Raw genomic sequence first — 56244 nt, forward strand, 5'->3', positions numbered from 1 at the left:
AGGACGTAGAGGAAGATCGATGCCCAGTCGTAGGCCGCCATGGCCGGCAGTCCGCGAACGCTCGCGACCGCTGTGGCGATGAGGATCGCCATCGATGTCCAACTGATGAACGAGGTGCGTGCCTGGGCCCGTCCCTGCGGTGCAGTCGCCTGACTGTCGTCCCGAGTAGCCATCTCCGAGCCTTTCGCCGATTGCTCCGGCCAACGACGCTAGTTGCGTGGCGCGGCGTCGGCATCACTCACAATGAGTGACGCCCGGGGCCTCCCGATCCGCCTTCCCCGTCGCCTGCTGACCCCGACCCGGATCGGTGCTCTACTGAGTGGGTCCCGGGGCTGCGGCGTCCCCAATCGTCCCGCCGGCGAGCGTCGTCGCACGAGGAGCAGAGATGTCATGAACTACTGGATCAGCGTCGTCTTCCGTGCCATCCCGCTGGCGATGATGGCGGTCTGCGTCGGGTTCGGCGTCTACGTGTGGAACGCCGCGGACGCGCCGGGCAACTTCGTCGCCGGGCGGGTGGTCACCTTCCTCGGGGCGATCTGCCTGTGCCTGTTCTGCACGGCCGCCACGATCATCCGGCAGCTGATCGGACGCTTCAACGCCGTCGACAAGGTGGTCTATCCCGCGCTCGGCTACCTGGCGGCGATCGGCACCTGCGGCTACGGCATCTCCGTGCTCTCGGGGGCCTCCGGGAGCGGGCAGAGCCCGGAGTACGTCGCCGGGCACGTCGTCGTCGGTCTCGGCCTGATCTGCGGCTGCGTGTCCACGGTCGCCCTGGCCTCGACCAAGTTCTCGCTCATCCCGGCCAACTCCGCCAAGCCGGAGGGTGACCGGACCCGTCCGGCAGAGGCCTTCTCCGGGCCGGCCGTCGCCGTGCTGGCGGCGCTCCCGGTCGTGCTCGCGGCGGTCGCCTGGGGCATAGGCATCGTCAACCTGCTGCTGACCACCTCACCGAGCCGCTTCACGGTGGGCCACGTCGTCAGCGGCCTCGCGATGATCTGCACCAGCCTGATCGGGCTGGTGTGGAGCATCCTGCGCCAGGTCCAGGACACCTACGGCCCGCGCGACCGCGTGGTGTGGCCCTGGCTGGTGATCGTGATGGGCAGTGCCGCGATCCTGTGGGGGATCGTGCTGCTGGTCCTCGACACCGAGCCGTACTACCGCACACCCGGGTTCGTGATGATCGGCCTGGGCCTGGTCTGCTTCAGCATCCTGAGCAAGGTCGGGCTGCTGGCCCTGGTGTGGCGTCGCACGTTCAGCCTGGCCAACAGGGTGCCCCTGATCCCGATCGTGACCGCGCTCGGCTGCCTGTTCCTGGCGGCGTTCGTCTTCCAGGCCGCGTTCACCGACACCAACGTCTTCATCGCCGCCCACGTGCTCGTGGGGCTCGGAGCGATCTGCTTCACGCTCTACTCGATCGTGTCCATCCTGGAGAGCGGCACGTCGTCGCACGGCGACTGAGCCCAGCCGAGACGCACGGCCGCGACGATGGACGAGTCGAACGCTCCCGATCGGTCGATCGGCACGATCGGGCTGACCTTCGTCGCGGTCGGCGGGGTGGTCGGGTCGGGGGTGCTGTTCGCCCCGCTGTTCGCCGCCCAGCAGGCGGGGCCCGCCGCCATAGTCGCCTGGCCGCTCGCGGGACTGATGCTGATCACGGTGGCGCTGGTCTACGCCGAGATCTCCGCGATGCTGCCCGTCGTCGGCGGCCTGGGGCTGCTGCCGACCTTCAGCCACGGGCAGGGGGTCGGCATCGCGATCGGCTGGGTGGCCTGGGTGGGCTACGTGACGGCGGCGCCGATCGAGACCCAGGCGATGCTCGAGTACGCCAGCAGCGCGCCCGGCTTCGACTGGCTGTTCGTCGCGGGTGCCTCGGCCAACGGCGAGAGTGCCCTCAGCCTGCCGGGGGTCGCGGTCGCCACCCTCGTTCTGGTCGCCTTCACCGGGCTCAACGCGTTCGGGGTGGCGCTCTTCACCCGCGTCAACAGCGCGCTGACCTGGATGAAGATCCTCATCCCGGTGGCCATCGCGGGCGCGCTGCTCACCCGGTTCTCCACTGCCCCGATCCGCGAGACGGGCTTCGCTCCCGAGGGGATGACCGGGGTGCTGAGCGCCATCACCACGGGCGGTGTCGTCTTCGCGTTCCTCGGGTTCCGGCATGCGCTGGACCTTGCCGGTGAGGCGCGGCGACCACAGGTGACCATCCCCGTGGCCCTGGTCGGCGGCATCCTCGTGTGCACCGTGCTCTTCACCCTCCTCCAGCTCGGATTCGTCGGCGCGGTCGACCCCGCCGAGCTCGACAGCGGCTGGGCCGGCCTCGACAAGGGTGGGGCCAACGGGCCGCTCGCGGCCCTGCTGTCCGGTCTGGGCATGGCGGCGCTGGCCAAGCTGGTGGTGGCGGACGCCGTGCTCGGCCCCTTCGGCGCGGGCCTGGTCTCGACCGCGTCCACTGGCCGCCTCACCGTGGCCGTCGCGCAGAACGGACTCTTCCCGCGCGCGCTGACGGCCTTCAGCCGCCACGGCGTCCCGATGCGGGCGATGGTGCTCAACCTGGTGGTGGGGCTGGTCCTGCTGCTCGCCTTCCGTGACGGGTGGTCGGAGCTCCTCTCCTTCAACTCGGGAGCCATCGTGCTCTCGATGTGCCTGGGCCCGGTGACCGTGCTGGCGCTGCGAGGCCAGGTGCCCGACCGCGTGCGTCCGTTCCGGCTCCACGCCGTGGCGTTGATGGCCCGGGTCGCCTTCGTCGTGATCAGCCTGATCATCTACTGGACCGGCTGGGAGACGATGGTCAAGCTGACCATCCCGATCGCGGTCGGCCTCGCGGTGCTGGCGGGGCGTGTCGTCCGTGATCCGCAGCTGCGCGGGTCGCTGGCGCTGGGCTCGCTGGTGTGGCTGGGCCCCTACTACGGCGGGGTGCTGCTGCTGACCTTCCTCGGCAGGTTCGGCGGCGGCCGCGACGTGCTTCCCAACGGGGTCGACATGGTGGTGGTCACCGTGTTCGCGCTGGCGCTGTTCGAGTGGGGCGTGCGCTCCGCGCTGCCCGCCGCCGACGCGGCCGCGCTGGTCGCCAGCGTCCCGGCCGTCCGGGCGACGTGAGCGGGTCACGTCGAGGGTGCGCGGTGTGGCCTACTTCACATCGCCGCCCGTTGTGTGCAGACTCTGGCGCAACCACGACGCGACGGGGATGCGATGAGCACAGGCGTGCACGGCCCGACCAGGGCGCGGATCGAGGCCGGGACGCTGCGCCGGGACCGGTGGTGGCTCTCGCCGCTGACCACGTTCGTGGTCTTCTCGGCCTTCGTCGTCTACGCGACCGTGCGCGCCTTCATGGGACGCGACTACTACGCCTCGCCCTACCTGTCGCCGTTCTACTCCCCGTGCCTGGGCGACTGCGTCGAGGGGGCCTCCGACTTCGGCCAGCCCTTCGCGGCGTGGCCGCTGTCGGCGGCGCTGATCATCCTCGTGTTCCCCCTCGGCTTCCGGATGACCTGCTACTACTACCGCAAGGCCTACTACCGGGCGTTCTGGCTGAGCCCGCCGGCGTGCGGCGTCGCCGAGCCGCACGGCTCCTACTCGGGCGAGTCGCGGTTCCCGCTGATCGTGCAGAACGTGCACCGCTGGTTCTGGTACGCCGCGGTGCTGGTCGGCCTGGTGCTCACCTTCGACACGGTCCTGGGCTTCCGGCCGATGCCGGCGGAGTACGCCCTCGGGGACGGTGAGACCAGCGGGGTCCACATGGGACTGGGCACCCTGCTGATGATCGCCAACATCGTCTTCATCTGGCTCTACACGCTCTCGTGCCACTCGTGCCGCCACATCGTCGGCGGCCGCCTGCGCCACTTCTCCAAGCACCCCGTCCGCTACCGGCTCTGGACCTGGGTGTCGCGGCTCAACGAGAGCCACGGCAGGTGGGCCTGGTACTCCCTGTTCTCCGTCGCGATCGTCGACCTCTACGTCTTCCTCCTCGCCACCGGCACGATCCAGGACGTGAGGTTCTTCTGATGAGCGAGCGGCATCCGATGACGGGCAACGAGATGTCGCCCGAGGCCCGGGCGGGCATGGAGCGCCACACCTACGACGTCGTGGTGATCGGCGCCGGCGGCGCGGGGCTGAGGGCCGCGATCGCCGCCCACGAGGCGGGCGCGCGCACGGCCGTGGTGTGCAAGTCGCTGCTCGGCAAGGCGCACACCGTGATGGCCGAGGGTGGGGCCGCGGCCGCGCTGGGCAACCGGTGGCCGGAGGACAGCTGGAAGGTGCACTTTCGCGACACGATGCGCGGCGGCAAGATGCTCAACAACTGGCGCATGGCGCAGCTGCACGCTCAGGAGGCGCCCGAGCGGGTGCTCGAGCTCGAGGACTGGGGTGCGCTGTTCGACCGCACCGAGGACGGGCTGATCTCCCAGCGCGACTTCGGCGGGCACCGCTACGCCCGGCTCGCCCACGTCGGTGACCGCACCGGGCTCGAGCTGATCCGCACGCTGCAGCAGCGCACGGTGCAGCTCGGGATCGACGTCTACATGGAGTGCACGGTCACCGAGGTGCTCAAGGAGGGCGGGCGGGTGGCCGGGGCGTTCGGCTACTGGCGCGAGACCGGTCGCTTCATCACGTTCGAGGCGCCGAGCGTGGTGCTCGCGACCGGCGGCATCGGCAAGTCCTACAAGGTCACCTCCAACTCCTGGGAGTACACCGGTGACGGGCACGCGCTGGCACTGCGCGCGGGGGCCAGCCTGATCAACATGGAGTTCGTGCAGTTCCACCCCACCGGCATGGTGTGGCCGCCGTCGGTCAAGGGCCTGCTGGTCACCGAGTCGGTGCGCGGCGACGGCGGCATCCTGCGAAACTCCGAGGGCAAGCGCTTCATGTTCGACTACATCCCCGACTTCTTCCGGTCCGAGACGGCCGACACCGAGGAGGAGGCGGACCGGTGGTACGACGACAAGGCCAACAACCGGCGCCCACCCGAGCTGCTGCCACGCGACGAGGTCGCCCGCGCCATCAACTCCGAGATCAAGGCCGGACGCGGGTCACCGCACGGCGGGATCTTCCTCGACATCGCCAGCCGCCGCGACGCCGACTACATCCGCAAGCGGCTGCCGTCGATGTACCACCAGTTCAAGGAGCTCGCCGACGTCGACATCACCGCCGAGCCGATGGAGATCGGGCCGACGTGCCACTACGTGATGGGCGGTGTCGAGGTCGACTCCGACACCCAGCGCTCGGGCGTCGAGGGGCTCTACGCCGCGGGTGAGGTGAGCGGCGGCATGCACGGCTCCAACCGGCTGGGCGGCAACTCGCTGTCCGACCTGCTCGTGTTCGGCAAGCGCGCCGGCGAGGCCGCGGCGGCGCACGCCGTCTCGGGCCCGCGGCCGGCGGTCGACGAGGTGGACGTCAAGGCGGCCCAGGCCGACGCGCTGGCGCCGTTCGAGGTCTCTGCCGGTCCGGGGGGAGGGGGGGAGAACCCCTACACGATCCAGCACGACCTGCAGGACACGATGAACGACCTGGTCGGCATCATCCGCACCGCCGCGGAGCTCGAGGAGTCCCTCGGTCACCTCGACCGCCTCAAGGAGCGGGCGGCCGCGATGGTCGTCGAGGGTCACCGCCAGTACAACCCGGGCTGGCACCTCGCGCTCGACCTGCGCAACATGCTGCTGGTCAGCGAGTGCATCGCCACGGCCGCGCTGGCGCGCCAGGAGTCGCGGGGCGGGCACACCCGGGACGACTTCCCGGGGCCCGACCCCGAGTGGGGCGCGAAGAACCTGGTGCTCACCCTCGACGCGACCGGGTCGGGCGTCGACATCGCCGAGAAGGCGCTGCCGGTGATGCCCGAGGACCTCGAGCAGCTCTTCCAGGACACGTGAGGACGGCCATGGCCTACGACCTGAGGATGCGCGTGTGGCGGGGCGACGCCGACGGGGGTGCCCTCACCGACTACACCGTCGAGGTCTCCGAGGGCGAGGTGGTGCTCGACGCGCTGCACCGGCTGCAGGCGACGCAGACGGGCGACCTGGCGATCCGCTGGAACTGCAAGGCTGGCAAGTGCGGCTCGTGCAGCGCCGAGATCAACGGTCGGCCCCGCCTGCTGTGCATGACCCGGCTCTCCGACTTCGACCCGGGCGAGACGGTCACCGTCACCCCCATGCGCACGTTCCCGGTGATCCGCGACCTGGTCACCGACGTGTCGTTCAACTACGAGAAGGCCAAGGAGCTGCCCTACGCCGAGCTCGGGCCCCGCGACGCGGACGGCAGGCGGCGGATGATGCAGGTCGACGTGGAGCGCGGCCAGGAGTTCCGCAAGTGCATCGAGTGCTACCTGTGCCAGGACGTGTGCCACGTGGTCCGCGACCACGAGGACAACAAGCAGCACTTCGCCGGCCCCCGCTTCTTCATCCGCTATGCCGAGCTCGACATGCACCCCCTCGACACCCACGACCGCCGCCGGCTCGCGCAGGACGCGGCCGGCCTCGGGATGTGCAACATCACCAAGTGCTGCACCGAGGTCTGCCCGGAGGGCATCCACATCACCGACAACGCGATCATCCCGATGAAGGAGCGCGTGGTGGACCGCAAGTACGACCCGCTGGTGTGGCTCGGCAACAAGATCGGCCTCCGGAGCAAGGACGACGAGGGCCGCACGGAGGTCTGAGGCGAGCCCGGTCGTGGGCAGCGACGGTGACCTTTCCCATAGCCCGCGGCCGTGACCCTCCCCACGGGGCGGGCCTATCCTGCGCAGCATGACCGACCTTCCTGGCGACCGCCCAGGTGATCTCGCAGGTGATCTCGCAGGTGGCCTCGACGAGCCCGAGGAGCTGCAGCCCGCAGAGGGCTCGCTCCGCCTGGTGGGCGACGACGACCGCTACGACGCCGCGGCATGGGAGGCGGCGAGTGCCGCCGTCCTGCGCAGGGCGCGCCGGCTCGGCGAGGACGCGCCCGACTCCGACATCTGGACGGCCCTCACCCGCACCACGCTCGACGGCATCGCGGTCCCACCGATCGGGCAGCCGGCCGACCTCGACGCCCTGACCACCTCGGGCCGCCCGACCCGCGCCGGTGCGTGGGACGTGCGTACGCAGGTGGAGGTGGTCGACGACAAGGCCGCCAACGAGGCGGTGCTGCAGGACCTGGAGAACGGCGGCACGTCGCTGCTGCTGCACCTCGACACCGAGCGCGACCACGACTGGGCCACCGTGCTGGAGGGCGTGCTGCTCGACCTGGCGCCGGTCGTGCTCGACCGCCCGACGACCGAGCAGGTCGAGGCCTTCGCCGACTTCCTCGAGGGGGTGGAGCGCGCGCTGCACCCGGCCACCAACCTCTCCTTCGACCTGCAGACCCTCGAGATGCTCCACCACCGCGTCCGCGACGACCGCGTCGAGGCCCGGGACCTGTTCGCCCCGCTGGCGCGCCGGGCCATCCAGCTGGGCGTGCGCGGCCTCGTCATCGACGGCACCGCGCTGCACGACCAGGGCGCGAGCGACGCCCAGGAGCTGGGCTGGATGGTCGCGACCGGCGTGGCCTACCTCCGGTTGCTCGCCGACGAGGGCCTCTCCGTCGAGCACGCGGCGCGGCTCATCGAGTTCCGGCTGGCCGCCACCGACGAGCAGTTCCCCACGATCGCCAAGATGCGCGCCGCGCGCCGGCTGTGGGCCCGGGTGCTCGAGGCCTCCGGTGGCGCCGGCGAGATGGCGCTGCACGCGGTCACCAGCCGCCCCATGACCAGCGGGCGCGACCCGTGGGTCAACATGCTGCGCGGCACCGTCGCGGCCTTCGCGGCGGGCGTCGGCGGCGCCGACGCCCTCACCGTCGTGCCGTTCGACGAGCCGCTCGGCGCGCCCGACGCGTTCGGTCGCCGCATCGCCCGCAACACCTCCTCGCTCCTGATCGAGGAGTCCCACGTCGCCGCGGTCACCGACCCGGCCGGCGGGTCCTACGCCGTCGAGCGGCTCACCGACGACCTCGCGGCCGCCGGGTGGGCCGAGCTCGGCCGGATCGAGTCTGCCGGCGGGGCGCTCGCCGACGAGGCCCGCGCCGGCGTCAAGGAGCGGGTGCGGGCCGTGCGCGCCGAGCGCGACGCCCAGGTCGCCGACCGGTCGCGCCCCCTGACCGGCGTCTCGGAGTTCCCCCACCTCGACGAGGTGCTGCCCCAGCGTGAGCACCTGCCCCACCGCTACGTGCACCACTACGGCTGGGCCTTCGAGGACATGAGGGCCGAGCCCGCCGCGACCCCCGTCTTCCTCGCCACGATGGGCCCGGTCGCGGCACACACCGCCCGGGCGACCTTCGCCACCAACCTCCTCGCCGCCGGTGGCGTCGCCGTCGAGGCGCCCGGCCCGACCGACGGCGTCGACGCGGTCACCGCGGCCTACTCCGGCCAGCGCGTGGTCTGCCTTGCCGGCACCGACCCCGCCTACGCCGAGTGGGGCGCCGACCTGGTGGCCGCGCTGCGGGCGGCAGGGGCGTCGTACGTCGTGCTCGCCGGCACGCCGGGGGAGCGGACCGTGACCGACGTCGACGACTCGTGCGCCATGGGGGTCGATGCGCTCGGCTTCCTGGCCCGCATCCGAGAGGAGCTCGCCCGATGAGCATTCCGAAGAACTTCGCCGACGTGTCGCTGGCGGGTGCCGCCGCGACCGGAGGGCAGCCGCCCGGGGGCGAGCCGTGGGCGAGCCCCGAGGGCATCGACGTCCTCCCGGTCTACGGTCCCGAGCACCTCGAGGGCCTCGACGGCCTCGACACCTGGCCCGGCCTGGCGCCGTTCCTGCGCGGGCCCTACCCGACGATGTACACGACCCAGCCGTGGACGATCCGGCAGTACGCCGGCTTCAGCACCGCCGAGGAGTCCAACGCCTTCTACCGGCGCAACCTCGCGGCCGGGCAGAAGGGCCTGAGCGTCGCCTTCGACCTCGCCACCCACCGCGGCTACGACTCCGACCACCCGCGGGTGCGCGGCGACGTCGGCATGGCGGGCGTGGCGATCGACTCGATCTACGACACCCGCACCCTCTTCGACGGCATCCCGCTCGACGAGATGTCGGTGTCGATGACGATGAACGGCGCCGTGCTGCCGGTGCTGGCGCTCTACATCGCCGCCGCGGAGGAGCAGGGGGTGAAGCCGGAGCAGCTCGCGGGGACCATCCAGAACGACATCCTCAAGGAGTTCATGGTCCGCAACACCTACATCTACCCGCCGTCGCCGAGCATGCGGATCATCAGCGACATCTTCGCCTTCACCTCGCAGAGGATGCCGCGCTTCAACTCGATCTCCATCTCCGGCTACCACATCCAGGAGGCCGGCGCGACCGCCGACCTGGAGCTGGCCTACACGCTGGCCGACGGCGTGGAGTACATCCGCGCCGGTCTCGGCACAGGAATGGGCATAGACGACTTCGCCCCGCGGCTGTCGTTCTTCTGGGCGATCGGGATGAACTTCTTCATGGAGGTCGCCAAGCTGCGCGCGGCCCGCGCGCTGTGGGCGCGGCTGGTCGACGACTTCAACCCGCAGAACCCCAAGTCGCGCTCGCTGCGCACCCACAGCCAGACCTCCGGCTGGTCGCTCACCGCCCAGGACGTCTTCAACAACGTCGGGCGCACGTGCATCGAGGCGATGGCGGCGACGCAGGGCCACACCCAGTCACTGCACACCAACGCCCTCGACGAGGCGATCGCGCTGCCGACCGACTTCTCCGCGCGCATCGCCCGCAACACCCAGCTGCTGCTGCAGCAGGAGAGCGGCACCACCCAGGTCATCGACCCGTGGGCCGGCTCCTACTACGTCGAGAAGCTCACCCACGACCTCGCCGAGCGCGCCTGGGCCCACATCCAGGAGGCCGAGCGCGCCGGCGGCATGGCGGCCGCGATCGAGCAGGGCATCCCCAAGATGCGCATCGAGGAGGCGGCCGCGCGCACCCAGGCGCGCATCGACTCGGGCGCGCAGAAGGTGATCGGCGTCAACACCTACCGGCTCGCCGCCGAGGACAAGCTCGACGTGCTGCGGGTGGACAACGACGACGTCTACCGCCAGCAGGTCGCCAAGCTCGAGCGGCTGCGTGCCGAGCGCGACGACGACGCCGTGCGCCGCGCCCTGGAGGCGCTGACCAGCAGCGCGGAGCGCGGGCCGGTGGGCGGCGGCTCCCTCGAGGGCAACCTGCTCGCGCTGGCCGTCGACGCGGCCCGCGCCAAGGCGACGGTGGGGGAGATCTCCGACGCGCTGGAGAAGGTCTACGGCCGCCACCAGGCGGTGATCCGTACGATCAGCGGCGTGTACCGCGACGAGGCAGGCGCCGCCGAGGGCTCGGCCGTGGCAGAGGTCCTGCAGGCCACCGAGGAGTTCGAGGCCGAGGAGGGCCGCCGGCCCCGCATCCTCGTCGCCAAGATGGGCCAGGACGGCCACGACCGCGGCCAGAAGGTCGTGGTCACCGCCTTCGCCGACCTCGGCTTCGACGTCGACGTCGGGCCGCTGTTCTCCACGCCCGAGGAGGTCGCCCAGCAGGCCGTGGACGCCGACGTGCACATCGTCGGGGTCTCGTCGCTGGCTGCCGGCCACCTCACGCTGCTGCCCGCGCTGAAGCAGGCGCTGGCCGACCAGGGCCGCCCCGACATCATGATCGTCATCGGCGGCGTCATCCCGCCCGACGACGTGGCGACGCTGCGGGAGATGGGCGCCGCGGCGGTCTTCCTGCCGGGCACCGTGATCGCGGAGTCGGCCCTCGACCTGATCGCGCGCCTGCGGGAACAGCACGCCGGCTGATGCCCCGCCCGATCGACGTCGACGGCCTCGTCGCGGACGTACGGGCCGGCCGGAGGGCCGCCGTCGCCCGCGCGATCACGCTGGTGGAGTCGTCCCGGGTCGACCACCGCGCGGCGGCACGGGAGCTGCTCACCGCGCTCGCCGCGACCGACCGGCCGGCGGCGACGCGGGTGGGCATCTCCGGCGTCCCGGGCGTCGGCAAGTCCACCTTCATCGAGGCGCTGGGCACCCGCCTGACCGCGGCCGGGCACCGCGTCGGGGTGCTGGCCGTCGACCCGTCGTCGGTGCGCACGGGCGGCTCGGTGCTCGGCGACAAGACGCGGATGTCGACGCTCGCGGTCGACCCCATGGCGTTCATCCGGCCCTCCCCGTCCGCCGGCACCCTGGGCGGGGTCGCCCGGGCCACCACGCAGGCGATGCTCGTGCTCGAGGCCGCGGCGTACGACGTCGTGCTCGTCGAGACGGTCGGCGTGGGGCAGTCGGAGGTGACGGTGGCCGGGATGGTCGACACCTTCCTGTTCCTGACCCTCGCGCGCACCGGTGACCAGCTGCAGGGCATCAAGAAGGGCATCCTCGAGATCGCCGACGTCGTCGCGGTCAACAAGGCCGACGGCGACCACGAGGCCGACTCGCGGGTCGCGGCGCGCGAGCTCTCCGGAGCCCTCCGGCTGGTGCGCGGGCATGCCGAGTGGGCGCCGCCCGTCGTCACCTGCTCGGCGCTGACCGGGGCCGGGGTCGACGACGTCTGGCAGCGCGTCGGGGCCCACCGCGAGCACCTCGGCGCCGACGGACTGGCCCACAAGCGCGCCGGGCAGCAGCTCGAGTTCACCTGGGCGCTGGTGCGCGACGAGCTCGACCACCGGCTGCGGTCCTCACCGGGGGTCGCGGCCGTGCGCGACGACGTACGACGCGCCGTGATGACGGGTGAGCTGCCCGCGCCGCTCGCCGCCGATCGGATCATCGCGGCCTACGACGCCGACGCGACCTAGACTGGGCAGGTCATGCCTCCTGCACTCGCTGCCACCCCCGTCATCGCCGAGGTCGTCGACAAGCACGCCGACGACCTCGTCGCCCTCCGTCGCGACCTCCACGCCCACCCCGAGCTGAGCTGGGTGGAGGAGCGCACCTCCGAGGCGGTCGTCACCGTCCTCGAGGGTGCGGGCTGGACGGTGACCCGGCCCGAGGGCGGGGGCGTGCTCGCCGACATCGGCCACGGCGGCAGGCTCGTCGCGCTGCGCGCCGACCTCGACGCGCTGCCGGTCGACGACCTCATCTCCGACCCGTGGAAGAGCACCAACCCGGGGGTCGCGCACGCCTGCGGGCACGACGTCCACACCGCGGGCCTCGTGGGCGCCGGCCTCGCGCTGGCCGAGGTCGCGGCCCGCGGGCTGCTGCCGGGCCGCGTGCGGCTGCTGTTCCAGCCCGCCGAGGAGGTCATGCCCGGTGGTGCGCTCCACCTCATCTCGGCGGGGGCGCTCGAGGGCGTCTCCCACGTGTTCGGCCTGCACTGCGACCCGAGCCTCGACGTGGGCCAGGTCGGCCTGCGCGAGGGCCCGCTCACCGGTGCCGCCGACGCACTCACCGTCCGGCTCATCGGCAAGGGCGGCCACACCTCGCGGCCGCACCTGACCGAGGACCTCACCTTCGCGCTCGGCAAGGTCATCACCGAGCTGCCGGCGATCCTGAGCCGCCGACTCGACCCCCGGGCCGGCGTGAGCGTGGTCTGGGGCATGGTGCGCGCGGGGTCGGCCCACAACGTGATCCCGCACGGCGGTGTCGTGGCAGGCACCGTGCGGATGCTCGACGCGGTCGCCTGGGCCGACGCCGAGCACCTCATCCGCCAGCTCATCGGCGCGATCGTGGCGCCCTACAGCGTCACCGCCGAGGTCACCTACCAGCGCGGGGTCCCGCCGGTCGTCAACCACGAGGCGTCGACCCGGCTGCTCGGCGCCGCCGTGGAGAGCGTGCTCGGCGCACCGGGCCGCGTCTCGACCGCCCAGAGCCTCGGGGGCGAGGACTTCGGTTGGTACCTCGACTCCGTCCCGGGCGCGATGGCGCGGCTCGGCACGCGCACGCCCGGCGGGCCGACCTACGACCTGCACCAGGGCAACCTGCGCATCGACGAGCGGGCCACCACGATCGCGGCCCGCGTGCTCGCCGAGACGGCGGTCACGGCCCTGGCCTCCTGACCCCCGCAGTGCACGAAGGGCCCGGCGCGGTGCGCCGGGCCCTTCGTGGTGCATGCGTCCCTACTGCTGCCGGTAGGGCTCCCCGTCGGCCGCGGGCGCGCGGGAGCGTCCGACGAGGCCCGCCACCGCGAAGATGGTGACGAGGTAGGGGAGCATCAGCATGAACTGGCTGGGCACGGGCGAGCCGATGGCCGAGAGCACGCCCTGCAGGTTGGTCGCGAAGCCGAAGAGCAGCGCGGCGAGCGTGGCCCGGATCGGGTCCCACTTGCCGAAGATCACCGCCGCGAGCGCGATGTAGCCGGCGCCGCCGGTCATCTCCCGGTTGAACCCGGCCACCGAGACGAGGCTGAAGTAGGCCCCGCCGAGACCGGCGATCGCGCCCGCGAGCAGGATCGTGCGGTAGCGGGTGCGGTTGACCTTGATGCCCACGGTGTCGGCTGCCTTGGGATGCTCGCCGACGGCGCGCACCCGCAGGCCCCAGCGGGTCCGGTAGAGCGCGAAGGCCACGATCGCCACCACGGCGTAGAGCACGTAGACGAGCGGGGTCTGGCGGAACAGGATCGGGCCGATCAGCGGGATGTCGCCGAGCAGGGGGATCGGCACGGCGCGCAGCCGGTCGGGGGAGTTGAGCGTCTCGGCATTGGGGGCGAGCACCTGGCGGAACAGGAAGTTGGTCAGGCCCACCACGAGCACGTTGAGCACCACGCCGACGATGACCTGGTCGACGAAGTAGGTGATCGCGAACAGTCCGAGGATGAGCGCCACCAGGGCGCCGGCGACCGCGGCGGCCACGAGGCCGGCCCACGGCGAGCCGGTCGTCGAGGCGGTGATCGCCGCGGCGAAGGCACCGAGCAGCAGCTGTCCCTCGATGGCGATGTTGACGACGCCCGCGCGCTCGCCCAGGACGCCGCCGAGCGCGCCGAAGACCAGGGGGATCGCGAGCGCCACCGCACCGCCGAGCAGGCTGACCACCCGGATGCGGTCGTCGGCCGCCGCCCAGCTGAGGAAGCCCACCATCCACGCGACGGCGAAGCCGATCGGGATCCAGATCTGCTGCGGCAGGTGCCCGACCATGCGCCGCACGGACTCGGCGGTGAGCGCCAGGCAGAGGACCACCATCACCCACGCGGTGGGGCCCGACGGCACCACGATGTCGGGAAGCGTGACGATGTCGCTCTCGGCGGCGAGCTGGAACGTCGTGTCGCCGGAGCGGCCCGAGCGCAGGAGGATGCCGGCGAGCAGCAGCGTCAGCACGCCGAGCACGATCGGCAGCTTGCGCGGGCCGTAGCGGCGCACGTGGACCACCGCGGGATCGGGGGCGAGACCGCCGATTTCGGGGGTCTCCGGGGTCACGGTGCTCACTTGGCCTCCTGGGCGGGGAGCCGGAAGATCGCGCGCACCAGGGGAGGCGCGGCGAGGAACAGGACGATGAGTGACTGCACCACCAGCACGAGGTCGACCGAGATGTTCTCGGAGGTCTGCATGGTGAAGCCGCCGGCCTTGAAGGCACCGAACAGCAGGCCGGCCGCCAGGATCCCCAGCGGGCGCGAGCGCCCGAGCAGGGCCACGGTGATGGCGTCGAAGCCGATGGAGGCGTCGAGGTCGAGCGAGACGCCGCTGGACACGGTGCCGAGGACCTGGTTGACGCCCGCGAGGCCGAGCAGCGAGCCGGCGATCATCATCACGACGGTGTAGGTCTTGCCGACGTTGATGCCCGCCGCGCGGGCCGCGTGGGGGTTCTCACCGACGGCGCGGATGCGGTAGCCGAGGGTGGAGCGGTTGAGCAGCCACCACACCACGCCGACCGCGACGAGGGCGAGCACGAAGCCCAGGCGCAGGTTGAACTGGTCGCCCAGCACCGTGGGCAGCGTCGCGGAGTCCTTCATGGGCGGCGACTTCGGGTTGACCGACCCGGGGGTCTTCAGCAGCCACTCCCGGGTGAGGGCGTAGAAGAGCAGGTAGTAGGCGACGTAGTTGAGCATGATCGTGACGATCACCTCGTGGGCGCCGGTGCGGGCCTTGAGCAGGCCCGCGATGCCGCCCCAGAGGGCGCCGAACGCCATGCCCACCAGGATCGCGAGCGGCAGGTGCACGATGAGCGGGAGGTCGAGCTGGAAGCCGATCCAGCCCGCGGCACCGCCGGCGATGAGCATCTGGCCGCGGCCGCCGATGTTGAACAGGGCGGCACGGAAGGCGAGCCCGACGCCGAGGCCGCCGAGGATGAGCGGTCCGGCGAACTTGAGCGTCTCGGTGAGCGGGCGCCACTGCAGCGCCGGGTCGTCGACGTTGTAGTTGAAGATCGCGCCGCGGAACATCGCGGTGTAGGCGCCGGAGATGGCCTCCCACACGGCGGTGACGAAGTCGGAGGGCCGGGCCGTGAGGTAGCCGGCGGCCTCGCGGACCGACTCGTCGGTCGCCGCGATCATCACCGACCCGACGAAGACCGCCAGGAACACGGCGAGCACGCCGGCGAGCGGGTCGCCCGAGGCGATCTCGCGCAGCACGGAGCGGGACCGCTGGCCGCGCGTGTCGTTCGACCCGGCGTCGGGAGCGTCGGCGGTGTCGGTGATCGTGCCGGTGTCCGTGCCGGCGCCCGTCTCGGGTGCGTCGGGCTTCTCGGGCTGGGGGGTGCGGGAGTCGCTCACGCCACCACGTCCTTCAGGTCCTTGGGGCGTTCGCCGGTCATCATCAGTCCGAGGGTCTCGCGGGGCGTGTCGGCCGGCACGACGCCGACGATCCGGCCGCGGTAGAGCACCATGATGCGGTCGGCGAGGGCGACCACCTCGTCCAGCTCGGTGGAGACCACCAGGACCGGGATGCCGCGGTCGCGCGTCGCGACGATCTGCTTGTGGATGAACTCGATCGAGCCGACGTCGACACCGCGGGTGGGCTGGGCCGCGACGAGCAGCCGCAGGTCGCGGGAGAGCTCGCGGGCCACGACGACCTTCTGCTGGTTGCCGCCCGAGAGGTTGGAGGCCAGCGAGTCGATGTCGCGGGCGCGGACGTCGTACTGCTGGAGCTTCTCCTCCGCGAAGGCGCGCAGGGCGCCGAGGCGCAGCGAGCCGTTCTTGACGAACGGCGACTTGAAGCTGCGGTTGAGCATGAGGTTCTCGGCGATGGTGAAGCCGGGCACCAGGCCGTCGACCTGGCGGTCCTCGGGGATGAACCCGACGCCCGCGTCGAGGATCTTGCGGGTCGACCGGCCGACGAGCTCCACGCCGTCGAGGGTGATCGAGCCGTGGACGTCGTCCTGGAGGCCGAGCAGGGCCTCGGTGAGCTCGGTCTGGCCGTTGCCCTGCACGCCGGCGACGACGAGGATCTCCCCGGCGCGGATCGTGAAGCTCAGGCCGTCGAGCTGCGTGCGCCCGGCGAGGTCGCGCACGACGAGGTCGCGCACGACGAGCGCGTCGTCACCGAGCGTGGCGGCGTCCTTCTGGACGACGAGCTCCACCGGGCGCCCGACCATCATCGAGGCGAGCTCGGCGTTGGTGGCGCTGGGCTCGGCCTCCCCGACGACCTTGCCGTGGCGGATGACGGTGATCCGGTCGGCGACCTCGCGGACCTCACGGAGCTTGTGGGTGATGAAGACGATGGCCTTGCCGGCCTCCTGGAGCTGGCGCATGATCTGCATCAGCTCGTCGGTCTCCTGGGGCGTGAGCACCGCGGTCGGCTCGTCGAAGACGAGCAGCTCGGCGTCGCGGGAGAGGGCCTTGATGATCTCGACGCGCTGCTGCACGCCGACCGGCAGGTCCTCGACGACCGCGTCGGGGTCGACGTGGAAGCCGAAGCGCTCCGAGATCTCGGTGACCCGCGCGCGGGCGGCGTCGAGGTCGAGCGTGCCGGCGAAGCCCGTGGACTCGTTGCCGAGCATCACGTTCTCGGCCACGGTGAAGACCGGGATGAGCATGAAGTGCTGGTGGACCATGCCGATGCCGGCCGCCATCGCGTCGCCGGGGCCGGTGAAGTGCTGGACCTCGCCGTCGAGCTCGATCTCGCCCTCGTCGGCCTTGTAGAGGCCGTAGAGCACGTTCATCAGCGTGGACTTGCCGGCACCGTTCTCGCCGAGGAGGCAGTGGATCTGCCCCGGCTCCACCGTCAGGGAGATCGAGTCGTTGGCCACCACGCTGCCGAAGCGTTTGGTGATGCCTCGCAGGACGAGTCTCATGGCATCGCATCCTAGGGTCGCAGAGGTCCGGGGGGCTGGACCAGGGTCTGGTACTGGGGGCCAGGGCGGGCGGGCCCGGGCAGGCGCTCTCGTACGGCAGGCGTGGAAGCGCGCGGGCAGGGTAACGGCCGGCGCTGTCGCGGCACTGCCACGAGATGTGCCAAAGGTCACGGCCGCCGTCTGGCAGGTGGCCGGCACGGCACGGGGGAGGCCGACGAACCCGTCGGCCTCCCCCGTGATGGCGCGTGGTGGAGCGTGGTGGTGCTCAGCCCAGGTAGGACTTGACCTTGATGGAGCCGTCGACGATGCCGGCCTTGACCTCGTCGAGCTCAGCGGCGAGCTCGTCGCTGACCTTGTCCTCGAAGTTGTGGAACCCGGCGATGCTGACGCCGCCGTTCTCGAGGGTGCCGATGTAGGGCTCGAAGTCGAACTCGTCCTGGCCCGCGGCCATGACGGCCTCGTAGGTCGAGACCTTCATGTCCTTGAGGATCGAGGTCATGACGTAGTCCTGGGTGTTCGGGTCGGTCTCGTAGAGGTCGGCGTCGACACCGACCATCGCGACGTCCTTGCCGGAGTCCTCGATCGCGGTGATCGCGCCCTGGTAGATCGGGCCGCCGACGGGAAGGATCACGTCGACGTCCTGGTCGAGGATCTGCTTGGCCGTGCTGGTCGCGGCCTCGTTGGCCTCGAAACCACCGGTGAAGGAGCCGTTCTTGCCGTCCCAGCCGACGACCTCGACGTCCTTGCCCTTCTCCTTGGCGTAGTACTCCGCGCCCTGCTTGAAGCCGTCCATGAAGATGGTGACGGTCGGGAAGGGCATGCCGCCGAAGGTGCCGACCTTGCCGGTCTTGGTGTAGTCGGCAGCCGCGTAGCCGGCCAGGAAGGCGGCCTCGGCGGTGTTGTAGAGCAGCGGCTTGATGTTCTTCTCGTCGGCCTTGCCGTCGAAGGTGGCACCGTCGTCGCCGCCGTCGGCGGAGTCGTCGATCAGGACGTACTCGACGTCGGGGTTGGCCGCGGCCGACTCCTTGGTCGCGGCGGCCAGGGCGAAGCCGACGGTCACGATGACGTCGCAGCCCTCGCCGATCAGGCTCTCCAGGTTGGGGCCGTAGTCGTTCTCGCTGTTGGACTCGACGTCGATGAGCTCGACACCCAGCTCGTCGGCGGCCTGCTTCGCACCCTCGTAGCCGAGCTGGTTGAACGACTTGTCGTCGAATCCGCCCGCGTCGGAGACGATGCACGGCGTGAAGTCGCTGGCCGCAGCCTCGCTGCTGCCGCTTCCGCCGCCGGTGGTCTCCTCCTCGGGCGCGTCGCCGCACGCTGCCAGGGTCGCGGCCGCCAGCAGGGCCACGAGGCCGCTCGAGACGACCTTCCTCGACTTGTTCACAGTGCCTCCAAGTTCGTGACCCCCAGGCGGGGTCGCTTTCGGGGAGCATGATGCCTGCCGCCCGGCGACAAATCACGCGGTTCGCAGCCTTCGAGACCCGTTTGAGACATAGAACTCACCACAAGACTTTCGGCGGAACCCGCCACAGGCACCACCTTCGTCCCATGCGCCATAGTTGCGGCGTGGAAGACACGCGGAGGACACGGTGCACGACGAGGCAGCCGGCGGGGCGGGCGACGTGACGCACGACGGCACGAGGGACGCCTCGGGCGACGGCCCCGTGGGGGTCGACTGGGACGAGCTCAAGGCCGCGGCCCTCGACGTGGTGAAGCGGGCCTACGCCCCCTACTCCCACTACTCGGTGGGGGCTGCCGCGCTCACCGACGACGGCCGCGTCGTCGTCGGCTGCAACGTGGAGAACGCGTCGTACGGCGTCGGGCTGTGCGCCGAGTGCGGGCTGGTCTCGCACCTGCACGCCACCGGCGGCGGACGGCTGACACACTTCGTGTGCGTCAACGGCGCCGGCGAGGTCATCATGCCGTGCGGCCGGTGCCGCCAGCTGCTGTTCGAGCACGGTGGTCGCGACCTGCTGGTCTGGACCATCTCGGGCATCAGGCCCATGTCCGAGGTGCTCCCCGACGCCTTCGGACCCGACGACCTGGCGGCCGGTGCCGCCCCGGAAGGAACCCCATGACCGCCCACGACGCCGTCGAGGTGATCCTCGCCAAGCGCGACAAGCACGAGCTCTCCGACAGCCAGATCGACTGGGTGATCGACGCCTACACCCGCGGTGACGTCGCCGACGAGCAGATGTCGGCGCTCGCCATGGCGATCCTGCTCAACGGGATGAACCGGCGGGAGATCTCGCGCTGGACGGGAGCGATGATCGCGTCGGGGGAGCGGATGGACTTCTCCACGCTGTCGCGCCCGACCGCCGACAAGCACTCGACGGGCGGCGTCGGCGACAAGATCACCCTGCCGCTCGCGCCCCTGGTCGCGGCCTGCGGCGTCGCGGTCCCGCAGCTCTCCGGTCGCGGGCTGGGTCACACCGGCGGCACGCTCGACAAGCTCGAGTCGATCCCGGGGTGGCGCGCGGCGCTGAGCAACGAGGAGATGTTCGGCATCCTCGAGGACGTCGGCGCCGTCATCTGCGCGGCCGGCGACGGCCTCGCCCCGGCCGACAAGAGGCTCTACGCCCTGCGTGACGTCACCGGCACCGTGGAGGCGATCCCGCTGATCGCCAGCTCGATCATGAGCAAGAAGATCGCCGAGGGCACCGGCGCCCTGGTGCTCGACGTGAAGGTCGGCAGCGGGGCGTTCATGAAGGACCTCGCCACCGCCCGCGAGCTCGCCGAGACGATGGTCGCGCTCGGCACCGACGCGGGCGTGCACACGGTCGCCCTGCTGACCGACATGGCGACCCCGCTGGGCCGCACCGCCGGCAACGCGGTCGAGGTGCAGGAGTCGGTCGACGTGCTGGCAGGCGGCGGGCCCGCCGACGTCGTGGAGCTCACCCTCGCCCTTGCCCGCGAGATGCTCGCCGGCGCCGGGCGCGACGACGTCGACCCGGCCGACAAGCTGGCCGACGGCTCGGCGATGGACGTGTGGAAGGCGATGATCCGCGCGCAGGGCGGCGACCCGGACGCCGAGCTGCCGCAGGCGAGGGAGTCGCACGTGGTGACCGCTCCGGCGAGCGGCACCCTCACCCGCCTCGACGCGATGGCGGTCGGCATGGCCGCCTGGCGGCTCGGGGCGGGTCGGGCCCGCAAGGAGGACCCGGTGCAGGCCGGCGCCGGCGTGGTGTGGCACGCGCGGCCGGGCGACCGGGTCACCGAGGGCGAGCCGCTCCTGACGCTGCTCACCGACGAGCCGCAGCGCTTCGATCGCGCTCTCGCCTCGCTCGAGGGGGGCTTCGACATCGGCGACGACGACGGGTCGGCCAGTCGCGAGATCGTGCTCGACCGGATCGGCTGACCGGTCCCCACAACTGACGATGACCGGTCAGTAGCGCCCGGCCGACCGGGGGCCCCGCCTACGTTTCCCCCATCCAGGGAACTTGGGGGCCCGATGCAGACGAGCCACGAGCGCGGCGGGGGCCGCGCCACGTCGCGCTCGACCGCCGTGCTGGCGGTCGTGGTGCTGGTGACCGGGCTCGCGGTCGGAGCGGGCGCGACCTGGCTGGCGCTCTCGCGCCCCGGCTCCAGCACCGACTCGACGGGGTGCGAGGGGTTCCGTGGCCTCGACCTCGCGGTGGCGCCCGAGATGTACGGCGCGGTGGTCGCGGCGCTCGCCGACGTGACCCCCGACTGCGTGCAGGTCGACCCGGCGATGCGCTCGGGCGTCGACGTGGCCCGCGGTGCCTCGATGGGGGGCGCACTGCCCGACGTCTGGATCCCGGAGGCGCACTTCCTCACCGCCACGGCCTACCTCGGCTCGGCCCGGCCGCGGCTCCTCGTGCGGAGCCTGGCGCGTACGCGCGTGGTGCTGGTGGGCGGCGCGGCGGCGCGTCGCTTCGCGTCCTGGGGCGACGCCGAGGCGTCGGGCCTCGTCACGGTGCCCGACCCCGGCTCGTCGGCGGCGGGTGCCCTCGCGGTGACGGCGCCCGAGGCCGAGGCCCGCGTGGTCGGCCGCAGTCGGGCCGACGCCCGCCGGCTGGTGGTCCCGTTCGCCCAGGCCCAGAGCGCGCGTGCCGTGCGTGGCCAGGACGAGTCCGTCGGGCCGGCCATGTTCGCGCGACGCTCGCCGCGCCTGGTGGTCAGCACCGAGCAGCAGCTGCGCACCGTGTCCGGACGTGACGACCTGCGCGACCTGACCCCGGCCGTGGGCGCGCCGGTCCTCGACTTCCCGCTCCTCGTCAGCGGCGACGCGGCCCCGGGGGCGCGGGCGCTGGCCCGCGCCCTCGCCCAGCACCTCCGGGGCGAGGCGGGACGCGCGCTGATCGCGGACGAGGGCCTCCGCGCCCCGGGGACGGGTCGAGGCGACCTGCGCCCGCCCGCGGCGCCGACGATCGCCCGCGCGGTCCAGTCGTGGAACCTGTGGAGCGTCCCCTCCGCGATGCTCGCGGTGGTGGACGCCTCGGGCTCGATGGACCTCGACACCGGGATGGGATCGCGGATGGACCTGCTCGCCGACGCCGCCCGGATCGGGCTCGGGTTCCTGCCCGACCACGCCCGGGTGGGGCTGTGGGTCTTCTCGGAGGACAAGGGCGGGCCAGGTCGCGACTGGCGCGAGCTCGAGCCCATCCGCCGCCTCGACGACCTCCGCTTCGGCCGCACCCAGCGCTACGCCCTGCGCGAGCGCGCGGCGGAGCTGCCCGGCCTCACCGACGGCGGCACCGGGCTCTACGACACCGCGCTCGCCGCCTACCGGGAGGCGCTGCGCAGCTATCGCCCGCACTACGCCAACGCCGTGGTGCTGATGACCGACGGGCGCAACGAGGACCCCGGCTCGATCACCCTGACGGCCCTGCTGCGGCGCCTGGGCGAGCTGCGCGACCCGCAGCGGCCGGTGCGGCTGGTCGGGATCGCGATCAGCGGCGACGCCGACCTCGCGGCGCTGCGCCGGATGGCGCGGGTGACCGGCGGGGAGGCCTACCTGGCAGCGCAGCCCGAGGACGTGCTGGGCGTGTTCGCCCAGGCCGTGCTGTCCCGCTGAGCGCGGAGGTCAGCCGAGGAGGAGCACGACGTGCGCGGCCACGCAGGCCGGCTTGTCGTGGCCCTCGATCTCGACCGTGTGCTCGACGACGAGCTGCCGGCCGGCGGGCAGGTCGCGCACCTCGCCGAAGCGCACGTGCGAGCGCAGCCGGCTGCCCACGGGCACCGGGGCCGGGAAGCGGACCTTCTCGAGGCCGTAGTTGAGGCGGGCGCCGGGCGTCTCGAGCCGGAAGACCTGCGAGGCGAAGTGCGGCAGGAGGCTGAGGGTGAGGAACCCGTGGGCGATGGTCGTGCCGAAGGGGCCCTGCGCCGCGGCGTCGACGTCGACGTGGATCCACTGGTGGTCGAGCGTCGCGTCGGCGAAGGCGTCGATGCGGGCCTGGTCGACGGTGAGCCACTCGCTGGTGCCGATCTCGGCGCGGGCGGCGGCCGCCACCTCGTCGAGCGTGGTGAAGGTGCGCATGCGGACGAACATAGTGGGCCCTGATTGGATGGGCCGATGAGCACCCCCACGCGCGACCAGGTCCAGGCCGCTCCCAAGGTCCTGCTGCACGACCACCTCGACGGCGGGCTGCGCCCGCAGACCATCGTCGAGCTCGCCGCGGAGGCCGGCCACGAGCTGCCGGCGTCCGACGCCGAGTCATTGGGCCGCTGGTTCACCGAGTCGGCCGACTCCGGCTCGCTCGTGCGCTACCTCGAGACCTTCGACCACACGGTCGCGGTCATGCAGAACGGCCCGGCGATCGCGCGCGTGGCCCGCGAGTGCGTCGAGGACCTCGCCGCCGACGGCGTCGTCTACGCCGAGGTGCGCTACGCCCCCGAGCAGCACGTCGGCGGCGGCATGACGCTCGACGAGGTGGTCGCCGCGGTACAGGAGGGCTTCGACGCCGGCATGGCCGCCAGCGGCGGCAGGATCGTCGTCCGCCAGCTCCTCACCGCCATGCGGCACCAGGCGCGGTCGATGGAGATCGCCGAGCTCGCGATCGACTGGCGCGACCGCGGCGTGGCCGGCTTCGACATCGCCGGGGCCGAGGCGGGCTTCCCGCCCACCCGCCACCTCGACGCCTTCGAGTACCTCCAGCGCGAGAACGCGCACTTCACCATCCACGCCGGCGAGGCGTTCGGGCTGCCCTCGATCTGGGAGGCGATCCAGTGGTGCGGTGCCGACCGCCTCGGCCACGGGGTGCGCATCATCGACGACATCACCGTCAACGAGGACGGGTCGGTCGAGCTCGGCCGGCTGGCCGCCTACGTGCGCGACAAGCGGATCCCGCTCGAGATGTGCCCCAGCTCCAACATCCAGACAGGGGCCGCGGAGTCGTTCGCCCAGCACCCGATCGGGCTGCTGACCGACCTGCGGTTCCGGGTGACGGTCAACACCGACAACCGCCTGATGAGCGGCACGTCGATGACCCGCGAGATGTTCGGGCTCGTGGAGGCGTTCGACTACACCCTGGAGGACCTGCGCTGGTTCACCATCAACGCGATGAAGTCGGCGTTCCTGCCCTTCGACGAGCGGCTCGCGCTCATCGAGGGCGTCATCAGGCCCGGCTACGCCGCGCTCATCGACGCTCGGTAGCCGCGGCGGTCAGCTCGGCGTAGGCCTGGTCGCCGGTGGCGCGGCGGCACCCCTGCCGCACCGCGTGGGCGACCACCCGTTGCTGGTCGCCCATCAGCGCCAGGCCGCGGCGCACCAGGACGAGCGGCGGCTTGCGGTGCTCGCGCAGGTCGCGGGTCAGGCGCCGCCAGAACGTGACGAGCGGGTGCTGGGTGATGCAGTAGGCCGCCGCGAGGATCCCCTCGTCGCGGCACGCCGCGACGACGTGGGGCGCGAAGATGCCCTCCGCGACGAAGAAGGGGCTGCCGGCGAGGTCGACCGTGTGGGTGCCGCAGCGGCCGCTGCGCGAGATGTCGTAGACCGGGACCTCGCTGCGCCCGGTGGCGCACAGCTCGCGCAGCGCGGCGAGCGCGTCGGCCTCGTGCCAGGAGTCGGGGTGGTCCCAGTCGACCAGGCCGGCGTTGGCGCCCGTCGTGATGCGGGGGAGCGAGGGGTCGTCGCCGTCCTTGTAGAAGTCGTCGAGGCGCAGGACGGGCAGGCCGAGACGCTCCGCGAGGCGGGACTTGCCCGCGCCGCTGGGGCCCGCCAAGATGACCACCTGGGCTGTGCTCATGTGTTGCGGACTCATTTCGTCGTTCGGCCACGCGGCGTGAGGGCAGGACATAGTGTCGCGCAGATCACTGCTCGACACCTCTGTGGGGAGGACGTCCATGAGTCATCTCGACTCGACCGCGCCCGAGGACGCCGGCACGCCCGGTGGCCCCGTCGGACGCGGCAGCAAGCGCTTCGTGCTGGTGGGACTCGCGCTGGCGCTGGTCGTCGCGACCGTCGCATTCTTCACGATGCGCGGAGCAGGGGATGAGCCGGAGGGGGCAGACTGCATCTCCGAGGTGATCACGCTCACCACTGCGCCGGTCATGGAGGACCTGGTGCACCAGGCCGTCAAGGACGTCAACGCCGACGAGCCGTGCATCGACATCCAGGTGACCGCCGGCACGGTGAAGGACGTCGTCTCCCTCCTCAGCGACCCCACCGCCGAGCTCCCCGACATCTGGATCCCCGACAGCCCGACCTGGAAGGGCCAGCTCACCAGCGCCGGCTGGGCGGGCACGCCGATCGCCGCCGTGCTGGCCCAGACGCCCGTCGGCCTCATCGGCGGGCCGGCCGCCGAGGCGCCGGCCTCCTGGGTCGCCGCGCTCGGCAGCGGCAGCCTGGCGATGGCCGACCCGAGCGCGGAGGGCGCGTCGGCGCTCGCCCTGCTGGCGCCCTACGCCGAGATGAAGCGGACCGGCGAGACCCCGGAGTCGATCGACCGGAAGACCGTCCCCGTCGCCCAGACCTACGGTGAGCGCGCCGTGGCCGGCAGCGTCAACGAGACCGACCTGTCCACGATCACCGCATCCAGCACCCAGCTGGTGCCCGCCACGGAGCACGACTACCTCGCCGCGCGCCGCAGCAACGACCAGCTCGCCCTGGTGGCCCCGAAGACCGGCGTGCCGATGCTGCAGTTCCCGCTCATCGACGTCAATCGCGGCAGCAAGGACATGCTCAGCTCCGGTGGCGACCTGTCCGCCCGCGTGGGCCGCGCCCTGGGCCGCTGGTTCGCCTCGAGCGCCGGGGTGGAGGCGATCTCGGCCGCCGAGCTGCGCGGCCCCGACGGCGCCCCGCTCCCCAACGACATCGGGCTGGGCAAGGCCAGGGTGCTGGGCAAGGTGCCCCAGCAGACCACCGACGACGTGCTGCGCGGGTGGCGCGTGCTGTCGGTGCCCTCCAGCATCCTCGCGGTGGTCGACCTGTCGGGCTCGATGAAGACCGCCATCGGCGACACCACGCGCATCCGGCTCGCCATGACCGCCTCCAAGGTCGCGCTCGACGCGTTCCCCTCGCAGGCGCGCATCGGGATCTGGGGCTTCTCGAAGAACCGTGGCAAGGGCGGCGCGTCGTGGGCCGAGTACGCCCCGCTCGAGCGCCTCGACGCGCCGGCGGACGGCGGCAGGACCCACGGCGACGTGGTCCGCGCGGAGGCCGACCTCCTGCCCAGCCGGGTGCGGGGCGGCACCGGCGTCATGGACACCACGCTCGCGGCCTACAAGCACGCCCAGGAGAAGTGGGACCCGGCGTGGTTCAACTCCGTGGTGATCATGACCGACGGCGCGCGGGACGACTCCAGCTCGCTGTCCCTCGAGTCGCTGGTCAACCAGCTCACGTCGCTGCGCGACCCGGCCAAGCCCGTCAAGGTGGTCATCATCGGCATCTCGCCGGACGCCGACACCGGCGAGCTCGAGGAGATCGCGGCGGCGACGGGCGGGCAGAACTACCTCGTCGAGGACCCCAACCAGATCCTCGGCGTGCTGGCGCAGGCCCTGCTCAACCGCTGACGACGGTGTTCTGGTCGACGAGCACCTGCCACTGCCCCCGCTCGTAGGTCCAGGTGATGATGATCGCCAGAGGGACCGCTCCGTCGCCGTCGGTGTAGACGGAGTCGAAGAGGACCAGCGCGGTGTCGCAGCCCGCGACTGCGGTGTGCCGGACCTCCAGGGTCTGTGTCCACTCGGTGCGGGCGAAGAAGCCCTCGATGAAGCCGGCGACCTCCGTCCTGCCGACCAGCGTGGCGCCGCCGGGGAGCACCGCGGTGACCTCCGGATGCAGGAGGGCGTTGAAGGTGCGCGCGTCGCGCTCGTCGGTCGCCTCGACGTAGGTCCGCACGGCGCGGTCGAACCTGCGCTCGCAGGCACGGTCGCCGCCGTGGGCACGCTCCGAGGCGGGTACGCCGCCGGCCTGACCGGCGGCCTGCCCGGCAAGTGGGACGGCGAGCGGGACGCCGAGTGGGACGGCGCCGGCGGCCGTCCCGGTCAGCACGGCGGCGCCGAGAGCGGTGGCCAGGGCCGTCGACAGCAGGGTGGTGATGGACATACGGTGCTCCTTCTCGAGGTGGTCCGGGCCTCCATCGAAGGCCCGAGCACCCGGTCGACGGGAGCGATTCGATGAGGTTCGACGAAGGTCCGCCGTGATCGTCGCGGAGCTCGACGCCGCCACTGCCTCGCGGGTCCGCCTGGCACCGTCGCCCGCGGCCGAGGCGATGGCGTGGCTGCGCCTGGCCGTCGCCGGTCGGCGCGACACCCTGGTCGGGCGGCCCCGACTCGCCGGCCCGCTGTCGCGCGACGTGGACGTGCAACTCCTCGTCGCGCTGGTGGCAGGGGGGACCAGCGGCTACCTGCCCGACTTCCTGACTCCCAAGCCCGGGACCGCGGACGCGCTCGACGCGCAGCTCGCGCAGGTCGCCGCGACGCCCGACGACGAGGCGCGGCACCAGGTGCTGACCGAGACCTTCGCGGACGGACCCGCTCCCGCGGCGGTGGTGCGAGCGGTCGAGTCGGGCACCATGGCGGTGCGGGCAGCGCGTGGCCTCGAGTCGTTGTGGCGCCACGCCGTGGGTGAGGTCTGGGGAGCCTTCGGGCACCTGGTGGAGGCCGACATCGCCCGCCTGTCGGCCGTCCAGGGCCGCTCCGGCGTGACCGCGATGCTCGAGACCCTGCACCCGCACGTCACCTACGACGGCTCGTGCCTACGGGTGTGGATGCCGCCCTGGGAGGAGGCCGGGGTGCTGCGTGGCACCGAGCTGGTGGTCTCGCCGGCGTTGCTGGACCGGCCCCACGTGTCCCCCCAGCTGTGCCGCCCGGACCAGGCCGTGCTGCGCTACCCGGTACGTACCCTGGGCGACCCGATCGCGACGGTGAGGCGTCGCGCGCTCGGCAGGCTCATGGGGGACACCCGCGTCGCCCTGCTCTACGACCTGGCCACCCCGCGGTGCACGGCGACGCTCAGCGAGCGCCACCGGTTGAGCGCGGCGACCGTCTCCTACCACCTGGGGATCCTGCACGAGTGCGGCCTGGTCACCCGCGTGCGTCACGGCAACGTCGTGGACTACCAGCGCAGCGGCCGGGCCGAGGCCCTGCTCCGCCGCCCCGAGGTCACGCTGGGTTGAGCGGCCGGAGCAGGGTTGCTGGCTGCTCAGACGCCGATCGGGTGCCAGACGGTCTTCGTCTCGAGGAACTGCGTCATCCGGTCCAGCCCGGGAGCCGCGAGCCAGTCGGTGTCGGGCGCGGGACGGCGTACGCGCTTGAGGTTGTCGGCGGCGGCGACCTCGAGCTCGGTGGCGAGGTCGGCGTCCTCGACGCCGGTGAGGTCGATGCCGTTGACGTCCATGTGCGAGGCCAGCCACGGGGCGATCTCGGCCTGCGAGCCGGTGAGCACGTTGACCACGCCGCCGGGCAGGTCGCTGGTGGCCATCACCTCGCCGAGGGTGATCGCGGTCAGCGGGTTGGTCTGGCTGGCGATCACCACGACGGTGTTGCCGGTGACGATCAGCGGCGCGACGACGCTGACCAGGCCGAGCAGGGGGCCGCGGGGCGCGACCACGGCGATGACGCCGCTGGGCTCGGGGGTCGAGAGGTTGAAGTAGGGGCCGGCGACCGGGTTGGCGTTGCCGACGACCTGGGTGATCTTGTCGGCCCAGCCGGCGTACCAGACCAGGCGGTCGATCGCGGCGTCGACGTAGGCGCGCGCCTTCGACTGCGAGATCCCCTCGGCGGCACGGAGCTCGGCCTCGAACTGCTCGCGTCGGCCCTCGAGGACCTCGGCGATGCGGTAGACGACCTGTGCCCGGTTGTAGGCCGTGCGGCCCGACCAGCCACCGAAGGCCTTGCGGGCGGCGACGACGGCGTCGCGGGCGTCCTTGCGCGAGGCCAGGGCCGCGTTGGCGAGAAGCTTGCCCTTGGCGTCGTCGACGACGAAGGTGCGACCCGACTCCGAGCGGGGGAACTGCCCGCCGATGTAGAGCTTGTAGGTCTTGCGTACGTCGATGCGGCTCACGCGTCCGCTCCCTTCAGGTAGCCCTCGAGACCGTGGCGGCCGCCCTCGCGGCCGTAGCCGGACTCCTTGTAGCCGCCGAACGGCGAGGTGGGGTCGAACTTGTTGAACGTGTTGGCCCACACGACGCCCGCCCGCAGCTGGTTGGCCATCGACAGGATCCGCGAGCCCTTGTCGGTCCACACGCCCGCCGAGAGGCCGAACGGCGTGTTGTTGGCCTTCTCGACCGCCTCGGAGGGGGTGCGGAAGGTCAGCACCGACAGCACCGGGCCGAAGATCTCCTCACGCGCGATCCGGTGCGCCTGGGTGACGCCGGTGAAGACGGTGGGGGCGTACCAGTAGCCGTTGGCGGGCAGCTCGCACGGCGCGGACCAGCGCTCGGCGCCCTCGGACTCGCCGACCTCGGACAGCTCGCGGATCTTGGCGAGCTGCTCGGCGGAGTTGATCGCGCCGACGTCGGTGTTCTTGTCGAGCGGGTCGCCCACGCGCAGCGTGGCCATCCGGCGCTTGAGCCGGTCCATCACCTCGTCGGCGACGGACTCCTGCACCAGCAGGCGCGAGCCCGCGCAGCAGACGTGGCCCTGGTTGAAGAAGATGCCGTTGACGATGCCCTCGACGGCCTGGTCGAGCGGGGCGTCGTCGAAGACGATGTTGGCGGCCTTGCCGCCGAGCTCGAGCGTCACCTTCTTGTCGGTGCCGGCGACCGCCCGGGCGATGGCCTTGCCGACCTCGGTGGATCCGGTGAAGGCGACCTTGTCGACGTCGGGGTGCGACACGATCGCGCGGCCGGTGTCGCCGGCGCCGGTGACGATGTTGACGACGCCGGGCGGCAGGTCGGCCTGCTGGCAGATCTCGGCGAAGAGCAGCGCGGTCAGGGGCGTGGTCTCGGCGGGCTTGAGCACGACCGTGTTGCCGCACGCCAGCGCCGGGGCGATCTTCCAGGCCAGCATCAGCAGCGGGAAGTTCCACGGGATGACCTGGCCGGCGACGCCGAGCGGCGTCGAGCCGTAGCCGGAGTACTCGAGCTTGTCGGCCCAGCCGGCGTAGTAGAAGAAGTGGGCGGCGACGATCGGCACGTCGACGTCGCGCGACTCCTTGATCGGCTTGCCGTTGTCGATCGACTCCAGGACGGCGAGCTCGCGGCCGCGCTCCTGGATGATCCGGGCGATCCGGTAGAGGTACTTGGCGCGCTCGGCCCCGGACATCCGCGACCAGACGCGGGTGTAGGCGCGGCGGGCGGCCTTGACGGCCTCGTCGACGTCGGCGTCGCTGGCCTCGGCGATCTCGGCGAGGACCTCCTCGGTGGCCGGGTTGACGGTCTTGAACGACGTGCCGCTGCCGTCGACGAACTCGCCGTTGACGAACAGGCCGTAGGACGGCTTGATGTCGACGATGGCGCGCGACTCGGGCGCGGGGGCGTACTCGAAAATGTTGGTCATCCCCATCAGTCCAGCGTGAAGTAGTCGGGACCGGAGTAGCGTCCGGTCGTCATCTTGGTGCGCTGCATCAGCAGGTCGTTGAGCAGCGTGGAGGCGCCGAAGCGGAACCAGTCGGGGTCGAGCCAGTCGCCGCCGCAGACCTCGTTGACCATCACGAGGTACTTGATGGCGTCCTTGGTGGTCCTGATGCCGCCGGCGGGCTTGACGCCGATCATCTGCCCGGTCTGGTCGCGGAAGTCGCGCACCGCCTCGAGCATGATCAGGGTGACCGGGAGGGTCGCGGCGGGCTGGACCTTGCCGGTGGAGGTCTTGATGAAGTGGCCACCGGCCATCATCGCCAGCCAGCTGGCGCGCCGGACGTTGTCGTAGGTCTGCAGCTCACCGGTCTCGAAGATCACCTTGAGGTGCGCGCTGGTGCCGTCGGGCCTCGCGCAGGCCTCGCGGACCAGGGCGATCTCCTCGAAGACGTCGAGGTAGCGCCCCGAGAGGAACGCCCCGCGGTCGATGACCATGTCGATCTCGTCGGCGCCGGCCTCGACCGCGTCACGGGTGTCGGCGAGCTTGATGTCCATCGCGGCGCGACCGCTGGGGAACGCGGTGGCGACCGCCGCGACGTGGACGCCGCTGTCGCCGAGCGTCTGCTTGGCGGTGGCGACCATGTCGGGGTAGACGCACACGGCGGCGGTGGCCGGGCAGGTCGGGTCGGCCGGGTCGGGACGCATCGCCTTCGAGGCGAGCGCGCGGACCTTGCCGTGCGTGTCCTGGCCCTCGAGCGTGGTCAGGTCGACCATGCGGATGGCCAGGTCGATGGCGAAGGCCTTCGACGTCGTCTTGATCGACCGGGTGGCCAGGCCCGCGGCGCGAGCCTCGCACCCGACCTGGTCGACCCCGGGGAGGCCGTGGAGGAATCGACGGAGCGAGGAGTCCGAGCGCACGATGTCGTCGAAGACGCCGCCGTGGGTCGCGGAGGTGCTCGCCGTTGGGCTGGCAGTGGGTGTCACCGGCCCAGCATAGAGTTGGGTCGAAGGCCCCCCGCAATCCGTGATGGCCGACGGTCTGCTCACATCGACGAGGACGACATGGCATCCCTGCAGGACGACCACGAGGTCGTGGTCGAGCGGTTCCAGCCATCCAGTGGCCGGTTCTCGGGCTGGGCGACGCTCGTGCTGTCCGCCCTCCTCGTGGTGGCCGGCGTGGCCTACTTCGACGACGGGTTCCCCGCCTGGGTGACCGCCGCGGGCCTGCTCGTCGGCGTGCTGGCGTGGGCGGCCAACCTGCGCCCGGCGCTGTGGGTCACCGAGGAGCACCTCGTCATGCGCAACCTCGCCGAGACCGTCCACATCCGCCTCGACGCGATCGAGGAGCTGGCCGTGCGCCAGGTCCTGGCGGTCCGCGCCGCCGACCAGCGCTTCGTCAGCACCGTGCTGGGACGCAGCTGGCGCAAGGCGATCGTCTCGCGCAGGGGCTCCACCGACGACGGTCCGCGCGAGGGCATGCCCTACGCCGACTGGGCCGAGCACCGCCTCCACGAGCTGGTCGACGCCGCCCGCGACCGCACGGGGGTGCGGCCCGGGTCGAAGGAGCAGCTGGCCCTGCCCGACGCCGTACGCCGCGAGCCGGCGGTGCTGCCCCTCGCGTTGACCGGGGCGGCCGTCGTGGCGCTGCTCGTCAGCTTCTTCCTCTGAGGTCCCTCAGGCGCGGCGAGCGGCCGCGACGGTGCCCGGCGTGGGGAACCAGCGAGCGACGACGGCCGACTGCCCGAGCGTCCACGTCGAGCTGCACACCCAGTAGACGAGCAGGGCCACCGGCACGACGCCGCCCGCCACGAGCATCCCGCCTGCCGACATCACGGGGATGATCCGCTGCGCCGCCACCATCGCCTCCGGCATCCCCTCGAGGGGGGTGTTGGGCGCGACGACGAAGCGCTGGGTGACGTAGGACAGCACCGCCGCGGTCAGGGCCAGTCCGGCGACGACGGCGAGGTGCACCCCGCCACCGCCGAGGTAGCCGCGGCCGGCCAGCGAGACGCCGACGACCGACGCCGCGCCGAAGGACGACACCAGGCCGGGGCCCATCGCGCCCACCGCCGCGCCCGAGGCGACGTCCGCCACGAGGTGGTAGAGCGCGATCCACACGGGCAGCTGGAGCAGCACCGGCAGGCAGCCCAGCCGGCTCACCCCGTGCTCGGCCGACACCGTGCGCCGCTCCCGCATCAGGGCACGCACGCTCTCGGCGTCGGTGCGTCCGCGGTAGCGCTCCGCGATGCCCTGCAGGTGTGGCCGCGCCCGGGCGGCGGCGTGCGCCTGGCGGACGCCGTGGACGACGAGCGGCAGCACCGCGAGGCGTACGAGGACGACGAGGGCGGCGATGCCGAGCACCCAGGTCGCGGCGGCATCGGGCGGGGCGCCGAGGGAGGTGAGGGCGTCGTGGGTGGCGGCGAGGACCGCGGCGAGGGCGTGCGAGATCGGGTCGAGCAAGGACATGGGTGTGCTCCTGGGACGGTGGGGACGGGTCTGGACGGGCTCGCCGGAGGCGAGGGTCAGACCAGTCCCGGCGCACGCGGTCGCACCGGGTGGTGCCCCGCGTCGGTCGTCCGCCCCGCGAGCACGAGGGGCACGTCGGCGGCACGTCGCCGCGGTCGCAGCGAGCGCAGGGTCGCGTCGGGGACGACAGCAGGGCCGCGTACGCCCATCAGGGTCGTGGCGGCGGCGAGCGCGGCGAGCACCACGAGCGCCTCGGCCGACATCGTCGAGACCGTCGGAGCGATCGTGATGGCGGCGGCGATCGACGCCAGCGCGAGCACCACGGTCCGGAGCATGTCCGCCACCCTAGCCCGCCGCTCCCCCGGCGGGACGTCATGGGAATGCCCGGTCCGAGGCGGGGATTCCCCTGACGCTGCGCGCCGGGTCGGCGGTGGGCCGGCTCAGCCGCCGAAGACGGTGCCGCGCAGGTCGGCCGTGATCGCGTCGAGCCGGCCGACCGCGGCGATCCGGGCGGCGTCGACCCCGCCCTCGCCGGGGCCGTCGCCGACGGGTACGACGACCTCGAGGTAGCACTTCACCTTGGGCTCGGTGCCGCTCGGGCGCACGATGACCCGCCCGCCCTCGGCCAGCGTGTAGCGCATCCCGTCGGTGGGGGGCAGCCGGTCGGAGCCCTCGGAGAGGTCCTCGACCCGCTCCACGGCCAGGCCGCCGAGCGAGCGGGGCGGGGTGGCCCGCAGCCGCTGCATGGTCGCGGGGATCGCGGCGAGGTCGTCGAAGCGCACGGAGAGCTGGTCGGTGGCGTGCAGGCCGTGCACGCGCGAGATGTCGTCGAGGATGTCGGTGAGCGCCCGGCCGTCGGCCTTGGCCTGCGCCGCGAGCTCGCAGACCAGCACGAGCGCCGAGACGCCGTCCTTGTCCCTGACGTGCTCGGGGTCGCAGCAGTAGCCCAGCGCCTCCTCGTAGCCGAAGGCGAGCCCCTCGACCCGGCCGATCCACTTGAAGCCGGTGAGCGTCTCCTCGTGCGGCTGGCCGGCCGCGGCCGCCATCTTGCCGAGCAGGCTCGACGACACGATGGAGTTGGCGTAGGTGCCCCGCTGTCCGCGGGCGAGCAGGTGGTGCGCGAGCAGGGCGCCCACCTCGTCGCCGCGCAGCATCCGCCACCCGTGGGCGTCGGGGACGGCGACGGCGCAGCGGTCGGCGTCGGGGTCGTTGGCGACCACCAGGTCGGCCCCGTGCTTCCTGGCGAGGTCGAGGGCGAGGTCCATCGCGCCCGGCTCCTCGGGATTGGGGAACGCCACGGTCGGGAAGTCGGGGTCGGGGTGCTCCTGCTCCTCGACGACCTGGGGCGCGTCGAATCCGGCCGTCTCCAGCACCTGCGCGACGGTCGCGCCGCCCACCCCGTGGAGCGGGGTGTAGACGATGCGCAGGTCGCGCGGACCGTCCTCGGCCAGGCCCGCGACGGTGTCGAGGTAGCGGTCGACGATCTGCTCGCCGACGAGGGTGCCGGCGTTGCCACGCGGCACGTCGGCCAGCGGGCCGACCGCGGCGATGCGGGCCGCGATCTCGCTGTCGGCGGGCGGGACGATCTGGCTGCCGTCGCCGAGGTAGACCTTGTAGCCGTTGTCCTCCGGCGGGTTGTGGCTGGCGGTGACCATCACGCCGGCCGCGCAGCCGAGCTCGCGGATCGCGAACGCGAGGAGCGGGGTGGGCAGGGGCCGCGGCATCACCAGCGCCTTGAACCCCGCGCCGGTCATCACCTCGGCGGTGTCGCGCGCGAAGACGGCGGAGTTGTGGCGGGCGTCGAAGCCGATGACGACCGATCCGCCGGCGTGGCCGGTGTCGCGGAGGTAGGCCGCCAGGCCGGCTGCCGCCCGGGTGACGACGACGCGGTTCATCCGGTTGGGGCCGGCGCCGAGCGCTCCCCGCAGGCCGGCGGTGCCGAACTCGAGAGTGCCCGCGAATCGGTCGGCCAGGTCGGTCTGCTCGCCCCGCCCGGCGTCGGCGAGGACGGCCTCGAGCTCGGCGCGGGTCTGCTCGTCGGGGTCCTCCGCGGCCCAGGCGCGGGCGCGGTCGAGCAGGTCGGGGTCGGTCTGGTGCGCGGTCATGGACGCACGCTATCCCCACCGGCTCGGCCCCGACGCTGCGGCGGTCGCCCGCTCGCGTGACGCAGGGGGCCGATGTCGGTGGGCGGTGCCACGATGCCTTCCATGATCGATCACCTGGGCATCAACTGCACCGACCTGGCGCGCGCGGCCGCGTTCTACGACCGGGTCCTGGGCGTGCTGGGGCACCGGCGCCTGATGGACGTCGGCGTCGCCATCGGCTACGGCACCGACACGCCGGACTTCTGGATCGGCACCTTCGAGGGCGTCGGCCCCAACCGGGAGGTCCACCTCGCCTTCACCGCCCCCGACGCCGCGACCGTGCGCGCCTGGCACGCCGAGGCGCTCGCCGCCGGTGCGGAGTCGCTGCACGAGCCGCGGCTGTGGCCGGAGTACCACGAGGGCTACTACGGCGCCTTCGTCCGCGACACCGAGGGCAACAACATCGAGGCCGTGTGCCACGGCGGCGACTCCTGACGGCTAGCGTGTGCGGGTGCCAGCCCGGGTCCGCTCCGTCAACGCCGGCAGCCCCGAGCCGGTCCCGGGGCTGAAGCGCCCCAGCGGCATCCACAAGCGCCCGGTCGAGGTCATCGAGGTCCGCGACCCCGGGCCCAAGCGCGGTGGCCTCGGCAGCGGGGTCGTCGGCGACGCGGTCATCAGCCGCAGGCACCACGGCGGCACCACCCAGGCCGTCTACGCCGTCGCCCGCGAGGAGCTCGACTGGTGGGGCGAGCACCTCGGCCGCGACCTGGCCGACGGCATGTTCGGCGAGAACCTCACGACGCTCGGCCTGGCGGTCGACACGGCCGAGGTGGGGGAGCGCTGGCAGGTCGGCGAGACCCTCCTGGAGGTCTGCGGCCCGCGCATCCCGTGCGCGACGTTCGCCAAGCACATGGCCGAGCGCGCGTGGGTGCGTCGCTTCGCCGAGCGCGGCCTGACGGGTGCCTATCTCGCGGTGCTCGAGCCCGGTGCGATCCGGGCGGGCGACCCGGTGGAGGTCGTGCACCGGCCGGGGCACGGGCTGACCCTGCCGATCTACTTCCGCGCGCTCATGGGCGACAGGCAGCTCGCCGCGGTCCTCCTCGAGGCCGAGGTGCTGCCGGCCGCCGAGCACGCCTGGCTGCTCGCCCGGAGGAGCTGAGGGCCCGGCGGAGCTGACCCCGGCTCAAGCGGGCTCGTCCCCGCTCAACACGTCGGATACGACGTGTCCAGCGGGGACGCGGCCCGATCAGCGGCGGTAGGTCGCCAGGTCGGCGCCCAGCTCGGTGAAGACCGCCTGGTTGAGCGCGAACGCGACGCTCACCTCGCCGACGACCGCGCGCTGCTGCTCGGCCGTGAGGTCGAGGGCGTCGAGGCGGGCGCGGTAGCGGTCCTTGTAGGGCTTGGGCTTCGCGATCGCGGGGAAGGCGTAGAACGCCGTGCCCCGACCCTCCAGCCCGAGCTCGCGGTCGAGGACGCGGCCGATGACCTGACCGCCGGAGAGGTCGCCGAGGTAGCGGGTGTAGTGGTGGGCCACGAACAGCGGCGCGCACGTACGGACCTCGTGCAGCCGGGCGACGTAGGCGTCGGTCGCGGGGCTGTGGAACTCCGCGGGCGCGGGCGCGCCGGCGGCCTGCGCCCAGAACGCGAGGTCCTCCTCGATCGCGGCGAGCCGATCGAGCGCCGGGTCGACGACCGCGGCGACGGCGGGGTCGCCGGCGAGCTCGGTGCCGAGCGCCTCCAGCGTGCGGTAGACCTCGCGGAATCGGAGCAGGTAGTCACGCACGCCCAGCGCGTTGATGCGCGCCGAGGTGAGCTCGGCCATGAACGCCGAGCCCTCCGCCTCGGTGTGGGCCTCCTGGGAGCCGTCGCGCATCGCGATGGAGAGTGCAGCGGTGGCCGGAGCCGGGTCGAGCATCGTCATGACGTCCTCACTTCACTCGGAAGGTGCGGGTCACCTTCGCCTTGCCCACGGCGTCGTTGCCAGGGACCTTTGCCACCAGGGAGTACCTCCCGGCGGGGAGCTTGGGCAGCCTCGCGCGGACCGTGCCGGCCTTGATCCGCACCTTCAGCGACGCGACCCTCTTGCCCTTCGCGGTGCGGACGAGCACCGTCGCCCTGCCGGTGGCGAGCTCGCTGACCGTCACGACGGCGGTGCCGCGCTTGCCGGCCCGGGGCCTGCTGCCCCACGTGAGCGTCGCGATGCCCTTCGCCGGCCCCCCGAGCGTGCCCGGCTGCGGCACCGGGGTGGGCGTGGGAGTCGGGACGGGCGCCGGGACGGGCGCCGGGGCCGGTGCGGTGACCGTGACCGTCGTCGTCGCGGTGCCGGCCTCGTGGTTGCGGTCGCCGGCGTAGGTCGCGGTGAGCGTGTGCGGACCGACGGCGAGCCCGCCGACGGCCAGCTCAGCCGTGCCGCCGACGATGTCGGCGGAGCCCAGGGCGGTGGCTCCCTCGGCGAGGCTCACCACACCCGTCGCGGCGGCGGGCAGCGCCACCGAGACGGACACCGGCTCGGGCGCGGTGGCACCCTGCGCCCGCACGGTCATCGCCGGGACGGCCTTGGCGACCGTCGCGGTCGTGGTGGTGGTGGCGCCGGCGGTGGCGGGGTCTCCCGAGTACGTCACCGACAGGTGCCTGGCGCCGGCCCCGGGCCTGCGCAGCCGGAGGACCGCGGCGCCGGAGTCGAGGCTGGCACGTCCCAGGACGGCCTCCCCCTCGCGGAGGGTGACCGTGCCGCTCCCCGACCCGGTCACGTCGACGGTGACGAGCTGGTCGTCGCCGAAGACGACGGCCGGCGCGTCGACCTCGACCGTGGCAGCGGAGGCGGCGAACCTGATCGGCGTGAAGGTCTCGTAGAGCGCCTGCGTCGCGCCGGAGCCCGGGTAGGTGTAGATGCCGTAGTTGCCCGAGGTCGCGGCGGCGTCCATCGCTGCCTTGTCCACGACCAGCGTCGCGGTGAAGCTGCCGTCGGGGTCGAGCACGACCGCCGACGAGGCCTGGCTGCCGAGCGCCGCGACGTCCTCGGCGCGCACGGCCCACCTGAGGCCCGCGCCACCCTGGTTCACCCGCGCCGTGGACGGTGCGCCCGCCGAGGGACGCCACACGTCGGCGTAGCGGCCGAAGGCGATGTAGGCGCCGCCGGGCTTGCCGGCGAGCGGCGGGCGGGTGCCGGTGGCGAGGGCCGGGTCGAAGCCCGTGCCCTCGACCGTCACCTCCTGCTCACCGGTCGGGAGCAGCGTCGTGCGGGTCACGGTGACCCGGGGCGCCCACGCGACGGACAGCGGGGTGGCAACCTTGCGTGCGTCGACGCTGCCGCCGCTGGAGTACCAGTACGACGCCGTCCCGACCGCTTCCTGGAAGTCGATGAACGACTGCGGGAAGGAGCCGGCCGTCGTCGGGTCGGCCGTCGACTGCGGGGTGGTGCCCGGCGCCGTGTCGACGGTGACGCCGAGGTAGTCGGGCGTGACGGTGAGCCCGCTGGTCGTGAGGTCGACGCCGGTGAGGTCGGCGAGGGTGACCTCGGTCGCGGGGAGGGCGCTCCACTGCGACTGGTCGCCCATCTGCGAGCCGTACCCGCTGAGCGTGGCGGTCAGGGTGCCGTTGCCGTCGGTGACGCTCAGCTCGGGGTCGGACACGTGGAAGAAGGACATGCCGGAGTAGTAGACGACCGTGAAGTCGCCGTCCCACGAGATGGTGCCGGTGTCCGTCGCCGGGTCGACCGTGCCGGTCCCGTTGGCGAAGGAGACCACGTTCTCCGACAGGGTGGCGCCGGCGTTGACGGTCTGGCCTGCCGCGTTGGTCCTGGTGCCTTGCCAGGTGGTGGGGGCGTAGCTGCCGTCGGCCTGCTTGTCCTCGATGGTGACGTTGCCCTCGCTGGCCGACCACCCGGCCGGCCTGCCGTTGGTCCAGGTGGCGCCCCGGTCGGAGACCGTGAGGGTCTGGGAGCCGGCGCCGGGGTCGTGCAGCCTGCCCGCGGAGAACAGGTTCCAGGTGCCCGGCGCGAAGGCGCCTCCGGTGCTCTCCTGGTTGAGGTCCCAGCGGAGCTCAGCGTGGTCGATGGTCGTGGTCGCCGCCTGCGCCGGCGCGGGGCTCGCGAGGACCGCGATCCCCCCGGCGAGGAGCGCCAGGCTTGCGATGCTGCCCACGGAGCGGCGGGTGCCGCTGTGCGCGTGCTTCATTTCTTTCCTTCCACAGGGTTGCTGACCAGGGTGGTGCTGATCAGGGTGGTCGCGAGCGCTCCGAGGAGCAGCACGCAGCCGAGCAGCCACAGGGTGTGGGTCTCGGTCTCGCCGGCCGCGGCTGCGGCCGGCATCGGGGGGTCGGAGGTGGTGGCCGGGACCTGCAGCGGCTGGACGGCCAGTGGCGTGCCGCCCACCCCCGCGGCAGCGGCGCCGGAGGCGTCCGGGTCGGCCGCGCCGGGATCGGCGCCGGCCAGCCCGTCGGGGTCCGGCGCCGTCATGTCGCCCGGGCGGGCCGTGGGCGTCGCGAGCGGGGGAGTCGTGGGGCTCGTGGTGGGGTTGGCAGTGGGCGTCTTCGTCGGTCCTTGGCCCGATCCTTGGCCCGATCCCTGGCCCGGTCCCTGGCCCGGTCCCTGCCCTGATCCCTTGGTCGGGCCCTTGGTCGGGCCCGTGGTGGGCGAGGTGTCCGAGCCCTTCGTGGGCGCGGCCGTCGGGGTGGGCGTGGGGGTCGCGACGGGCGCGCCCGCCCAGCTCACCGTGAGGGGGAGGGCCGGCTTGAAGGCGTCGGTGGCGCCACCGGTGGAGTACCAGTAGCCGGCCGTGCCCGCCCTCGCGAGGAAGTCGAGGAAGCTGCTGGGGAAGGCTCCCTTCCAGGGCCCGCCCACCTGGGTCGCCTGATCGGCGGGTGCCTGCCAGGCGACGCCGAGGTAGGCCGGCGTGCTGGCGAAGCCGTCGGAGGCGGCGAGGTCGACCTCGGCACGCGGCAGGTCCGCCAGCACGACCCGGGTGGGCGGCAGCGGGGTCCACTGCGACTGGTCGTCCATGTCGGAGGCGTGGCCGCCGAGGGTCGCCGTCAGCTGGGCCCGCTCGGGGGTCACCTCGAGGGTCGGGTCGGTGACGGTGAAGTAGCTGAGCCCGGAGTAGAAGACCACCGAGAAGGACCCCGTCCACGAGATGGTGGCGGATCCGGCGGCGGGGTCGACCGTGCCGGCGCCCGCGTCGAGCACCACCTGGTGGTTGCTGAACCGGCCGCTGGTCGGGCTGGGGATGGCCGTGCCCTGCGGGGTCGTGGTGAGCCCGGCCCACGTGGCAGCGGCGTACGAGCCGTCGGCCTGCTGCTTCTCGATCCGCACGTTGCCGTCGGCCGCCTTCCAGGCGCTCGGCGGCAGGGTCGTGCCGCCGCGGCCCGGGTCGGGCACGACGCCCGCGGACAGGAAGTTGTGGCTCTGGGGGGCGAAGGCCCGGTTGTTGGCCTCGTTGGAGAGGCCCCACCGCAGCTGCGCGCCGGTGACGGCGAACGGCTCGCCGCCCGCCGGGGCCGCTCCCCGGGCCGGCTCGACGGCCGGGGAGAAGGGGGCGACCGCGAGCAGCAGCACGGCGAGGGTCGTCAGCGCGGTGGCGGCCAGCGCGACGACCCCGGTCCGGGCGGTCGTACGACCGCGAGCGGCGGCGCTCATGCCACGGCCTCGGCCGAGACCGGGCGCCGGAGGCGGCGACGCAATCGCAGGCGCAGGACGAGCAGGACGAGGGAGCCGGTGAGAGCGAGTCCCGCGAGCGCGACGAACGCCGTCGCGGCCACGTCGCCGTCGTCGTCGGCGACCGGGGCGGCGTCGGCCGGCGACCCACCAGGGGCCGCCGCCCGCACCGGGAACCGCTCGCGCGGTCGCGCCCCGGATGCCGCGCCGACGAGCCGCAGCTCGTGGGTGCCCCCGGCGATGTCCACGGGCAGGGACATCACGCCGGCCACGTCCCCCGCCGCTCCCGCCACCAGGGGACCGAGGGCCACCACGCCGTCGTCGAGGAGGGCGAGCACCTGCTCGCCGGGCTCGAAGCCGCGCCCGGTGAAGGCGAGCGCCCGGCCGGCCTGGGCCGTCTGCCGTTCGGTGAGGACCGTCGGGCGACCGCGCCGCGCGTCGTCGCGACCGGGCGACCCGGCCCCTCCGGCCGCTCGCAGGGACGGTTCGGCCCCGGTCCCGGTCGTCCCGCCGTCGCCGGCGCTCACGGCCTCGTCGGACCGCTCCGGCGTCGGCTGCGTCTGCGTCTGGGTCGGCGCCGCGTCGTCGGCCCGGGCCGCGCCGAAGCGGATCGGGGTGAAGGTCTCGTTGCGGGCGTTCTTCAGCCCGTGCGCGCCGAAGGTGACCACGCCGCAGGTGACCGTGCGGCAGTCGACGTCGACGGGATCGCCGTCGCGGTCGACGGCTCGGAAGGTCGGTCCGGGCACGGTGAGGGACACGGTGAACCCGCCGGCCCGGGTCATCACCGCCTGCGCCTCGCCGGCGGTGGAGCTGCCGGGGAAGGAGACGAACCGGAGGTAGCCGGCGTTGTCCCCGCTCTCGGAGTCGGGGACGTAGCGGTAGTCGCGGCCGGTCACCCCGCCGCGCGAGGGCCGCCACCCTCCGCCCGCCGGGTCGCGGACCCAGCCGAACGCGACGTAGACGCCACCGAAGCCGCCGGTCACCGCTTGGAAGCCGGAGCCGCGGACCGTGAAGGTCGTCGCCCGGCCCTCGTCGGCCAGCGCCGTGCCGCGGTCGTTGCTGATGCCGACGCGGGCTTCCGCGTGTGCCGGCGTGGCGGTGACGAGCACGCCACCGAGGGCGAGGACGCCGCTCGCGAGGGCGGCGGCGTGTCGGGCGGTGCGGCGGCGGGTCAGCACGGGTCCTCCTGGGACGGCGGGTCGTCGAGGGCAGGGGCGGGCCCGCGGTCGGCGAGCACGATCGGGTCGCCGGTGCGCGGGTGGTCCACGACCTCGACCCGGTGGCGGTAGACGCGGGTCAGCAGCGTCGGGTCGAGCACCTCGCGGGGGGTGCCGGCGGCAGCGACGTGGCCGTCCTCCAGCAGCACCATCCGGTCGGCGTGGGCAGCCGCGAGAGTCAGGTCGTGGAGCACGACCAGCACGGCGGCCCCGGCGGCGGCACGCCGGCGGGCGGTGGCGAGCAGGGTCTCCTGGTGCCCGATGTCGAGCGCGGCGGTCGGCTCGTCGAGCATCAGGATCCCCGTCTGCTGCGCGAGCACGCGCGCGAAGGAGGCGCGGCCCTTCTCGCCGCCGGAGAGCGATCCGAAGGAGCGCACGGCGAGGTGCTCGACCTCGGTGGTCCGCATCGCGGCGGCGACCTCGAGGTCGTCGAGGTCCTCCTCGGGGTGGCCGCGCCACGGCGCGCGGCCCATCTCGACGACCTCGCGCACCGGGAACGGGAAGGACACGCGCTGCTCCTGCGTGAGCACGGCGCGCTCGCGGGCGAGTGCCTGGAGACGCCACTGCCGCACCGGGCGGCCGTGCACCGTGACGGTGCCGTGCTCCGGCTCGAGGTCGCCGGCGACGACCGCGAGCAGGGTGGACTTGCCGGTGCCGTTGGGCCCGACGAGGGCGAGCACCTCGCCGGCGTGGAGGTCGAGGTCGACGTCGTCGAGGACGCGGCGGGTGCCGAAGGACGTCGTCACACCTCGCACGGACGCGACGGCGGTGCCCACTTCGGCGGTGGTGTGTCGCGCGGCGGTCATGCCCACCCGCCCGACGTACGACGGGTGCGCCACAGGAGCCAGAAGAAGAACGGGCCGCCGACGAGGGAGGTGAGCATGCCGAGCGGGAGGTCGGAGTAGGCGACCAGCGTGCGCGCCGCGAGGTCGGCCACGACGAGGACCAGGCTGCCCGCGAGCACGCAGGCCGGCAGGACCAGGCGGTGGCCGGGCCCGGTCACCATCCGCACGAGGTGGGGCACGACGAGCCCGACGAACCCCACGATCCCGCAGAACGACACGGCGGCGGCGGTGAGCAGCGCGACGACGACGATCAGGCCGATGCGCAGGCCCTCCACGTGGACGCCGAGGTGGCGGGCCGGGCGTTCGCCGAGGGCCAGCAGGTCGAGGCTGCGCGCGCTGAGCAGCGCCAGGGCGATGCCGAGGACCGTGAGCGGGGCGACGACGGCGACGTAGGGCCACCGGCTGCCGTTGAGGCTGCCGAGCTGCCAGAAGACGATCTGCTCACGGGCCTGGGTGTCGCCGAGGAACATCAGCATCGCCAGCAGCGCGCCCGCCACGGCGTTGACCGCGATGCCGGTGAGAACGAGCGTCACCACCTCGGTACGACCGCCGGAGCGGGCGAGCGCGTAGACGACCAGGGTGGTGAGCAGGCCTCCGGCGAAGGCGGCGACGGCGACGGTCCAGTCGCCGGCGAAGGTGAGCCCGAAGACGATGACCGTCGCCGCGGCGACGGCGGCGCCGGACGAGACGCCCACGATGCTGGGCTCGGCGAGCGGGTTGCCGAAGACGCCCTGCATCAGGGCTCCGGCGACCGCGAGCGCGGCGCCGACCAGGGCCGCCATCGCCACCCGCGGGAAGCGCACGCTCCACAGGGTGTCGTCACCGCGGGGATGGGTGGGCAGCGGCAGCCGGTCGATGCCGAGGCGGTGCAGCAGCGACCCCGCCACCTCGTCGGCGGGGACGGCCAGCTGTCCCGATCCCGCGGAGACGACCAGGGCGGCGACGAGTGCGGCACCGAGGAGGGCGAAGAACGCCGCGAGCGCGAGCGGGCGCGCCCCGCGGACCCGCGGTCGAGGGTGCGGCTGGGGGCCTGGATGCACGGCCGGGGCGGGCCGCAGGACGGGGGCCGTCACAGGGAGTCCGGGGCGTAGAGGGCGATCGCGAGCGCGTTGAGGACGTCGGCGGTGCGCGGCCCGTAGCTGAGGACCTGGTCGTCGTCCATGGCCACGATGCGCTCGTTGTCGCCGGCCGGCGTCTGGGCGAGGGCGGGGAACCGCTCGAGCAGCCCGTCGACGCCACCGACCGAGTCGAGGCCCTTGCTCATCATGAGCACCACGTCCGGCTGGGCGGCGACGAGGCCCTCGTCGGTCAGCGGTCGCATGCCCGTCCAGCCGATCTCGGCGCTGACGTCGTAGCCCCCGACCGCCTCGACGAGCGAGTCGGCGCCCGAGTCCTGGCCGAACATGTAGTAGACGCCCGAGCTGCCGCGGACGTAGAGGAAGACGGTGCGCAGCCGGTCGGTGATCCTCGCCGGAGCGAGGCGGGCGATGGCCTCCCTGGTCGCCTCCGCCTCGGCGGTGATGCGCTCGCCGAGACGCCTGCCTTCGCGGGGCACGCCGAGCGCGTCCGCCACCTGGCTGCTCAGCGGCGCGAGGTTGTCGAGCCCGCGGTGGGAGTCGGTGACCACGACGGGGATGCCGGCGTCGCGGAGCTGGAGCACCACGTCCCAGGGGCCGAGAGAGGTGTCGGTGAGCACGACCGTGGGGTCGAGGGCGAGGATCGCCTCGGCGTTGAGCTCGTGGCCGTTGCCCGTCACCAGCGGGCGGTCGGCGATCGCGGTGAACTGCGAGGACGTGTCACGACCGACCACCCGCTCGCCCAGTCCGAGCTCGAAGACCGTCCGGGCGAGGGTGCCGTGGACGTCGAGCGCGAGGATCCGCGACACGTCGGTCACGGTGACGTCCGTGCCCTGCGCGTCGGTGACGGTGACCGGCAGGCGCGGCGTCGGGTCGTCGGCGACCGGGGCGACGTCGGCGTCGGGCAGCGCGATGTCGACCACCCCCGTCCAGGATCGCGGGTCGGCCAGCGGCTCGACGTCGGAGACCGACGGGATCGCGGTCGGGGTGGCCGGCGCCGAGGCGCTCGGCGAGGCGACGGGGGCGCAGGCGCCGAGCAGCAGCGCGGCGGCGACCGCGGTGACGGTCGCGGTGATGGTCGAGGTGACTGCGCGGCGGGCGGGCGTCGTTCCCGAGCGCCGACCACCGCCTCGGGGAACGGGGGAGTGGGACATGTCTACCTTTGGTTAGCCTTGCCTAAGTAAGCAGAGCCTAACCTAACCTTGATTCCACCGACCATCGGTCCACGGCTGCGTGTCCCGCTCCTTCCGGATGACGGCGCGACCGCGCGCGACCGCTCGCCGCACAGGTCCGACCGCTGGTCCCGGAGCGAGTGGCGCGCCCCCGCGATCGATGCGCACAGTGACGGTGGTCACACCACGGCGACCACTCACTCTCGGGAGCATCATGGACACGACACGAAGGACCCCATGCCTGCTGCGCGCGGGCGCGGTCGGCATCTCGCTGGCCGTCGCCGCCGCACTGGCAGCACCACCGGTCGGCGCGGCCGACGACGGCTCGACCCAGCCCCGCGCCGGCACCGTCACCCTCACCGAAGGCACCAACATCGCCGCGGCGATCGCCCCCGACGGCTCGGTGGTGATGGACCTGCACGGCATCCTCCACCGCGTCCCCGCGGGCGGAGGCACGACCCGGCGGCTCACGACCGTCGCCGACGAGGCGGCACGTCCCGACGTCGGCCCCGACGGCCGCATCGTCTTCCAGGCCTACCGCGACGGGGGCTACCACATCTGGACCATCCGACCCGACGGCAGCGACCTGACCCGGCTGACCAGCGGGGGCTTCGACGACCGCGAGCCCCGCTGGTCGCCCGACGGGGCGCACGTCGCCTTCTCCTCCGACCGCGGCGGCAGCTACGACATCTGGAGCCTCGAGGTGGCCACGGGCGCGCTCACGCAGTGGACCGACGCCCCGGGGCAGGAGTTCACGCCCTCCTGGTCGCCGGACGGCACCCGGGTGGTCCACGTCGCCGACAACCAGGTGGTGGCCACCGACCGCAGCGGCGCCTCGACGGTGCTGGTCGCCCGCCCGGCGCAGGGCGTCACCCTCAACGTCCCGGCGATGGCGCCGGACGGCCAGCGCGTCGCCTACGTCGAGCAGCAGGGCACGCGCGCCGACCTCATGGTCGACGGCCGACCGGTCACCCAGGGCCAGAACGTCTTCCTCTTCACCCCGGAGTGGACCGGGCCCGACGGCCTCCTCTACACCGCCGACGGCGGCATCCGCACCGTCGTCGCGTCGACCGGGGCCACCACCTCGATCCGCTTCCGCGCCGACGTCCGGCTGACCGGCCGCACCTACCCGAAGAAGCAGCACGACTTCGACTCCCGGGCGCCGCGGCGCCTCTCCGGGGTGCTCACCCCCCAGCTCTCGCCCGACGGGAAGCGGGTGCTCTTCGTCGCCCTCAACGACCTGTGGGTGATGCGGATCGGCGGCACCCCGCGGCGCCTGACGCGTGACTCCTACCAGGAGGTCAACCCGGTCTGGTCGCGCGACGGCCGCCGGATCGCCTACAGCTCCGACAAGGCCGGCACCCAGGACGTCTACGTCCGCGACCTGCGCGCGGGCACGCAGCGCCGGGTCACGGCCCTGCCCTCCGCCGAGGTCTCGGCGTCGTTCTCCCCCGACGGCAGGTCGATGGCGTTCCAGGACGAGGCGGGCGCGACGTACGTCCTCGACCTCGCGAGCGGTGACGTGCGCGAGCTGGTGACGCCGCTGTTCGGGCCCGGCCGGCCCACGTGGTCGGCCGACTCGCGGACGCTGGCGTTCGCCGCCGTCCGGCCCTACTCCCAGCGGTTCCGCGAGGGCGTGAGCCAGATCCTCGTCGTCGACGTCGCGACCGGTGCCCAGCGCTACGTCGAGCCGGGCGAGCGGCACGCGTCGCTGTCCACCCGCGGCGACGACGGGCCGGTCTGGTCGCCCGACGGCGCGCGGATCGCGTTCGTGATGGGCTCGCAGCTGCACGTGATGGCCGTCGACGCGACCGGCACCCCGACCGGGGCGCCGCGGCGGGTCAACCGCGAGGTCGCCGACGCGCCGTCGTGGAGCGGCGACTCGCGCCGGCTGCTCTACCTCTCCCAGGGCCGGCTGCGCCTCGCCGACGCCCGCACCGGCAGGGCGCGCACCGTGGAGGTGCCGCTGCGCTACCGCCCGAAGGTCTCCACCGGGCGCCAGGTCGTCCACGCGGGCCGCTTCTGGGACGGCAGGTCCCGGTCGCTGCGCCGCAACGTCGACATCACCATCGTCGACAACCGGATCCGCAGCATCACCCCGCACCGCCCGCACCGCTCGGGCCGCGTGGTCGACGCCTCCGGGCTGACCGTCATGCCGGGGCTGATGGACTCCCACGTCCACCAGGCCTACGAGTCCCGCTTCTTCGGCGACCGGCAGGGCCGGGTCAGCCTCGCGTGGGGCATCACCTCGACCCTGTCGGTGGGCGACCAGGTCTATCGCGCGATGGAGGACCGCGACTCGCTGCGCGCCGGCGCCCGGATCGGGCCGCGCTTCTACGCCACCGGCGAGCCGGTCGACGGGGCCCGGGTCTACTACAACTTCATGCGGCCCACCACGACCGACGCACAGGTGCGCCGCGAGCTGACCCGGGCGCGGCAGCTGGACTACGACTTCGTGAAGTCCTACGTCCGGCTCCAGGCGACCCGGATGGCGATGGTCGTCTCGGCCGCCCACGCGCTCGGCGTGCCGTCGTCCTCGCACTACCTCACGCCGGGCGCGATGGTCGGCCAGGACGGCACGACGCACCTCGCCGCGACCCAGCGGCTGGGCTATGCGCACACGCTCACGCCGACGGGCCACAGCTACGCCGACGTCCCGGCGCTCTACGGCCGCGGCAACCGCACGGTGACCACCACCTTGTTCACCACCGACTTCCTCACCGCCGGGGAGCTCGAGGGTGACCCCCGGCTGCGGCTGCTGCCACCGTGGAAGCGGGAGGCGCTGCTGGCGGCGACCGCCGACAACGCCGCCGAGCCGACGGACCCCGACTGCGCCTCCGCCGAGTGCATGGAGGTGCAGACCCTGCTGCGCATCCACCGCGCCGGCGGCCAGGTGCTCGTCGGCACCGACAGCCCGCTCGACAACGTCGCGATCGGGGTGCACGCCAACCTGCAGGAGATGGTCGGCTACGGGTGGACGCCGTACGCCGCGCTGCGGGCGGCGATCGTCACGCCCGCGCGCTACCTCGGGGTCAGCGACGACGTCGGCACGCTCGAGCCGGGCAAGGTGGCCGACCTGATCGCCGTGCAGGGCAACCCGCTGCGCGACGTCGAGGCCGCGTCCCGGGTGCGGATGACGATGGTGGGGGGACAGCGCCACACCCCGCGCCAGCTGCTCAAGCCGTTCCGCAGGGTGCGGGCCTCCGAGCGCGGCGACGCGCTGCCCGGGCCGCGTCCCGCCACGTCGGTGCGCAGCCGGGTGCCCGCCTCCGCGGGCAGCAGGTTCTGGTGGCACGACCCCGACGTCGTCGCCGAGCAGTACGCGCACGCCTGCGACGCCTACGAGGCGCTGGCGCACCAGGGCCGGCACGACCACTGAGGACACGAGCGGCCGCGGACCCGCCGGGGTCCGCGGCCACTCGCCGGTGGTCGGGGCGCTCAGCCCAGGGCGGCCACCGCGGCGTCGTAGTCGGGCTCGTCGCCGACCGCGTCGGTGAGCTGGGTGTGGAGCACCGTGCCGTCGGTGTCGATGACGACCACCGCGCGGGCGAAGAGCTGGTCCCAGCCGCCGCCGTCGATCGCGATGCCGTAGTCCTGGCCGAAGGAGGAGCGGAAGGCCGAGCCGACCAGGACGTCCTCGATGCCCTCGGCGCCGCAGAAGCGGGCCTGGGCGAAGGGCAGGTCGCGCGAGACGCAGACCACCGCGGTGTTGTCGAGGCCGGCCGCGAGCTCGTTGAACCGCTTCACGCTCGCCTGGCAGACGCCGGTGTCGATGCTCGGGAAGATGTTGAGCACCACCCGCTTGCCGGCCACGTCGGCGTCGGTGAGCGGCTGGAACGAGGAGTCGACCAGGTCGAAGCCGGGAGCCTTCGTCCCCACGGCGGGGAGCTCGCCGACGGTGCTGATGGTGTTGGGGCCAAGTTGTGTGGTTGCCATGACGCCAACCTACTGGCCACCAGACCTAGAGTGCCCGCATGGCCACCGCGCGCACCGCCGACCGGAGCGACACCATCATCGAGGTGCTCCGTGACGCGTTCGCCCCGCTGATGCGCGCCGACCCGAAGGCCTTCCGCGCGAAGTACCGCACGATGGCCCGCGACCCGCACGCGTTCTACCGCGGCAGCGCCTGCCTGTTCTACCGCGACGTGACGGCCGAGGAGGACGACTGGGCCGGGCACGGCGCGGATCGCATCTGGATCCACGGCGACCTCCACGTGGAGAACTTCGGCACCTACCTCGACTCCTCGGGCCGGCTGGTCTTCGACGTCAACGACTTCGACGAGGCCTACCTCGGCAGGTTCACCTGGGACCTGCAGCGCTTCGCGGCGAGCCTGGCCCTCCTCGGCTGGCAGAAGGCGCTGCCGGAGGACGCGATCCGCAAGCTGGTGTCCCGCTACGCACGCAGCTACCTCGCGCAGGTCAACCACTACGTCGCCTCCGACGACGACCACGACTTCGCCATCCGCCTCGACAACGCCGAGGGACCGGTCCTCGACGCGTTGACGCTCGCGCGGGAGGTGCGGCGCGCCGACCTCCTCGACGACCTCACGGTGGTGGAGCGCGGCACCCGTCGCTTCGTCGAGGACGCGAGCACGAGACGGCTGCCGCGCGAGGAGCGGACGAGGGTCCTGGCCGCGTTCCGCGCCTACCTCGACACGATCCCGGAGTCCAAGCGCTTCGACCGGGACCTGTTCTACGAGCTGCGTGATGTCGTCGGCAAGACCGGCTTCGGCATCGGCAGTGCCGGGCTGCCGGCGTACAACGTGCTCGTGGAGGGCTACAGCCAGGCGCTCGACAACGACGTGGTGCTGAGCATGAAGCAGGCCAACGTGCCGGCGGTGAGCCGTTTCGTCGACACCGGCGACGTCGACGCCTACTTCGAGCACGAGGGCCACCGCACCGCCGTGAGCCAGCGGGCGCTGCAGGTGCACACCGACCCGCTCCTCGGGCACACCAGCATCGACGGCGTCGGCTACGTGGTCTCGGAGGTCTCGCCCTACGAGGTCGACCTCGACTGGAGCCGGATCAACGAGCCCGCCGAGATGCGGTCGGTGGTGGACCTGCTCGGTCGGGCGAGCGCCAAGATCCACTGCGCCTCCGACGAGGACAGCGAGCAGGACCTCGTGGACTTCCAGGTCGAGACCGCGATCGCCGCCGCGCTGGAGGGTCGCCGCAACGACTTCGTGACCTGGCTGGGCGACTGGGGCATCGCCTACGCCGAGCGCGTGCGGGCCGACCACGCGCTGTTCGTCGACGCCTTCCGCGAGGGCCGGGTCGGGATCGCGTCGACGTGACCCGGGCCCGGCCGCGCGGGCGACGCGCTCAGGCGTCGACGGTGGACATGTCGCCGTAGCGGTCGCCGGTGACGGCGTCGCGCGGCACGGCCTGCTCCAGCGCGGCCAGGTCGTCGGCGGTGAGGTCGACGTCGAGGGCGCCGACGTTCTCCTCGAGGTAGCGCACCCGCTTGGTGCCGGGGATCGGCGCGACGCCGAGGCCGTCGTCGCCCTGGGCGAGCACCCAGGCGAGCGCGAGCTGTCCGGGGGTGCACCCCTTGGTGGCGGCGATCTCCCGGACCTCGTCGACGAGGGCCAGGTTGGCGTCGAGGGCGTCGCCGCTGAAGCGCGGGAAGCGGCCGGTCGCGCGGGAGTCGTCGGCCGCCAGCGACTCACGGGTCACGGCGCCGGTCAGGATGCCGCGCCCGAGGGGGGAGTAGGGGACCAGGCCGATGCCGAGCTCGCGCAGGGTCGGGATGACCTCGTCCTCGAGGTCGCGCGTGAACAGCGAGTACTCCGACTGCAGCGCGGTGATCGGGTGCGTCGCGTGGGCGCGCCGGATCGTCTCGGCGGAGGCCTCGGAGAGGCCGAGGTGGCGGACCTTCCCGGCCTCGACCAGCTCCTGCATCGCGCCGACGGTCTCCTCGATGGGCACCGACCGGTCGACCCGGTGCTGGTAGTAGAGGTCGATGTGGTCGACGCCGAGCCGCTCGAGGGAGGCGTCGCACGCGCGGCGGACGTAGTCGGGCGAGCCGTTGATGCCGACCCAGGAGCCGTCGGGGTTGCGCTCGTTGCCGAACTTGGTGGCGAGCTGCACCTCGTCGCGCCGGCCGTCGATGGCCCGGCCGACCAGCCGCTCGTTGGTGAACGGGCCGTACATGTCGGCGGTGTCGAGGAAGGTCACGCCGAGGTCGAGGGCGCGGTGGATCGTGTCGATGCCCGACTGCTCGTCGGGGGTGCCGTAGAACTCCGACATCCCCATGCAGCCCAGGCCGAGCGCCGAGACGGTGAGGGTGCCGATCTGTCGTGTCTGGATGGTCATGGCCACCACCCTTCGCCTTCGAGTGCGCTCCAGGTCAAGGGGTCGGCGCGACCTGGTGCTCGTAGAGGGCGATCTTGTGGTCGATGGCGCGGAGGTGGGAGGTCACCTCGGCGAGCTCGCGCTCGACGACGTCGCGGTGGGCGAGCAGGAGTCCGAGCCGCTCGGCCTCGGTGCCGTCGCCCGCACGCACCAGGGCGGCGTAGCGGCGCACGTCACGGATGGGCATGCCGGTGGCCCGCAGCCGGGTGACCATCTCGATCCACCGCAGGTCCTCCTCGGTGTAGCGGCGGTGACCCGACGGGGCCCGCTCGACCGCGTGCAGCAGGAGCCCGTCGCGCTCGTAGTAGCGCAGGGTGTGGGCGGTCAGCCCGCTCCGTGCGGCCGCCTCGGCGATGCTCAGGCCGGTCATCGGACCAGTGTGAGACCTGGAGCGTGCTCGAAGTCAAGCCCCGCGGGTCAGTCGCCGAGCGCGGGCCGGACCGCCTCCGCGGTGGCGTAGGGCCCGCCGACGTACTCGGCCTCCGCGTCGTCGTGCGGCCCGGGCTCGACGCGCCCGGCGTGGGCCTCGGCGTCGTCCTGCGGCTCGTAGCCCAGCCGGCGACCGGGCTCGAGGTCCCACCACGCGCGGGTGTTGGCGCTGATGCCGTAGAGCACCGCGTACCCCGGCGCGGGCGTGGTGAGCGCGGCCTCGACCATGCGCACGCAGTCGCCGTGCGAGAGCCAGGTCGACAGGCTGCGCACGCTCGTCGGCTCCTCCAGGAACGAGCCGATGCGGCACGCCACGACGTCGAGGCCGTGGCGGTCGGAGAAGAGCTGCAGCAGCGCCTCCGCCGCCACCTTCGCGACGCCGTAGTAGGTGTCGGCCCGCGGCAGGGCCTGCACGGTCAGCTCGCCGTCGGCACGCGGCGTCCGGCCCACGGCGTGGTTGGAGGAGGCGTAGACCAGGCGGGGCACGTCGTGGCCGACCATCGCGTCGAGCAGGGCCGCGGTGGTGACGACGTGGGACGTCAGCTCGTCGGGCAGCGACGCCTCCCGGGGGATGCCCGCGAGGTGCACGACCGCGTCGAGCGGCTGCGCGGCGAACGCCGCCTCGACGGCGTCCGCGTCGGCGCAGTCGGCCTCGTGCCAGGCGAACGGGGTGCCGTCGGGCGCGGGCACCAGGTCGAGGCCGACGACGTCGTGCCCGAGGTCGACGAGCCCGGCCGTGACGACCCGACCGATGCTGCCGGCCGCGCCGGTGACCAGGACGCGCACCCCGACCTCAGATCCTGGTGACGACCTGGCTGAGCAGGCCGCCCATCCGGCTGGCCGCGGACCGTCCGGCCTCGAGGACCTCCTCGTGGTTGAGCGGCTCGCCGCTCAGGCCCGCGGCGAGGTTGGTGACCAGGCTGATGCCCAGCACCTCCATGCCCGCCTCGCGGGCCGCGATCGCCTCGAGCGTGGTGCTCATGCCGACGAGGTGCCCGCCCATGATGCCGGCCATGCGCACCTCGGCGGGGGTCTCGTAGTGGGGGCCGGGGAACTGCACGTAGACGCCCTCGTCGAGCGTGGGGTCGACCTCACGGCACATCGCGCGCAGGCGGGGGCTGTAGAGGTCGGTGAGGTCGATGAAGTTGGCGCCCACGACGGGGCTGGTGCCCGTCAGGTTGATGTGGTCGGAGATCAGCACCGGCTGGCCGGGCTGCCACCCCTCCTTGAGGCCGCCGCACCCGTTGGTGAGGACGATGGCCGAGCAGCCGGCCGCGGCCGCCGTACGCACCGGGTGGACGACCGCTGCGACGCCCTTGCCCTCGTAGAAGTGGGTGCGGGAGAGGAAGACGAGCAGGTTCTTCTCGCCGCTGCGGATGGAGCGGATCTTGCCGCTGTGCCCGGCGACCGCGGCGGCGCTGAAGCCGGGCAGGTCGGTGGTGTCGATCTCGGCGGTGGCGTCGCCGAGGGCGTCGACGGCCGGGAGCCAGCCGGAGCCCAGGACCAGGGCGATGTCGTGGCGCTCGACGCCGGTCAGCTCGGCGAGCCTGGCGGCGGCCTCGGCGGCGGTCTCGTAGGGCGTGGGGGCGACGTCTGCATGGCTCACGTCGCGAACTCTAGACGGACCGGTGCCCGAGCCCGGCCCCGGCGTTCAGAGGCCGGTGGAGCGGCAGGCGCGCCGGCGCAGCGCGGCGACGTAGTCCTCGGGAGCACCCGCGGCCTCGGCCGCGTCGGCGAGGACGCCGAGGTAGGACGCCGACGGCAGGCCGCCCTCGTAGGCGTCGAGGACGTAGGCCCACACCACCAGCTCGCCGGTGAGGGTCTGCACCCGCACCTTGGTCTTGCGGTAGAGGCCGGTGTCGGCGGACTCCCAGCCGTCGAGCGCGCGCTCGTCCTCCGGCGTGACGTCGTAGACCGCCACGAACACCTGCTCGAAGGGGTCCTGCACGATCGTCGACAGGGCGCCGTCCCAGCCGTGCTCCTCGCCGCCGAACGTCAGCCGCCAGCCCGTGAGCCAGCCCGTGGAGTGCAGGATCGAGTGGGGGCAGCGCTCCCCCATGCGGGCGGGATCGAGGTTGGTCCCGTAGGCGGCGTACAGGGTCACGGGCCACACGATAACCAGCCACCACCTCGGGTGTTCCCTCTGCGCGGAGGACAACTAGGCTGGTCGGGTGACCGACACCCACTTCGACACCCTCGTCCTCGGCGCCGGCCCCGGTGGCTACGTCGCCGCGATCCGCGCAGCCCAGCTCGGCCAGAAGGTGGCCGTGGTGGAGGAGAAGTACTGGGGAGGTGTCTGCCTCAACGTCGGGTGCATCCCGTCCAAGGCCCTGCTGAAGAACGCCGAGCTGGCGCACACGCTCCAGCACGAGAAGGCCAAGTACGGCATCGAGGGCGACGCCACCATGGCGTTCGGCCCCACCCACAAGCGCAGCCGCGACGTGAGCGCCGGCATCGTCAAGGGCGTCCACTTCCTGATGAAGAAGAACAAGATCACCGAGATCGACGGCTGGGGCACCCTGACCAGCGCGACCGGCATCGACGTCAAGGACAAGGACGGCCAGACCACCGGCTACACCTTCGACAACCTGATCCTCGCCACCGGCGCCACGGTGCGCCTCGTGCCCGGCGTCGAGCTCAGCGACAACGTCGTGACCTACGAGGAGCAGATCCTCACCGACCAGCTGCCGGGCTCGATCGTCATCGGCGGCTCCGGCGCGATCGGCGTGGAGTTCGCCTACGTGATGGCCAACTTCGGTGTCGACGTGACGATCGTGGAGTTCCTCGACCGGATGGTCCCCACCGAGGACGCCGACGTGTCCAAGGAGCTGCTCAAGCACTACAAGAAGCTCGGCGTGAAGGTGCTGACCTCCACCGCGGTGAAGAAGGTCGAGGACACCGGCTCGGGCGTCAAGGTCACCATCGCGCCCGCGGCGGGCGGTGACGAGCAGGTGCTCGAGGCCGACAAGTTCCTCGCGGCCTTCGGCTTCGCCCCGCGCGTGAAGGGCTTCGGCCTCGAGAACGTCGGCGTCGCCGTCTCCGAGCGCGGGGCCATCGAGATCGACGACTACTGCCGCACCAACGTCGACAACGTCTACGCCATCGGCGACTGCACCGGCAAGCTGATGCTCGCCCACGTCGCCGAGGCGATGGGCATCGTGGCCGCCGAGACGATCAACGGCGCCGAGACGATGCCGGTCGAGTACGACTTCGTGCCCCGCGCGACCTACTGCATGCCGCAGATCGCGTCGTTCGGCTACACCGAGGCCCAGGCCACGGAGAAGGGCTACGACGTCAAGACCGCGACGTTCCCCTTCACCGCCAACGGCAAGGCGATGGGCCTCGGCGAGGCGTTCGGCTTCGTGAAGGTCGTCGCCGACGCCGAGCACAACGAGATCATCGGCACCCACATGATCGGCCCCGACGTCACCGAGCTGCTGCCCGTGATGACCCTGGCCCAGAAGTGGGACCTGACCGCCGACGAGGTGGCCCGCAACGTCTTCGCTCACCCGACTCTGGGCGAGGCCGTCAAGGAGGCCGTCCACGGCATCGCCGGTCACATGATCAACCTCTGAGGCCTGCTGCATGAGTGATCACATCGTCATCATCGGCGGCGGCCCCGGCGGCTACGAGGCCGCCCACGTCGCCGCCCAGCTCGGGGCCGAGGTCACCGTCGTCGACACCGACGGCGTCGGCGGCTCCGCGGTCCTCACCGACTGCGTGCCGAGCAAGACGCTCATCGCCACCGCCGAGCTGATGACCGACATGTCGACGGCGCAGGAGCTCGGGGTCAACTTCCACGACCTCCAGGGCGACGCGGCCACGACGATCAACGTCGACCTGGCCCGGGTCAACGCCCGCGTCAAGCAGCTCGCGGCCGACCAGTCGAGCGACATCGCGGCCCGGCTCGACCGCGACGGCGTACGCGTGCTGACCGGCCGCGGCCGCCTGGGCCCCGACCTGACGGTGGTCGCCACGACCGCCGACGGCGAGGAGACGCTGCAGGCCGACGCCGTCATCGTCGCGACGGGCGCCGCGCCGCGCACGCTGCCCAGCGCGCAGCCCGACGGCGAGCGGATCCTCACCTGGGAGCAGGTCTACGACCTCACCGAGGTGCCCGAGAAGCTCATCGTGGTCGGCTCGGGCGTCACCGGCGCGGAGTTCGCCAGCGCCTACCTCTCGCTCGGCATCGACGTGACGCTGGTCAGCAGCCGCGACCGGGTGCTGCCCGGCGAGGACGCCGACGCCTCGGCCGTGCTGGAGGACGTGCTCACCCGTCGCGGGATGAACGTGCTCGGCCGCTCGCGCATGCAGTCGGTCACCCGCGACGGCGACGAGGTCACCGTGACGCTCACCGACGGTCGCACGGTCTCCGGCAGCCACTGCATCCTCGCCCTCGGCTCGGTGCCCAACACCGCCGACCTCGGGCTCGAGGAGGCCGGAGTGGCCGTCGACGAGGGCGGCTTCATCACCGTCGACCGGGTCTCGCGCACCTCGGCGCGCGGCATCTACGCCGCGGGCGACTGCACGGGCGTGCTGATGCTCGCGTCGGTGGCGGCGATGCAGGGCCGCATCGCGATGTGGCACTTCCTCGGCGACGCCGTCGCGCCCCTCGACCTCAAGAAGGTCTCCTCCAACGTGTTCACCTCCCCGGAGATCGCCACCGTCGGCTGGTCGCAGCACGCCGTCGACGCCGGCGAGATCGCCGCCGAGGTCGTCACCCTGCCGCTGGCCGGCAACGCCCGCGCCAAGATGCAGGGTGTGCGCGACGGCTTCGTCAAGCTCTTCTGCCGGCCCGGCACCGGCATCGTCGTCGGGGGAGTCGTGGTCGGTCCCCGCGCGTCCGAGCTCATCCACCCCGTGTCGGTCGCGGTCGCGGAGTCGCTCACGGCCGACCAGCTCGCCCACGCGTTCACGGTCTACCCGTCGATGAGCG

The 56244-nt window shown here is 72.8% G+C and carries 49 protein-coding genes (2 of these 49 running past the window's edge); 22 read left to right on the plus strand and 27 right to left on the minus strand.

The window, feature by feature from the left end; all coding sequences use genetic code 11:
- Positions 1-173, minus strand: the start of a protein-coding gene (gene gadC / locus AC3X7Z_RS11000) for a glutamate/gamma-aminobutyrate antiporter GadC (protein ID WP_489975924.1). It extends 1300 nt beyond the left edge of the window; 173 of the gene's 1473 nt are visible here — the first part of the coding sequence; its start codon is at positions 171-173; its stop codon lies off the left edge, out of view.
- A 217-nt stretch (positions 174-390) separates the two neighbouring features.
- On the opposite strand from gadC, the gene AC3X7Z_RS11005 reads away from it, so the two are divergent.
- From AC3X7Z_RS11005 to AC3X7Z_RS11045, 9 genes are all read left to right on the plus strand, one after another.
- On the plus strand, positions 391-1458 hold the full coding sequence (locus tag AC3X7Z_RS11005) for a DUF2776 family protein (RefSeq protein ID WP_489975925.1): 1068 nt from the start codon (positions 391-393) through the stop codon (positions 1456-1458).
- A gap of 27 nt (positions 1459-1485) precedes the next feature.
- Positions 1486-3093 carry an APC family permease gene (locus AC3X7Z_RS11010; protein WP_489975926.1) on the plus strand — a complete coding sequence of 536 codons (1608 nt, stop codon included), beginning with the start codon at positions 1486-1488 and terminating at the stop codon, positions 3091-3093.
- 93 nt (positions 3094-3186) lie between these two features.
- The gene (locus tag AC3X7Z_RS11015; protein ID WP_489975927.1) at positions 3187-3999 is read left to right on the plus strand and encodes a hypothetical protein; all 813 of its coding nucleotides are present in this window, start codon (positions 3187-3189) and stop codon (positions 3997-3999) included.
- Positions 3999-5858, plus strand: coding sequence for a fumarate reductase/succinate dehydrogenase flavoprotein subunit (locus tag AC3X7Z_RS11020; RefSeq protein ID WP_489975928.1), 1860 nt, complete (start codon positions 3999-4001; stop codon positions 5856-5858). The genes AC3X7Z_RS11015 and AC3X7Z_RS11020 overlap by 1 nt, the downstream gene beginning before the upstream one ends.
- Before the next feature lie 8 nt (positions 5859-5866).
- Positions 5867-6643 carry a succinate dehydrogenase/fumarate reductase iron-sulfur subunit gene (locus tag AC3X7Z_RS11025; protein WP_489975929.1) on the plus strand — a complete coding sequence of 259 codons (777 nt, stop codon included), beginning with the start codon at positions 5867-5869 and terminating at the stop codon, positions 6641-6643.
- Positions 6644-6731: 88 nt separating this feature from the next.
- Positions 6732-8576 (plus strand): methylmalonyl-CoA mutase family protein, encoded by a 1845-nt coding sequence (locus tag AC3X7Z_RS11030; protein ID WP_489975930.1) that lies wholly within the window; start codon positions 6732-6734, stop codon positions 8574-8576.
- Positions 8573-10741, plus strand: coding sequence for a methylmalonyl-CoA mutase (gene scpA / locus AC3X7Z_RS11035; RefSeq protein WP_489975931.1), 2169 nt, complete (start codon positions 8573-8575; stop codon positions 10739-10741). The genes AC3X7Z_RS11030 and scpA overlap by 4 nt, the downstream gene beginning before the upstream one ends.
- Positions 10741-11730, plus strand: a complete 990-nt coding sequence (gene meaB / locus AC3X7Z_RS11040) for a methylmalonyl Co-A mutase-associated GTPase MeaB (protein WP_489975932.1) — start codon at positions 10741-10743, stop codon at positions 11728-11730. Before scpA ends, meaB begins: the two co-directional genes overlap by 1 nt.
- Positions 11731-11742: 12 nt before the next feature.
- Entirely contained in the window at positions 11743-12930 is a 1188-nt protein-coding gene (locus tag AC3X7Z_RS11045; RefSeq protein WP_186341351.1) for an amidohydrolase, read from the plus strand.
- 60 nt (positions 12931-12990) lie between these two features.
- Here the strand turns inward: AC3X7Z_RS11045 and AC3X7Z_RS11050 are convergent, their stop codons facing one another.
- From AC3X7Z_RS11050 to AC3X7Z_RS11065, 4 genes are all read right to left on the minus strand, one after another.
- Positions 12991-14292 carry an ABC transporter permease gene (locus tag AC3X7Z_RS11050; protein ID WP_241005337.1) on the minus strand — a complete coding sequence of 434 codons (1302 nt, stop codon included), beginning with the start codon at positions 14290-14292 and terminating at the stop codon, positions 12991-12993.
- Complete coding sequence (locus AC3X7Z_RS11055; protein WP_241005338.1) at positions 14289-15575, minus strand: ABC transporter permease; 1287 nt, start codon at positions 15573-15575, stop codon at positions 14289-14291. Before AC3X7Z_RS11055 ends, AC3X7Z_RS11050 begins: the two co-directional genes overlap by 4 nt.
- Positions 15572-17095: an ABC transporter ATP-binding protein gene (locus AC3X7Z_RS11060; protein WP_186341352.1), complete on the minus strand. Its 1524-nt coding sequence runs from the start codon at positions 17093-17095 to the stop codon at positions 15572-15574. Before AC3X7Z_RS11060 ends, AC3X7Z_RS11055 begins: the two co-directional genes overlap by 4 nt.
- A gap of 265 nt (positions 17096-17360) precedes the next feature.
- Entirely contained in the window at positions 17361-18479 is a 1119-nt protein-coding gene (locus AC3X7Z_RS11065; RefSeq protein ID WP_186341353.1) for a BMP family lipoprotein, read from the minus strand.
- A 280-nt stretch (positions 18480-18759) separates the two neighbouring features.
- Between AC3X7Z_RS11065 and AC3X7Z_RS11070 the strand changes: the two genes are divergently transcribed.
- The 3 genes from AC3X7Z_RS11070 (at position 18760) to AC3X7Z_RS11080 (ending at position 22133) form a co-directional block, all read left to right on the plus strand.
- Positions 18760-19173 carry a cytidine deaminase gene (locus tag AC3X7Z_RS11070; protein ID WP_186341782.1) on the plus strand — a complete coding sequence of 138 codons (414 nt, stop codon included), beginning with the start codon at positions 18760-18762 and terminating at the stop codon, positions 19171-19173.
- A complete protein-coding gene (locus AC3X7Z_RS11075) occupies positions 19170-20453 on the plus strand; it encodes a thymidine phosphorylase (protein WP_489975933.1) in 1284 nt (427 codons plus the stop codon). The genes AC3X7Z_RS11070 and AC3X7Z_RS11075 overlap by 4 nt, the downstream gene beginning before the upstream one ends.
- A 93-nt stretch (positions 20454-20546) precedes the next feature.
- Positions 20547-22133, plus strand: coding sequence for a VWA domain-containing protein (locus AC3X7Z_RS11080; RefSeq protein ID WP_489975934.1), 1587 nt, complete (start codon positions 20547-20549; stop codon positions 22131-22133).
- 9 nt (positions 22134-22142) lie between these two features.
- On the opposite strand, the gene AC3X7Z_RS11085 is transcribed toward AC3X7Z_RS11080, so the two are convergent.
- Entirely contained in the window at positions 22143-22595 is a 453-nt protein-coding gene (locus tag AC3X7Z_RS11085; RefSeq protein WP_186341356.1) for a MaoC family dehydratase, read from the minus strand.
- A 36-nt stretch (positions 22596-22631) separates the two neighbouring features.
- Here AC3X7Z_RS11085 and AC3X7Z_RS11090 point away from each other — a divergent pair, with 36 nt between their 5' ends.
- Complete coding sequence (locus tag AC3X7Z_RS11090; protein ID WP_489975935.1) at positions 22632-23711, plus strand: adenosine deaminase; 1080 nt, start codon at positions 22632-22634, stop codon at positions 23709-23711.
- Here the strand turns inward: AC3X7Z_RS11090 and AC3X7Z_RS11095 are convergent.
- Positions 23695-24303, minus strand: a complete 609-nt coding sequence (locus AC3X7Z_RS11095; protein WP_489975936.1) for an ATP-binding protein — start codon at positions 24301-24303, stop codon at positions 23695-23697. The genes AC3X7Z_RS11090 and AC3X7Z_RS11095 overlap by 17 nt on opposite strands.
- Positions 24304-24400: 97 nt before the next feature.
- Between AC3X7Z_RS11095 and AC3X7Z_RS11100 the strand changes: the two genes are divergently transcribed.
- Complete coding sequence (locus AC3X7Z_RS11100; RefSeq protein ID WP_489975937.1) at positions 24401-26068, plus strand: substrate-binding domain-containing protein; 1668 nt, start codon at positions 24401-24403, stop codon at positions 26066-26068.
- Here the strand turns inward: AC3X7Z_RS11100 and AC3X7Z_RS11105 are convergent.
- Complete coding sequence (locus AC3X7Z_RS11105; RefSeq protein WP_186341360.1) at positions 26058-26603, minus strand: YybH family protein; 546 nt, start codon at positions 26601-26603, stop codon at positions 26058-26060. The genes AC3X7Z_RS11100 and AC3X7Z_RS11105 overlap by 11 nt on opposite strands.
- 94 nt (positions 26604-26697) lie before the next feature.
- On the opposite strand from AC3X7Z_RS11105, the gene AC3X7Z_RS11110 reads away from it, so the two are divergent.
- On the plus strand, positions 26698-27675 hold the full coding sequence (locus tag AC3X7Z_RS11110) for a winged helix-turn-helix domain-containing protein (protein WP_489975938.1): 978 nt from the start codon (positions 26698-26700) through the stop codon (positions 27673-27675).
- Between the two features lie 26 nt (positions 27676-27701).
- On the opposite strand, the gene AC3X7Z_RS11115 is transcribed toward AC3X7Z_RS11110, so the two are convergent.
- From AC3X7Z_RS11115 to deoC, 3 genes are read right to left on the minus strand one after another with little or no spacing between them, the layout of a single operon-like run.
- Positions 27702-28562: an aldehyde dehydrogenase family protein gene (locus AC3X7Z_RS11115; protein WP_489975939.1), complete on the minus strand. Its 861-nt coding sequence runs from the start codon at positions 28560-28562 to the stop codon at positions 27702-27704.
- On the minus strand, positions 28559-29998 hold the full coding sequence (locus AC3X7Z_RS11120) for an aldehyde dehydrogenase family protein (RefSeq protein ID WP_206054518.1): 1440 nt from the start codon (positions 29996-29998) through the stop codon (positions 28559-28561). Before AC3X7Z_RS11120 ends, AC3X7Z_RS11115 begins: the two co-directional genes overlap by 4 nt.
- A gap of 5 nt (positions 29999-30003) precedes the next feature.
- Positions 30004-30999, minus strand: a complete 996-nt coding sequence (gene deoC / locus AC3X7Z_RS11125) for a deoxyribose-phosphate aldolase (RefSeq protein WP_489975940.1) — start codon at positions 30997-30999, stop codon at positions 30004-30006.
- A gap of 78 nt (positions 31000-31077) precedes the next feature.
- Here deoC and AC3X7Z_RS11130 point away from each other — a divergent pair, with 78 nt between their 5' ends.
- On the plus strand, positions 31078-31683 hold the full coding sequence (locus AC3X7Z_RS11130) for a hypothetical protein (RefSeq protein ID WP_489975941.1): 606 nt from the start codon (positions 31078-31080) through the stop codon (positions 31681-31683).
- A 6-nt stretch (positions 31684-31689) separates the two neighbouring features.
- Here the strand turns inward: AC3X7Z_RS11130 and yidC are convergent, their stop codons facing one another.
- The 3 genes from yidC to AC3X7Z_RS11145 all read right to left on the minus strand — a co-directional run bounded on the left by yidC (position 31690) and on the right by AC3X7Z_RS11145 (position 34586).
- Entirely contained in the window at positions 31690-32481 is a 792-nt protein-coding gene (yidC, locus tag AC3X7Z_RS11135) for a membrane protein insertase YidC (RefSeq protein ID WP_186341365.1), read from the minus strand.
- Positions 32482-32537: 56 nt separating this feature from the next.
- Positions 32538-32816 (minus strand): hypothetical protein, encoded by a 279-nt coding sequence (locus AC3X7Z_RS11140; protein ID WP_489975942.1) that lies wholly within the window; start codon positions 32814-32816, stop codon positions 32538-32540.
- A gap of 105 nt (positions 32817-32921) precedes the next feature.
- Positions 32922-34586: a phospho-sugar mutase gene (locus AC3X7Z_RS11145; RefSeq protein WP_489975943.1), complete on the minus strand. Its 1665-nt coding sequence runs from the start codon at positions 34584-34586 to the stop codon at positions 32922-32924.
- Between the two features lie 102 nt (positions 34587-34688).
- On the opposite strand from AC3X7Z_RS11145, the gene AC3X7Z_RS11150 reads away from it, so the two are divergent.
- The gene (locus tag AC3X7Z_RS11150; protein ID WP_489975944.1) at positions 34689-35060 is read left to right on the plus strand and encodes a VOC family protein; all 372 of its coding nucleotides are present in this window, start codon (positions 34689-34691) and stop codon (positions 35058-35060) included.
- Positions 35061-35076: 16 nt separating this feature from the next.
- Complete coding sequence (locus tag AC3X7Z_RS11155; RefSeq protein ID WP_489975945.1) at positions 35077-35724, plus strand: MOSC domain-containing protein; 648 nt, start codon at positions 35077-35079, stop codon at positions 35722-35724.
- Between the two features lie 87 nt (positions 35725-35811).
- Here the strand turns inward: AC3X7Z_RS11155 and AC3X7Z_RS11160 are convergent, their stop codons facing one another.
- The 7 genes from AC3X7Z_RS11160 to AC3X7Z_RS11190 are packed head-to-tail and all read right to left on the minus strand — an operon-like array spanning position 35812 to position 44507.
- Positions 35812-36486 carry a biliverdin-producing heme oxygenase gene (locus tag AC3X7Z_RS11160; RefSeq protein ID WP_206054519.1) on the minus strand — a complete coding sequence of 225 codons (675 nt, stop codon included), beginning with the start codon at positions 36484-36486 and terminating at the stop codon, positions 35812-35814.
- Positions 36487-36493: 7 nt separating this feature from the next.
- Entirely contained in the window at positions 36494-38740 is a 2247-nt protein-coding gene (locus tag AC3X7Z_RS11165; RefSeq protein ID WP_489975946.1) for an Ig-like domain repeat protein, read from the minus strand.
- A complete protein-coding gene (locus AC3X7Z_RS11170; RefSeq protein ID WP_489975947.1) occupies positions 38737-40197 on the minus strand; it encodes a hypothetical protein in 1461 nt (486 codons plus the stop codon). Before AC3X7Z_RS11170 ends, AC3X7Z_RS11165 begins: the two co-directional genes overlap by 4 nt.
- Entirely contained in the window at positions 40194-41393 is a 1200-nt protein-coding gene (locus AC3X7Z_RS11175; protein ID WP_489975948.1) for a hypothetical protein, read from the minus strand. The genes AC3X7Z_RS11170 and AC3X7Z_RS11175 overlap by 4 nt, the downstream gene beginning before the upstream one ends.
- Positions 41387-42238, minus strand: a complete 852-nt coding sequence (locus AC3X7Z_RS11180; protein WP_489975949.1) for a heme ABC transporter ATP-binding protein — start codon at positions 42236-42238, stop codon at positions 41387-41389. Before AC3X7Z_RS11180 ends, AC3X7Z_RS11175 begins: the two co-directional genes overlap by 7 nt.
- On the minus strand, positions 42235-43350 hold the full coding sequence (locus tag AC3X7Z_RS11185; RefSeq protein WP_489975950.1) for a FecCD family ABC transporter permease: 1116 nt from the start codon (positions 43348-43350) through the stop codon (positions 42235-42237). The genes AC3X7Z_RS11180 and AC3X7Z_RS11185 overlap by 4 nt, the downstream gene beginning before the upstream one ends.
- Positions 43347-44507 carry a heme/hemin ABC transporter substrate-binding protein gene (locus AC3X7Z_RS11190; protein ID WP_489975951.1) on the minus strand — a complete coding sequence of 387 codons (1161 nt, stop codon included), beginning with the start codon at positions 44505-44507 and terminating at the stop codon, positions 43347-43349. Before AC3X7Z_RS11190 ends, AC3X7Z_RS11185 begins: the two co-directional genes overlap by 4 nt.
- A 232-nt stretch (positions 44508-44739) precedes the next feature.
- On the opposite strand from AC3X7Z_RS11190, the gene AC3X7Z_RS11195 reads away from it, so the two are divergent.
- A complete protein-coding gene (locus AC3X7Z_RS11195; RefSeq protein ID WP_489975952.1) occupies positions 44740-47904 on the plus strand; it encodes an LpqB family beta-propeller domain-containing protein in 3165 nt (1054 codons plus the stop codon).
- Positions 47905-47963: 59 nt separating this feature from the next.
- Here the strand turns inward: AC3X7Z_RS11195 and tpx are convergent, their stop codons facing one another.
- Positions 47964-48461 (minus strand): thiol peroxidase, encoded by a 498-nt coding sequence (gene tpx, locus AC3X7Z_RS11200; RefSeq protein ID WP_186341376.1) that lies wholly within the window; start codon positions 48459-48461, stop codon positions 47964-47966.
- Between the two features lie 38 nt (positions 48462-48499).
- On the opposite strand from tpx, the gene AC3X7Z_RS11205 reads away from it, so the two are divergent.
- Complete coding sequence (locus AC3X7Z_RS11205; RefSeq protein ID WP_186341377.1) at positions 48500-49819, plus strand: DUF2252 domain-containing protein; 1320 nt, start codon at positions 48500-48502, stop codon at positions 49817-49819.
- 28 nt (positions 49820-49847) lie between these two features.
- On the opposite strand, the gene AC3X7Z_RS11210 is transcribed toward AC3X7Z_RS11205, so the two are convergent.
- Genes AC3X7Z_RS11210 through AC3X7Z_RS11230 form a run of 5 tightly spaced genes read right to left on the minus strand, consistent with a single transcriptional unit; the run spans position 49848 to position 53412 of the window.
- Positions 49848-50840: an aldo/keto reductase gene (locus AC3X7Z_RS11210; protein ID WP_489975953.1), complete on the minus strand. Its 993-nt coding sequence runs from the start codon at positions 50838-50840 to the stop codon at positions 49848-49850.
- A 34-nt stretch (positions 50841-50874) separates the two neighbouring features.
- Entirely contained in the window at positions 50875-51249 is a 375-nt protein-coding gene (locus AC3X7Z_RS11215) for a MerR family transcriptional regulator (protein WP_489975954.1), read from the minus strand.
- Between the two features lie 47 nt (positions 51250-51296).
- Complete coding sequence (locus AC3X7Z_RS11220) at positions 51297-52094, minus strand: NAD-dependent epimerase/dehydratase family protein (RefSeq protein WP_489975955.1); 798 nt, start codon at positions 52092-52094, stop codon at positions 51297-51299.
- 7 nt (positions 52095-52101) lie between these two features.
- Positions 52102-52914, minus strand: coding sequence for a purine-nucleoside phosphorylase (locus AC3X7Z_RS11225; protein ID WP_489975956.1), 813 nt, complete (start codon positions 52912-52914; stop codon positions 52102-52104).
- A gap of 45 nt (positions 52915-52959) precedes the next feature.
- Positions 52960-53412: a gamma-glutamylcyclotransferase gene (locus AC3X7Z_RS11230; protein WP_186341381.1), complete on the minus strand. Its 453-nt coding sequence runs from the start codon at positions 53410-53412 to the stop codon at positions 52960-52962.
- A 67-nt stretch (positions 53413-53479) separates the two neighbouring features.
- Here AC3X7Z_RS11230 and lpdA point away from each other — a divergent pair, with 67 nt between their 5' ends.
- A complete protein-coding gene (gene lpdA / locus AC3X7Z_RS11235) occupies positions 53480-54883 on the plus strand; it encodes a dihydrolipoyl dehydrogenase (protein WP_186341382.1) in 1404 nt (467 codons plus the stop codon).
- A 10-nt stretch (positions 54884-54893) separates the two neighbouring features.
- Positions 54894-56244, plus strand: the 5' portion of a protein-coding gene (locus AC3X7Z_RS11240) for an NAD(P)H-quinone dehydrogenase (protein ID WP_489975957.1). The gene runs 41 nt beyond the window's last position; only the first 1351 of its 1392 coding nucleotides appear in the window; it begins with the start codon at positions 54894-54896; its stop codon lies off the right edge, out of view.

The sequence above is a fragment of the Nocardioides sp. Z24_21 genome, assembly GCF_058134345.1.

What these genes read in the sequence shown, in the direction of transcription:
- AC3X7Z_RS11005 (WP_489975925.1), top strand. Translation starts at nt 391, where the DNA reads ATGAACTACTGGATCAGCGTCGTCTTCCGTGCCATCCCGCTGGCGATG.
- AC3X7Z_RS11010 (WP_489975926.1), top strand. Translation starts at nt 1,486, where the DNA reads ATGGACGAGTCGAACGCTCCCGATCGGTCGATCGGCACGATCGGGCTG.
- AC3X7Z_RS11015 (WP_489975927.1), top strand. Translation starts at nt 3,187, where the DNA reads ATGAGCACAGGCGTGCACGGCCCGACCAGGGCGCGGATCGAGGCCGGG.
- AC3X7Z_RS11020 (WP_489975928.1), top strand. Translation starts at nt 3,999, where the DNA reads ATGAGCGAGCGGCATCCGATGACGGGCAACGAGATGTCGCCCGAGGCC.
- AC3X7Z_RS11025 (WP_489975929.1), top strand. Translation starts at nt 5,867, where the DNA reads ATGGCCTACGACCTGAGGATGCGCGTGTGGCGGGGCGACGCCGACGGG.
- AC3X7Z_RS11030 (WP_489975930.1), top strand. Translation starts at nt 6,732, where the DNA reads ATGACCGACCTTCCTGGCGACCGCCCAGGTGATCTCGCAGGTGATCTC.
- scpA (WP_489975931.1), top strand. Translation starts at nt 8,573, where the DNA reads ATGAGCATTCCGAAGAACTTCGCCGACGTGTCGCTGGCGGGTGCCGCC.
- meaB (WP_489975932.1), top strand. Translation starts at nt 10,741, where the DNA reads ATGCCCCGCCCGATCGACGTCGACGGCCTCGTCGCGGACGTACGGGCC.
- AC3X7Z_RS11045 (WP_186341351.1), top strand. Translation starts at nt 11,743, where the DNA reads ATGCCTCCTGCACTCGCTGCCACCCCCGTCATCGCCGAGGTCGTCGAC.
- AC3X7Z_RS11060 (WP_186341352.1), bottom strand. Translation starts at nt 17,095, where the DNA reads ATGAGACTCGTCCTGCGAGGCATCACCAAACGCTTCGGCAGCGTGGTG.
- AC3X7Z_RS11075 (WP_489975933.1), top strand. Translation starts at nt 19,170, where the DNA reads ATGACCGCCCACGACGCCGTCGAGGTGATCCTCGCCAAGCGCGACAAG.
- AC3X7Z_RS11080 (WP_489975934.1), top strand. Translation starts at nt 20,547, where the DNA reads ATGCAGACGAGCCACGAGCGCGGCGGGGGCCGCGCCACGTCGCGCTCG.
- AC3X7Z_RS11085 (WP_186341356.1), bottom strand. Translation starts at nt 22,595, where the DNA reads ATGCGCACCTTCACCACGCTCGACGAGGTGGCGGCCGCCGCCCGCGCC.
- AC3X7Z_RS11090 (WP_489975935.1), top strand. Translation starts at nt 22,632, where the DNA reads ATGAGCACCCCCACGCGCGACCAGGTCCAGGCCGCTCCCAAGGTCCTG.
- AC3X7Z_RS11095 (WP_489975936.1), bottom strand. Translation starts at nt 24,303, where the DNA reads ATGAGCACAGCCCAGGTGGTCATCTTGGCGGGCCCCAGCGGCGCGGGC.
- AC3X7Z_RS11100 (WP_489975937.1), top strand. Translation starts at nt 24,401, where the DNA reads ATGAGTCATCTCGACTCGACCGCGCCCGAGGACGCCGGCACGCCCGGT.
- AC3X7Z_RS11105 (WP_186341360.1), bottom strand. Translation starts at nt 26,603, where the DNA reads ATGTCCATCACCACCCTGCTGTCGACGGCCCTGGCCACCGCTCTCGGC.
- AC3X7Z_RS11120 (WP_206054518.1), bottom strand. Translation starts at nt 29,998, where the DNA reads ATGACCAACATTTTCGAGTACGCCCCCGCGCCCGAGTCGCGCGCCATC.
- AC3X7Z_RS11130 (WP_489975941.1), top strand. Translation starts at nt 31,078, where the DNA reads ATGGCATCCCTGCAGGACGACCACGAGGTCGTGGTCGAGCGGTTCCAG.
- yidC (WP_186341365.1), bottom strand. Translation starts at nt 32,481, where the DNA reads ATGTCCTTGCTCGACCCGATCTCGCACGCCCTCGCCGCGGTCCTCGCC.
- AC3X7Z_RS11140 (WP_489975942.1), bottom strand. Translation starts at nt 32,816, where the DNA reads ATGCTCCGGACCGTGGTGCTCGCGCTGGCGTCGATCGCCGCCGCCATC.
- AC3X7Z_RS11145 (WP_489975943.1), bottom strand. Translation starts at nt 34,586, where the DNA reads ATGACCGCGCACCAGACCGACCCCGACCTGCTCGACCGCGCCCGCGCC.
- AC3X7Z_RS11150 (WP_489975944.1), top strand. Translation starts at nt 34,689, where the DNA reads ATGATCGATCACCTGGGCATCAACTGCACCGACCTGGCGCGCGCGGCC.
- AC3X7Z_RS11160 (WP_206054519.1), bottom strand. Translation starts at nt 36,486, where the DNA reads ATGACGATGCTCGACCCGGCTCCGGCCACCGCTGCACTCTCCATCGCG.
- AC3X7Z_RS11165 (WP_489975946.1), bottom strand. Translation starts at nt 38,740, where the DNA reads ATGAAGCACGCGCACAGCGGCACCCGCCGCTCCGTGGGCAGCATCGCA.
- AC3X7Z_RS11170 (WP_489975947.1), bottom strand. Translation starts at nt 40,197, where the DNA reads ATGAGCGCCGCCGCTCGCGGTCGTACGACCGCCCGGACCGGGGTCGTC.
- AC3X7Z_RS11180 (WP_489975949.1), bottom strand. Translation starts at nt 42,238, where the DNA reads ATGACCGCCGCGCGACACACCACCGCCGAAGTGGGCACCGCCGTCGCG.
- AC3X7Z_RS11190 (WP_489975951.1), bottom strand. Translation starts at nt 44,507, where the DNA reads ATGTCCCACTCCCCCGTTCCCCGAGGCGGTGGTCGGCGCTCGGGAACG.
- AC3X7Z_RS11195 (WP_489975952.1), top strand. Translation starts at nt 44,740, where the DNA reads ATGGACACGACACGAAGGACCCCATGCCTGCTGCGCGCGGGCGCGGTC.
- tpx (WP_186341376.1), bottom strand. Translation starts at nt 48,461, where the DNA reads ATGGCAACCACACAACTTGGCCCCAACACCATCAGCACCGTCGGCGAG.
- AC3X7Z_RS11205 (WP_186341377.1), top strand. Translation starts at nt 48,500, where the DNA reads ATGGCCACCGCGCGCACCGCCGACCGGAGCGACACCATCATCGAGGTG.
- AC3X7Z_RS11210 (WP_489975953.1), bottom strand. Translation starts at nt 50,840, where the DNA reads ATGACCATCCAGACACGACAGATCGGCACCCTCACCGTCTCGGCGCTC.
- AC3X7Z_RS11215 (WP_489975954.1), bottom strand. Translation starts at nt 51,249, where the DNA reads ATGACCGGCCTGAGCATCGCCGAGGCGGCCGCACGGAGCGGGCTGACC.